Source organism: Ruminococcus bovis (assembly GCF_005601135.1).
Lineage (GTDB): Bacteria > Bacillota > Clostridia > Oscillospirales > Acutalibacteraceae > Ruminococcoides > Ruminococcoides bovis.
Genome location: NZ_CP039381.1, coordinates 1497756 through 1555426, shown reverse-complemented (window position 1 = coordinate 1555426; position 57671 = coordinate 1497756). Strand labels below are relative to the sequence as shown.

General features: G+C 35.4%; 44 protein-coding genes, 1 pseudogene and 1 other annotated feature (1 of these 46 only partly in view). Of the genes and pseudogenes, 12 read left to right on the top strand and 33 right to left on the bottom strand.

The window, feature by feature from the left end:
- The 3 genes from E5Z56_RS07375 to E5Z56_RS07365 all read right to left on the bottom strand — a co-directional run.
- On the bottom strand, positions 1 to 793 hold the 5' portion of the coding sequence (locus E5Z56_RS07375; RefSeq protein ID WP_138157233.1) for an ACP S-malonyltransferase. It extends 110 nt beyond the left edge of the window; the window shows 793 of its 903 coding nt (coding positions 1–793); it begins with the start codon at positions 791 to 793; its stop codon lies beyond the left edge, outside the window.
- Complete coding sequence (gene fabK, locus E5Z56_RS07370) at positions 781 to 1731, bottom strand: enoyl-[acyl-carrier-protein] reductase FabK (protein WP_138157232.1); 951 nt, start codon at positions 1729 to 1731, stop codon at positions 781 to 783. The genes E5Z56_RS07375 and fabK overlap by 13 nt, the downstream gene beginning before the upstream one ends.
- Before the next feature lie 286 nt (positions 1732 to 2017).
- A complete protein-coding gene (locus E5Z56_RS07365) occupies positions 2018 to 2335 on the bottom strand; it encodes a hypothetical protein (protein WP_138157231.1) in 318 nt (105 codons plus the stop codon).
- A gap of 263 nt (positions 2336 to 2598) precedes the next feature.
- On the opposite strand from E5Z56_RS07365, the gene E5Z56_RS07360 reads away from it, so the two are divergent.
- From E5Z56_RS07360 to E5Z56_RS12320, 5 genes and pseudogenes are all read left to right on the top strand, one after another.
- Positions 2599 to 5013, top strand: coding sequence for a transglycosylase domain-containing protein (locus E5Z56_RS07360; protein WP_175405415.1), 2415 nt, complete (start codon positions 2599 to 2601; stop codon positions 5011 to 5013).
- A 45-nt stretch (positions 5014 to 5058) separates the two neighbouring features.
- A complete protein-coding gene (locus E5Z56_RS07355; RefSeq protein WP_138157229.1) occupies positions 5059 to 6276 on the top strand; it encodes a homoserine dehydrogenase in 1218 nt (405 codons plus the stop codon).
- A 65-nt stretch (positions 6277 to 6341) separates the two neighbouring features.
- Positions 6342 to 7547 carry an aspartate kinase gene (locus E5Z56_RS07350; protein ID WP_022504709.1) on the top strand — a complete coding sequence of 402 codons (1206 nt, stop codon included), beginning with the start codon at positions 6342 to 6344 and terminating at the stop codon, positions 7545 to 7547.
- 177 nt (positions 7548 to 7724) lie between these two features.
- On the top strand, positions 7725 to 8039 hold the full coding sequence (locus E5Z56_RS07345; protein WP_138157228.1) for a hypothetical protein: 315 nt from the start codon (positions 7725 to 7727) through the stop codon (positions 8037 to 8039).
- Positions 8040 to 8589: 550 nt separating this feature from the next.
- Positions 8590 to 9559, top strand: a pseudogene (locus E5Z56_RS12320) (IS30 family transposase).
- A gap of 712 nt (positions 9560 to 10271) precedes the next feature.
- On the opposite strand, the gene E5Z56_RS07330 reads toward E5Z56_RS12320, so the two are convergent.
- Complete coding sequence (locus E5Z56_RS07330) at positions 10272 to 11990, bottom strand: ammonium transporter (protein WP_138157227.1); 1719 nt, start codon at positions 11988 to 11990, stop codon at positions 10272 to 10274.
- A gap of 182 nt (positions 11991 to 12172) precedes the next feature.
- On the bottom strand, positions 12173 to 14260 hold the full coding sequence (locus E5Z56_RS07325) for a glutamine synthetase III family protein (protein WP_138157226.1): 2088 nt from the start codon (positions 14258 to 14260) through the stop codon (positions 12173 to 12175).
- Between the two features lie 597 nt (positions 14261 to 14857).
- On the opposite strand from E5Z56_RS07325, the gene E5Z56_RS07320 reads away from it, so the two are divergent.
- From E5Z56_RS07320 to E5Z56_RS07300, 5 genes are all read left to right on the top strand, one after another.
- Positions 14858 to 15424 carry an ANTAR domain-containing response regulator gene (locus E5Z56_RS07320; protein WP_175405414.1) on the top strand — a complete coding sequence of 189 codons (567 nt, stop codon included), beginning with the start codon at positions 14858 to 14860 and terminating at the stop codon, positions 15422 to 15424.
- Between the two features lie 24 nt (positions 15425 to 15448).
- Entirely contained in the window at positions 15449 to 16519 is a 1071-nt protein-coding gene (locus E5Z56_RS07315; RefSeq protein WP_138157224.1) for a carbamoyl phosphate synthase small subunit, read from the top strand.
- 41 nt (positions 16520 to 16560) lie between these two features.
- A complete protein-coding gene (gene carB / locus E5Z56_RS07310) occupies positions 16561 to 20616 on the top strand; it encodes a carbamoyl-phosphate synthase large subunit (protein ID WP_138157223.1) in 4056 nt (1351 codons plus the stop codon).
- A 150-nt stretch (positions 20617 to 20766) separates the two neighbouring features.
- Entirely contained in the window at positions 20767 to 22374 is a 1608-nt protein-coding gene (locus tag E5Z56_RS07305) for a CTP synthase (RefSeq protein WP_269801946.1), read from the top strand.
- 101 nt (positions 22375 to 22475) lie between these two features.
- Positions 22476 to 23657, top strand: a complete 1182-nt coding sequence (locus E5Z56_RS07300) for an LL-diaminopimelate aminotransferase (protein WP_138157222.1) — start codon at positions 22476 to 22478, stop codon at positions 23655 to 23657.
- Positions 23658 to 24662: 1005 nt separating this feature from the next.
- Here E5Z56_RS07300 and E5Z56_RS11695 read toward each other — a convergent pair.
- The 18 genes from E5Z56_RS11695 to gpr form a co-directional block, all read right to left on the bottom strand.
- Positions 24663 to 24806 (bottom strand): hypothetical protein, encoded by a 144-nt coding sequence (locus E5Z56_RS11695; RefSeq protein ID WP_175405413.1) that lies wholly within the window; start codon positions 24804 to 24806, stop codon positions 24663 to 24665.
- A 108-nt stretch (positions 24807 to 24914) separates the two neighbouring features.
- Entirely contained in the window at positions 24915 to 26204 is a 1290-nt protein-coding gene (locus tag E5Z56_RS07295) for a leucine-rich repeat protein (RefSeq protein WP_138157221.1), read from the bottom strand.
- Between the two features lie 230 nt (positions 26205 to 26434).
- Positions 26435 to 26947, bottom strand: coding sequence for a hypothetical protein (locus tag E5Z56_RS07290; protein ID WP_138157220.1), 513 nt, complete (start codon positions 26945 to 26947; stop codon positions 26435 to 26437).
- A gap of 15 nt (positions 26948 to 26962) precedes the next feature.
- Positions 26963 to 28375, bottom strand: a complete 1413-nt coding sequence (gatB, locus tag E5Z56_RS07285) for an Asp-tRNA(Asn)/Glu-tRNA(Gln) amidotransferase subunit GatB (protein ID WP_138157219.1) — start codon at positions 28373 to 28375, stop codon at positions 26963 to 26965.
- Complete coding sequence (gene gatA, locus E5Z56_RS07280) at positions 28372 to 29829, bottom strand: Asp-tRNA(Asn)/Glu-tRNA(Gln) amidotransferase subunit GatA (RefSeq protein ID WP_138157218.1); 1458 nt, start codon at positions 29827 to 29829, stop codon at positions 28372 to 28374. Before gatA ends, gatB begins: the two co-directional genes overlap by 4 nt.
- 15 nt (positions 29830 to 29844) lie before the next feature.
- The gene (gatC, locus tag E5Z56_RS07275; protein ID WP_022504784.1) at positions 29845 to 30123 is read right to left on the bottom strand and encodes an Asp-tRNA(Asn)/Glu-tRNA(Gln) amidotransferase subunit GatC; all 279 of its coding nucleotides are present in this window, start codon (positions 30121 to 30123) and stop codon (positions 29845 to 29847) included.
- A 16-nt stretch (positions 30124 to 30139) separates the two neighbouring features.
- Positions 30140 to 31885: an aspartate--tRNA ligase gene (gene aspS / locus E5Z56_RS07270; RefSeq protein ID WP_138157969.1), complete on the bottom strand. Its 1746-nt coding sequence runs from the start codon at positions 31883 to 31885 to the stop codon at positions 30140 to 30142.
- A 207-nt stretch (positions 31886 to 32092) separates the two neighbouring features.
- Positions 32093 to 32455: an integrase core domain-containing protein gene (locus tag E5Z56_RS07265; protein ID WP_232842498.1), complete on the bottom strand. Its 363-nt coding sequence runs from the start codon at positions 32453 to 32455 to the stop codon at positions 32093 to 32095.
- Between the two features lie 2 nt (positions 32456 to 32457).
- On the bottom strand, positions 32458 to 33030 hold the full coding sequence (locus E5Z56_RS07260) for a helix-turn-helix domain-containing protein (RefSeq protein ID WP_175405412.1): 573 nt from the start codon (positions 33028 to 33030) through the stop codon (positions 32458 to 32460).
- 1091 nt (positions 33031 to 34121) lie between these two features.
- On the bottom strand, positions 34122 to 34622 hold the full coding sequence (locus E5Z56_RS07255; RefSeq protein ID WP_138157216.1) for a hypothetical protein: 501 nt from the start codon (positions 34620 to 34622) through the stop codon (positions 34122 to 34124).
- A gap of 207 nt (positions 34623 to 34829) precedes the next feature.
- The gene (locus E5Z56_RS07250) at positions 34830 to 37217 is read right to left on the bottom strand and encodes an alpha-amylase family glycosyl hydrolase (protein WP_138157215.1); all 2388 of its coding nucleotides are present in this window, start codon (positions 37215 to 37217) and stop codon (positions 34830 to 34832) included.
- Between the two features lie 18 nt (positions 37218 to 37235).
- The gene (locus E5Z56_RS07245; protein WP_138157214.1) at positions 37236 to 38510 is read right to left on the bottom strand and encodes a starch-binding protein; all 1275 of its coding nucleotides are present in this window, start codon (positions 38508 to 38510) and stop codon (positions 37236 to 37238) included.
- A gap of 201 nt (positions 38511 to 38711) precedes the next feature.
- Positions 38712 to 39971, bottom strand: a complete 1260-nt coding sequence (locus tag E5Z56_RS07240; RefSeq protein WP_138157213.1) for a replication-associated recombination protein A — start codon at positions 39969 to 39971, stop codon at positions 38712 to 38714.
- A 112-nt stretch (positions 39972 to 40083) separates the two neighbouring features.
- The gene (locus tag E5Z56_RS07235) at positions 40084 to 41334 is read right to left on the bottom strand and encodes a serine hydroxymethyltransferase (protein ID WP_138157212.1); all 1251 of its coding nucleotides are present in this window, start codon (positions 41332 to 41334) and stop codon (positions 40084 to 40086) included.
- Positions 41335 to 41393: 59 nt separating this feature from the next.
- Entirely contained in the window at positions 41394 to 42365 is a 972-nt protein-coding gene (gene dusB, locus E5Z56_RS07230) for a tRNA dihydrouridine synthase DusB (protein WP_138157211.1), read from the bottom strand.
- 17 nt (positions 42366 to 42382) lie between these two features.
- Positions 42383 to 42928 (bottom strand): hypothetical protein, encoded by a 546-nt coding sequence (locus E5Z56_RS07225; protein ID WP_138157210.1) that lies wholly within the window; start codon positions 42926 to 42928, stop codon positions 42383 to 42385.
- 45 nt (positions 42929 to 42973) lie between these two features.
- Positions 42974 to 44002 (bottom strand): stage II sporulation protein P, encoded by a 1029-nt coding sequence (gene spoIIP, locus E5Z56_RS07220; protein ID WP_138157209.1) that lies wholly within the window; start codon positions 44000 to 44002, stop codon positions 42974 to 42976.
- 50 nt (positions 44003 to 44052) lie between these two features.
- Positions 44053 to 44940 (bottom strand): GPR endopeptidase, encoded by an 888-nt coding sequence (gene gpr / locus E5Z56_RS07215; protein WP_138157208.1) that lies wholly within the window; start codon positions 44938 to 44940, stop codon positions 44053 to 44055.
- A 119-nt stretch (positions 44941 to 45059) separates the two neighbouring features.
- On the opposite strand from gpr, the gene E5Z56_RS07210 reads away from it, so the two are divergent.
- On the top strand, positions 45060 to 46757 hold the full coding sequence (locus E5Z56_RS07210) for a lectin like domain-containing protein (protein ID WP_138157207.1): 1698 nt from the start codon (positions 45060 to 45062) through the stop codon (positions 46755 to 46757).
- A gap of 805 nt (positions 46758 to 47562) precedes the next feature.
- Here the strand turns inward: E5Z56_RS07210 and E5Z56_RS07205 are convergent.
- The 8 genes from E5Z56_RS07205 to E5Z56_RS07170 form a co-directional block, all read right to left on the bottom strand.
- Positions 47563 to 48294, bottom strand: coding sequence for an ABC transporter permease (locus tag E5Z56_RS07205; RefSeq protein WP_138157206.1), 732 nt, complete (start codon positions 48292 to 48294; stop codon positions 47563 to 47565).
- Positions 48291 to 49019, bottom strand: a complete 729-nt coding sequence (locus E5Z56_RS07200) for an ABC transporter ATP-binding protein (RefSeq protein WP_138157205.1) — start codon at positions 49017 to 49019, stop codon at positions 48291 to 48293. The genes E5Z56_RS07205 and E5Z56_RS07200 overlap by 4 nt, the downstream gene beginning before the upstream one ends.
- 65 nt (positions 49020 to 49084) lie before the next feature.
- Positions 49085 to 49270, bottom strand: a complete 186-nt coding sequence (locus tag E5Z56_RS07195) for a cysteine-rich KTR domain-containing protein (RefSeq protein ID WP_138157204.1) — start codon at positions 49268 to 49270, stop codon at positions 49085 to 49087.
- A 9-nt stretch (positions 49271 to 49279) separates the two neighbouring features.
- A complete protein-coding gene (locus tag E5Z56_RS07190) occupies positions 49280 to 49846 on the bottom strand; it encodes a TetR/AcrR family transcriptional regulator (protein ID WP_138157203.1) in 567 nt (188 codons plus the stop codon).
- An 811-nt stretch (positions 49847 to 50657) separates the two neighbouring features.
- Positions 50658 to 52394 (bottom strand): arginine--tRNA ligase, encoded by a 1737-nt coding sequence (gene argS / locus E5Z56_RS07185; protein ID WP_138157202.1) that lies wholly within the window; start codon positions 52392 to 52394, stop codon positions 50658 to 50660.
- Between the two features lies 1 nt (position 52395).
- Positions 52396 to 52827, bottom strand: coding sequence for a DUF1934 domain-containing protein (locus tag E5Z56_RS07180; RefSeq protein ID WP_022505346.1), 432 nt, complete (start codon positions 52825 to 52827; stop codon positions 52396 to 52398).
- Positions 52827 to 53639 (bottom strand): glutamate racemase, encoded by an 813-nt coding sequence (gene murI / locus E5Z56_RS07175; RefSeq protein WP_138157201.1) that lies wholly within the window; start codon positions 53637 to 53639, stop codon positions 52827 to 52829. Before murI ends, E5Z56_RS07180 begins: the two co-directional genes overlap by 1 nt.
- Before the next feature lie 328 nt (positions 53640 to 53967).
- Entirely contained in the window at positions 53968 to 54789 is an 822-nt protein-coding gene (locus E5Z56_RS07170) for a DDE-type integrase/transposase/recombinase (RefSeq protein WP_175405411.1), read from the bottom strand.
- Between the two features lie 188 nt (positions 54790 to 54977).
- Here E5Z56_RS07170 and E5Z56_RS07165 point away from each other — a divergent pair, with 188 nt between their 5' ends.
- Complete coding sequence (locus E5Z56_RS07165; protein WP_138157199.1) at positions 54978 to 55784, top strand: DUF7674 family protein; 807 nt, start codon at positions 54978 to 54980, stop codon at positions 55782 to 55784.
- A gap of 721 nt (positions 55785 to 56505) precedes the next feature.
- Here E5Z56_RS07165 and rplL read toward each other — a convergent pair.
- Positions 56506 to 56880, bottom strand: a complete 375-nt coding sequence (gene rplL, locus E5Z56_RS07160) for a 50S ribosomal protein L7/L12 (RefSeq protein ID WP_138157198.1) — start codon at positions 56878 to 56880, stop codon at positions 56506 to 56508.
- A gap of 60 nt (positions 56881 to 56940) precedes the next feature.
- A complete protein-coding gene (gene rplJ, locus E5Z56_RS07155) occupies positions 56941 to 57513 on the bottom strand; it encodes a 50S ribosomal protein L10 (RefSeq protein WP_232842414.1) in 573 nt (190 codons plus the stop codon).
- Positions 57514 to 57534: 21 nt separating this feature from the next.
- Positions 57535 to 57665, bottom strand: a sequence feature (ribosomal protein L10 leader region).
- Positions 57666 to 57671 lie beyond the last annotated feature (6 nt).

Here is a 57671-nt window from a genome sequence, read left to right as displayed (position 1 = left end):
TAAATGTGTCAACACCATTTGCAATTAAATTCTCTACTGTTTTCTGCCACTTTACAGGGTTTTTACACTGATTAGTAATAAGTGACTTATAGTCCCCACTATATTCTTCTGCTGTATAGTTTGCATAAAGTGGAATAGTTGGTTCATTTAGTGTCATATCTGCTAAATATTCACCAAGACCAACAGCTGCCTTAGCCATATAAGGTGAGTGGAATGCACCACTTACTGCTAGAGGTACTGCTCTACCTTTTTCACTTTTGATTTTTTCACAAAAAGCATCAAGGTTATCTTTATTCATAGCAACAACTGTCTGTGCCGGTGAGTTGTAGTTAACAGGCCAACACTCATCAAATTCAGAAGCAATTTCTTCAATTCTTTCAGGTGTTAGCTTCATAACTGCTACCATAGCACCTGGAGTTTCATTTGCTGCTTTATCCATTAATGCTGCTCTCTTACAAACAAGTTTGAAAGCATCTTCATAACTCATAATTCCACTAAAGCCAAGTGCTGCAATTTCACCTAGTGAGAAACCGGCAACATAATCAATCTTAATGCCTTTTTCCTTAACTGCCTCAGCAGCAGCAAGGTCAGCAGTAAAAACTGTAGGCTGAGTGTTTACTGTAACAGAAAGTTCTTCCTTTGTACCGTTAAAGCACTGATTACTTGTACCCTCTCTGATAGAGTCAGCCATATCATAAACTGCCTTAGCAGCAGGAGAACAATCGTATAATTCTTTGCCCATACCCGGGTACTGTGCACCCTGACCTGAGAATACTAATGCTATTTTACCCATTGTGTAGCTCCCTTTAGTGTTTCCTCAGCTTGAGCAAACATTTCTTCAATAATTTCCTTAGCAGGTTGTTCTTTCTTAACCATAGCAGCAACCTGACCGGCTAGTACAGTACCGTTCTTTACATCACCTTCACGAGCTGCAAGTCTTAGCTTACCTGTACCCATACTTTCAAGCTTTTCATCATCACAGTTTGTACGGTCATATTCACAAGCCTGATATTCCTTAGTAAAGCTATTTCTGATTGAACGAACAGGATGACCTAGACGCTTACCTGTAACAACAGTATCAATATCCTTAGCCTTTAGGACCTTTTCTTTATATTCATGAGCGATAGTACATTCATCACATACTAAGAATCTTGTACCAACCTGTACACCCTTAGCACCTAACATAAATGCAGCAGCAATCTGTCTGCCGTCAGCAATACCACCGGCTGCAATAACAGGAATATTAACTGCATCTACAACCTGAGGTACAAGAGCCATTGTAGTTAAGTCACCAACATGACCACCACTTTCGCCACCTTCGGCAATAACTGCAAAAGCACCACGCTTTTCAACCATTCTTGCAAGTGCAACAGAAGCTACTACAGGAATAACCTTAATACCTGCTTCAGTCCACATTGGCATATATTTTGTAGGAGTACCTGCACCTGTTGTAACAACCTTTACTCCTTCTTCAACAACAACCTTTGCTACTTCGTCAACGAATGGTGACATCATCATAATGTTTACACCGAAAGGTTTGTCAGTCATTTCTTTACATTTCTTAATTTCTGCACGAAGTTGTTCTCCGTTAGAATTCATAGCAGCGATAATACCAAGGCCACCGGCATTAGATACACCGGAAGCTAAAGAAGCATCAGCAACCCAAGCCATACCGCCTTGAAAAATAGGGTATTGAATACCTAATTCTTTATTAATAACAGTATCAATCATTATGTACCTCCAATTTACGCAACCTAGAAAATAGGTAGTTTTAGTAGATAAACCTTTTTGCAAAATTGCAAAAGGGCACAATTCTCCAATCTTTGTTATTGTACTATAAAAAAGCCTTATTGTCAATGAAATGCACCCTTGTTTTCCCTCTTATAGTTCATAATTAAAAGGTTTTTATAACTTAAAATTTTGTGTATTATTAATCATAATTATATATTTTTGTCTATTAATTAACCGTTCTTGCATATACTTTATTTTAAAAAACTGTTTTCACACTAAACTAAAGCTAACTGCAAAAATCTTCCAAACATTTTCTCAGAGAAGTATCTCCCTTAACCTCTATTCCCTCTTTCAATTTATCTTGGTCATCATAAGGTAATGAACTAACAAGAGTATCGGTTTTTATCATCGGAGATTTTTCATTTTTCTTAAAAACAGAAACATAACCTTTGTAATTTTTCACATAATAAATTTCTGATGCAGTAGCCTTTTGCTGACTTAAAGTTTGGGTTAGTTCATCCTCCTTAAGTTCAAAATTTGCTGACACAAAAACCGATGCAAAGAGAATACATCCGGTTAGGATAATAGCTACATATTCCTTCATATGTTCAACTTCCTTTCACATAATTAGAAAAATATTCCTTCAAGGAATTATTTTTTCATAAAAATATACGAATATTCATATATTAAAAGATTTTTTTTGCACATATAAAGAAAAAGTAAAAAATAGGTTTATTTTTGTATGATAATATGGTACAATGTTATCTGTTATGTTTTACATATATATTGAAAAATTATAATGTAGATAAAGTACATAATAAAATTACAAATAAAACAGAATATTGCCTTAAAAAGGAGGTGGTCGGTTTGAGAGAAACTGATATCAGTAAGATGAGTACTAAGAAACCTTCTGGTAGAAGTGAAATCGAACACGACAAAAAAGGAACTAGTAAAGTAGTATTTTCAGGTATTGGAAAAGCTATATTCACCATTTTTATGGTTTTCGTATGTGCTATGGTTGCTGTAGGTATCAGCCTAGGGGTATATATCTTTGGCATTGCTTCTGAACCAACAGGCATCGACCTTGTTGCTGCAAGTCTAAACCTAACCAGCCACATTTATGTACAAAACGATGATGGTGAGTTTAAGGAATATCAATCCATTTACGATACAGAAAACAGAGTATGGGTTGACTTTAAGGACATTCCTCAGCATATGAAAGATGCTATGGTTGCTATTGAGGACAAGCGTTTCTATGATCACCATGGTGTTGACTGGCAGAGAACTGCCGGTGCTATGCTTTCCCTATCTTCCGGTTCAAGTAGCTATGGTGGTTCAACAATCACTCAGCAGTTAATCAAGAACCTTACTGATGACAATCAGGTTTCACTAAATCGTAAGATTAGAGAAATCTTCAGAGCTTTGAATGTTGAAAAGGAATACACTAAGGACCAGATTCTTGAGGCCTACCTAAATGTTGTAAACTTCGGTAACAACTGTCAAGGCGTTCAGGCTGCATCTCAGCTTTATTTTGGTCAAGATATTCAGAAGTGTTCTATTGCTCAGTGTGCTGCTATTGCTGGTATCACACAGAACCCTAGCCAATGGAATCCACTTATCTACCCTGAAAACAACAAGAAGCGTAGAGAAATTGTTATCAAGGAAATGTACAACCAAGGTAAGATAACAAAAAAAGAATATGAAGACGCAATGAAAGAATCCAAGAATATGAAGTTCGTCGGATATAACCAGAAGAAAGAAAAAGAAGAAATCTATGTTCAGAACTGGTATATTGAAGAACTTATGAATGACCTTAAGAAGGATTTAGCAAAGCAGAATGATATTTCTGAAGATGCTGCACAGAGAATGATCTCAACACAAGGTCTAAAGATTTATTGTGCTATGGATACTAAGATGCAGAACTACATCGAAAAGGTTGGTAGAAGTGTTAACACAGAAAATGATGTTACAGGACTACAGACTGCTATGACTCTTATGGAATATGACGGTAGAGTTGTTGCTACTACCGGTTCTTCCCTAAAGAAAACAAGTAACAATCTTTTTGACAGAGCTACATCTGCTGCACTACAGCCCGGTTCTTCTATTAAGCCGGTAGTTGTTTATCCTTATGCTATTGAACACAATGTTCTAACTTATGGTTCACTGGTAGAAGATGAACCACTTGATGACTATAAGGTTGGTACAGACGGATATGCCGAGGCTGGTCCTACAAACTGGTATAACGGTTACAAAGGTACAATGTCACTTCCGGATGCTATCGAAATTTCTTCAAACGCAACAGCTGCTCAGGTTATGGACAAAATCACACCGGCTGCTGCATATAAGCAAGTTACTCAGCTAATGGGCTTTACTCACCTTGATGAACAAGACGGTAAAGAAGTTGGTGCATTGTCTATCGGTGGTATGACAGGTGGTGTTACTGCCAGAGAAATGGCAGCTGCCTATCAGTACCTTGGCAATGGTGGTCAGTATTACGAACCATACACTTATTACTATGTAACTGATAATGACGGCAAGATTGTTATTGACAAAAGAGACCAAATGCCAAAACAAGCATACTCTGATGAAACTGCTGCCATTATGAACAGAGAACTTCACTTTAATGTTACTACTTCCCACAACACTCAAGCATATAACGCCAGAATTGACGGTTGGGATATTATCGGTAAAACAGGTACAACTAATGACGATAAGGATAGTTGGTTCTGTGGTTGTTCTCCATATGCAACACTTGCAGTATGGACAGGTTTTGATACACCGGCAACTAACCCGGATACATCTATTGCAGCAAAGAACTTCCAGACAGTTATGTCAAAGTATCTAAAGGGTAAGAAGAAAAAGTCTTACAACTTCCCTGCTGATATGGAAGAAATTTCTTATTGTGTAGATTCCGGTCTGTTAGCTTCATCATATTGTTCAAACACAAGAACAGGTTATTACTTTAAGGATAAGAAACCTGACTATTGTTACGGTGACCACAGTGGTACAGTTTACTACAACAATGATGACACTTATAGCAATGATAGTTACAACAACAATAACTACACTGACTATAACAACTACACAACAGCTTATAGCGATAATAACGATTATAATAATTATGACGCAACAACTCAGGGTGCAACCGAAAGCGGTGGAGAAAATGAACCTGCTTCACAAGAAAATCAACAAACTCAAGCACCTGCAACCCAAGCTCCTGACACAAAGCCTGCCGAGAATAACAACAATGAACCGGTAGCAACTACAGGAGCTGCAAACTAACTAAGATTTTACAAAACAAGATAAATATACAAGAGAGGTACAGATATGATTTCAGTAGCAATTATGGGTCACGGTACAGTTGGCTCAGGTGTAGCAGAAATTCTGACAACACACAAACAGAAACTTTTCAAAGCAGTTGGCGAGGAACTTTATGTTAAGCATATTCTTGACTTAAGAGAATTTCCTGACAGCCCACTGGCAGACAGATTTACAAAGAACTTTGAGGACATTGTAAATGACATTGAAGTAAGAGTTGTTGTTGAAGTTATGGGTGGTACAAACCCTGCATATGACTTTGTTAAGAGATGCTTACAGGCAGGTAAAAGCGTTGTAACATCTAACAAAGAACTTGTTGCTAAGCATGGAGCAGAACTTCTTGCAGTAGCAAAAGAAAACAATGCTAACTTCTTATTTGAAGCATCAGTTGGTGGTGGTATTCCAATTATCAGACCACTTTCACAGTGCTTAGTAGCAAATGAAGTTGACGAAATTGCCGGTATTTTAAACGGTACAACAAACTTCATCTTCGGTAAGATGATTAACGATAATATGGATTTCTCAGATGCTCTTAAGTTAGCTCAAGACTTAGGTTATGCCGAAAGAAATCCTGAAGCTGATATTGAAGGTCATGATGCTTGTAGAAAGATTTGTATTCTTGCTTCTCTTGCATTTGGTAAACACATTTATCCTGACAATGTTTACACAAAGGGTATTTCAGAAATCACACTTGATGATGTTAAATATGCCGACAGCCTAAACTATGTTATCAAATTAATCGGTGATGTTAAGAAAACAGAAGATGGCAAACTAGACATTCTGGTTGCTCCAATGCTACTTTCAAAGGATTGTATCCTATCAGACATTAACGATGTATTTAACGGTATCTTAGTTAAGGGTGACTGTACAGGTGATGTAATGTTCTACGGTAAGGGTGCCGGTAAGTTACCTACTGCATCAGCAGTTGTAGCCGATGTTGTTGACTGTGCAAAGCACTTAAAGGCTAGAAAGAGAATTTTCTGGACAGATAGTGACGGAAGCCAAGTTGCTTCATATAAAGATAGTAAGACAGCAATGTACATAAGAGTTGCCGGTAAGGGTGAAATGGCACAGAGCCTATTCCCTGATTCAGAAATTATGAAGGCTGATGGCAACACAGTTCTTATGACACAGGAATATAAGTTTGGTGAAATCGAAGAAAAGATTGCTAAACTTAATGAAAATGGTGAAAAGGTTCTTTCTGCTATTAGAATTGGCAACCTATAATTAATTAGTTTATCATTTTAAATCTATATAAAAATTCACTTAGGTGGAAAATAAGGAGATAGGAAATGGCACTTATAGTACAAAAGTTCGGTGGCTCATCAGTAGCCGATGCCGAAAGAGTGTTTAATGTTGCAAAGATTGTAACAGACACTTACAAAAAGGGTAATGACGTTGTAGTTGTAGTATCTGCTCAAGGTGATACAACAGATGACCTCATTGCAAAGCAAATGGAAATCAACCCAGAGGCTAACAAGAGAGAAAGAGATATGCTACTTGCTTCAGGTGAGCAGATTTCAATTTCACTACTTGCTATGGCTTGTGAAAAGCTTGGTGTACCGGCAATTTCACTACTAGGCTGGCAGGCAGGTTTCCAGACAACATCAGCTCACACATCAGCTAGAATTAAAAATGTTGATGGTCAGAGAATTCGTCAGGAACTTGACCAACACAAGGTTGTTGTTGTTGCAGGTTTCCAGGGCATTAACCGTCACGAAGACCTAACAACTCTAGGTAGAGGTGGTAGTGACACATCTGCAGTTGCTATTGCAGCTTCTCTACACGCTGACCTATGTCAGATTTTCACAGATGTTGAAGGTGTATTCACAGCTGACCCTAGAAAAGTTAAAAACGCAATTAAGCTAAAGGAAATTTCTTATGACGAAATGCTAGAACTTGCAACTCTTGGTGCACAGGTTCTAAACAACCGTTCTGTAGAAATGGCTAAAAAATATGGAATTGAACTTGAAGTACTTTCAAGTCTTACTAATAAACCAGGTACAATAGTAAAGGAGAAACCAAAGATGGAAAAAATGATTATTTCAGGTGTTGCTAAGGACTGCGACATTGCAAGAATTTCAATAAAGGGTATTCCAAACGAACCGGGCTTTGCTTTCAAAGTATTCTCAAAGCTTTCAGCAAAAGATATTAATGTTGACATTATTCTTCAGTCTGTTGGTACTGAAGGCACAAAGGATATTGCATTTACTGTTGCTGCTGATAAGGGTCAAGAAGCTGTTGACACTCTAAACGACAACAAAGATGCTCTAGGCTTCGAAGAAGTAACACTTGACAAGGATGTTGCTAAGATTTCTATTGTTGGTGCAGGTATGGAAAGCCATGCCGGTGTTGCTACAAAGATGTTTGAAGCACTTTACAACAACAATGTTAATATTCAGATGATTGCTACTTCTGAAATTAAAACATCTGTTCTTATTGCTAAGAAAGATGCTGACAGAGCTGTTTCTGCAATTCACGATAAGTTCTTTGACTAATATTTATTAGTATTAACTTACATTTTGATTATCTAGGGGCGAACTTAGTTCGTCCCTTTTTTATATATAAACCTCTCCCTAAAACTTTATTTATATTAGAAAGCAATTGCTCTATATTTATTGACACTTACCACTAATAATGTTAAACTATATTTATAAACCTTTTTGGAGGACATTATGAAAGACGAAAAAGAAACACTTATACTAAATAAATATCATACATATGATGCTCTTATTGTTGTTGGTACTGCACTTGTAATACTGGGATTAATTGTTTTTGCAACAGTATTTACCGGTGTAGGTTCACTAGGCAGAGCATCTGTTATTATTGGCATTTTACTATTTTTAGTTGGTGGCATTATGGTTGGCAACGGTAGAGTTATTAAGAAAAATGCACTTGGTGAAGTTGACGACTTCTACTGTGATTACACAAAAAAGAAAAAGCCTACAGAAGAAACTGCCGATACTTCAACAGATGATTCTATAGACTAAAATATTTTTCATTTAATAGGCTTAATTTTCAATTAATAGGCTTAATTTTCAATTAATAGACTTGTATTTTTAAATTACATATTCTATACTCATTAGCTAACTGATTCTAAATCAGTTAGCTTTTTTATTTATCAATTTTGATTGTGGGTTAGTGAATTAATAGAAATACATTTTATAAACTATAGCTTTCCAATTTTGTCTGTGGGTTAAGATTGATTAGATAAATTAGGGTTTGTGGGGTTGTTTATGTAGTGTAGGTTAATTAAATAGTAGCCGATTAATTCATCTAATTTATAGTTTTTCCCTCCTTCAGTCGATTTATAAAAGGTAAATTGCCGTACCGTCAATTTACAATCGACAGCTTCCTCGTCTGAGGAAGCCAAACATAATATGTACAAATTTGTATATTTGTACATAATTAAAGAAATTGTACAGACTTTGTAGCCTCGGTAGATTATAATAACAAGTGCAACACTAAAAAAATAGACAATATGAAAACCAACGTGTAAAATGTAGTTGCAACACCAAACATAATACGGAGGTAATCATATTGTCATATACACATCTTACACTAATTGAAAGAGAATGTCTACAAGAATTTTACGAAAAAGGATATAGCATAAGAAAAATTGCAAAATACTTGAACGAAGTCCTTCTACAATCAGCAGAGAATTAAAACGGAATTTTAGTAAAAAACGCAAACACTATCATTCTTGGGGCGCACATGTAAAATATTTAGTAAGAAGAAAGGATTGTCATAGAAAAATAATTTACTCATATACACAGATATATATAATTATGTATTTGATAAATTACATTCCTTTTGGTCACCGAAATAATAGCCGATAAATGGAATTTAAATCATAATATAAAGATTTCTTTTCTTCTATTTATCGTGCAATTCGTTCCAAATTATTCCCGGTATTTCACCTGCATCACATCTTAGAAGAAGAGGAAAACCTTACAGAACTGAGCGTAAGACCTACACTAAACATTCTGAAAAATCAATTCATAATCGTGATTCTGTAATTGATGAGAGAGGAAGATTTGGTGATTATGAGGGAGATACAATTTACGGTTCAGTTGGAAAAGGCTATCTTGTTACTGCTATTGATAGAAAATCAAGATTTCTTGTAGCTGCTACCTGTAAAGATAAATCTATTTCATCAATTAATTCAGCTTTTAGAGAAGCTTTTGAAAAAGCTTCTTTAAAAATCAAGCCACTTACATTAACTTTAGATAATGGTTCTGAATTTAACGGATATGCTGATATTGAAAAAGATTTAGATTTAGAAATATATTTTGCAGATGTTCATGCTCCTTGGCAACGAGGTTCAAATGAAAATATCAATGGACTATTAAGATTTTTCTTTCCAAGAGGTACTGATTTCAGAAAAGTCACAAGAGCACAACTTGATGCAGTCCTTGATAAAATCAATAATAGACCTAGAAAATGTTTAGACCTTCTTTCACCTATTGACTATTTTAATCAAAGTGTTGCACTTGGTTTGACAATCTAAGGTGTCTTTGCGTACACAAAGACGGAAGGAGTGGTTGGAATTGTAAATTCATTTACAATTCCATATTATCTGAAACTTTCCTTTATCTCTAACTATAAAATATAATAAATATTATGAGTTACACTGTAGGGGCGAACACCGTTCGCCCGTAAAAAAGTGTGATACCTATGGGATTTTTGCCCTATTTACAGACTATAAATTTATAATATCTACATAGGGCATAATACCTTTATTTAGAATAGTTTGTAACGGGACATCAATTAAGTGAACATCAAAGAAAACGAGCCATAGGCGAAGTTTGATTTGCTAATGTGAACTTATGCAAAAGTTTTTTGTAAAAAAACTTTTGTTGAAAGACCCTACACCTGTTAGCCACACTTTAACGATAGTATAAGGTATGATATTTTTGTAAATTTTTCTTTATATTAAATAAAAAATAAACTTTTCTTTAACCACAATAAAAGCTAAAAAACAAATTTACCTTAACTCACAGACAAAATTGAAAACCCAAATTTATTGAAGTGATTTATTTTAACCCACAATCAAAATTAAAAAATTAATTTGTAACACTAACTTATACCAACCCACAAACAAAATTAAAAAGACAAAAGAGAAAAGCAGATGTCATATGACACCTGCTTTCCTAAAAAGGATAGGTATAAAACTAAGTATAAGTTCTTCAGGAAGGAACTATACTAGTAAGCTAAATTAATTAGTCATTAAGGGCATCGTAACCGGTTTCACCTGTACGAACTCTCATAACATCTTCAACATCAGATACAAAGATCTTACCACTACCTCTATGTTCAGTACCGATAGCTTTCTGAGCTGCTGCAACTACAAGACCTGGGTCAACAGTTGAAACAACAATATCTACCTTTACCTTTGGATATAGGTTCATAGATGTTGGAACACCCTTATATCTACCTAGGTGACCTTTTTCAACACCACAACCCATAACCTGTGTAACTGTCATACCGGTTACACCGATAGCGTTCATTGTATCTCTTAAAGCACCAAACTTGTCTTCAGGACAGATAACTGAAACCTGAGTATATTTGCCTGTAGCCTTTGTACCTAGTGTTAGGTCAACAGGCTTAACACCCTTAAGGTCAACTTCTTCTGCAACTTCACCGTTGTAAGCAGGTGTTGTTGACATAAAGTCTGCATATGCTGATGATAGACCATGTTCAGCAACATCCATACCGATGATTTCATCTTCAGCAGAAACTCTTAGACCGATTGTATGTTTAATAATCTGGAATACGATTGTCATTGCTACTACAACATAAGCAACGATAGCACAAATACCTAAAGCCTGGATACCTAGTAGCTTAAAGCCACCACCATAGAATAGACCGGCTAAAGCAGAACCATCTACGAAAGCACCTTCACCCTTACCTGTTGCAAATAGACCAACTGCAAGAGTACCCCAAATACCGTTTGCCATATGAACACCAACAGCACCTACAGGGTCATCAATGTGTAACTTCTTATCAAGTAGTTCAACAACTACATCTACTAAGATACCGGCAACAATACCGATGATAAATGCACCAAGAGCATCAACAGATGCACAAGGAGCTGTGATAGCTACCAGACCTGCTAGGGATGCGTTTAGACACATACCAACATCAGGCTTACCGTCTTTAATCCAAGTAAAGATCATACAAGAAACTGTAGCAGCACCTGTAGCAACAGTTGTTGTTAGGAATACAGAACCTAAGCTTTCGATTGTAGTACAAGCAGCACCGTTAAAGCCGTACCAACCGAACCAAAGAATGAATACACCAAGTGCACCAAGTGTTAGTGAGTGACCTGGGATAGCGTTTGACTTAATCTTACCACTCTTTGTCTTGCTATATTTACCGATACGAGGACCAACTAAGATAGCACCGATAAGAGCAGTAGTACCACCAACTGTATGAATAACAGCAGAACCGGCAAAGTCAACAAACTGTAACTGATTTAGCCAACCGGCTGAGTTCCAAACCCAACCTGCTTCAATAGGATAAACAACAGCACTAATAACTGCTGAGTAAATACAATAAGCACTAAACTTTGTTCTTTCTGCCATTGAACCTGAAACGATTGTAGCAGCAGTAGCACAGAATACTAACTGGAATACAAAGCTTGAATAATCAAAACCACTGTAATTAGTGAAAATTCCTAAGTTAGGAGCACCAATTACACCTGCAATGTAGTCTTCAGACATCATAAGACCGAAGCCTAAGAACATAAATACAACAGAACCGATACAGAAGTCCATAAGGTTCTTCATAATGATATTACCGGCACTTTTTGCTCTGGTAAAACCAGTCTCAACCATTGCGAAGCCGGCTTGCATAAAGAATACAAGTGCAGCACCAATCAAAAACCAAATACCAAAAGAGGTACTTGTCACCATGTCTAATACAGAATTTGCATCCATATCTCCTTCATCTCCTCAAGTAAAAATGTTAAATGTTAAAAAAGAATAGATATAAAAAAGTATGCTCCCTGCTCCTGACACAAGGAGCATACTGTTTTTGAAGATTAAAGGTTAATATTTAATTTTAAATAAAAATCTTTAAATGTTAAATTGAATGTTAATAAATGTTATATATTGTGTTATCAAACACCAAATAGAAGTTCATCATATGTTGGATATGGCCAGTAGTCAGATGATGTAATTGTTTCCATTTCATCACTAACTGCTCTTAGTTCATTCATTGCTGCAAATACAACATCATGATAGTAGTTAGCCTTTTCCTGAGCATCTTCAATGTCGTTACCCTTAACCACATCTTCTGATAGAGTATCAATCTTTTCTACGAATGATACTAGGTCATTAGATAGAGTAGTTACTAGGTCTTCTTCAACAGAAGTAGGAATTGCATCTGATAGAGCCTTCTTAGCAAGAGCTGTATCTGTTAGTTCCTTAACATAAGATGATACTGCAGGTAGAATATCCTGTTTTGCCATTTCTAGCATTGTTAATGCTTCAATGTTAATTGTCTTTGCATATTCTTCAAGAGTGATTACCTTTCTAGCCTTGATTTCAACTTCATCATGAACATTGTTCTTAACGAATAGGTCAATGTTCTTCTGATCATCAAAGTGAGCAAGAGCTTCAGGTAGTGAACGGTAGTTTGGTAGGCCTCTCTTTTCAGCTTCAACAGGCCATTCATCAGAATAACCGTCACCATTAAAGATAATTCTCTGATGTTCTGTAAATGTCTTTTTGATAAGTTCTTTAATAGCCTTATCCTTGTTATCAGCCTTTTCGATTTCGTCACAGAACTGATTTAGTTCTTCAGCCATAATTGTATTAATCATAATGTTTGGACAAGCAATGTTAACAGCTGAACCTAACATTCTAAATTCAAAACGGTTACCTGTAAATGCGAAAGGTGATGTTCTGTTTCTATCTGTTGTATCCTTCTTAAATTCAGGAAGAACATCAACACCAAGGTGCATTGGAACTTTACCAGGAGTTGCATAATCCTTGTCTTCAACGATAGACTTAACAACTGCTTCAAGTTCGTCACCTAGGAACATTGAAACGATAGCAGGAGGAGCTTCGTTAGCACCTAGTCTGTGGTCATTACCGGCAGAAGCAACTGAAATTCTTAGAAGGTCTGCATATTCGTCAACACCCTTCATAATAGCTGCTAGAATAAATAGGAACTGTGTATTGTTAATTGGGTTCTTACCAGGGCTAATTAGGTTTTCACCTTCATTTGTACACATTGACCAGTTGTTGTGCTTACCTGAACCGTTAACACCTGCAAATGGCTTTTCGTGAAGTAAGCAAACCATACCATGCTTTTCAGCAGTTTTCTTAAGTGTTTCCATTACTAACTGGTTGTGGTCAGTAGCAATATTTGTTGTACCAAAGATTGGAGCAACTTCGTGCTGAGCAGGAGCAACTTCGTTATGTCTTGTCTTTGATGTAATACCAAGTTTCCAAAGTTCAACATCAAGGTCTGCCATAAAGTCCTTAACTCTAGTCTTTAAAGCACCAAAGTAGTGGTCGTCAAGTTCCTGACCCTTTGGAGCAGCTGCACCAAATAGTGTTCTACCTGTAAAGATAAGGTCTTTTCTCTGGTCAAAGTATTCTTTATCAACTAGGAAGTATTCCTGTTCAGGACCAACTGTTGATGTAACCTTCTTAACATCTTTACCGAATAACTTTAGTGTTCTGCAAGCTGCATTTGAAAGAACTTCCATTGAACGAAGTAGTGGAGTTTTCTTATCAAGTGCTTCACCTGTGTAAGAACAGAAAGCAGTAGGAATATATAATGTAGTATCTCTGATAAATGCTGGTGAAGTAGGGTCCCATGCTGTGTAACCTCTTGCTTCAAAAGTAGCTCTGATACCACCACTTGGGAATGAAGAAGCATCAGGTTCGCCTTTTACTAATTCCTTACCACCAAATTCCATAATAGCTGTACCGTCACCTGCAGGATCAATAAAGCTATCATGCTTTTCTGCTGTAACACCTGTCATTGGCTGGAACCAGTGAGTGTAGTGAGTACAACCTTTTTCAACTGCCCAATCCTTCATTGCATTAGCAACAACATTGGCAACTGAAATATCAAGTGGTTCACCAAGATCAATTGTCTTCTTTAAAGCTTTGTATGTAGCCTTTGGAAGTCTTTCTTTCATTGTAGCATCATTAAATACCATACTACCGAAAATTTCTGGAACATTTACCATTGTGAGTAATCTCCTATCCTAATATAAATTTTTACTAAAAACAAAAATGGCGCAGCAGATAAAGAGTTTACTTAATCTGCAGCGCCTTTGCTGTTTCGTTGTTCACATTATAGCCCTATACACAGACATTGTCAATAGAATTTTGAGAATTTATTTTAATTTATAAGAATTTGCAAGATTTTTATATTTTCTTGCAAAATACTTGTACAAAACGTAAAAAGATATATAAAAACACACTTAAAAGACGGATAATAAGAGAAAAGTTGCAATTTTACCTTGACGAATATAGAAAATTCACTATATAATAATAGCAGTAAATTATTGCGTAGATTTTTCTGTAAACAAAGATATTTTTATAGAAAAACGGTGTGAAGCTGACTTTACATACCTTTCATATGATTTTTTCGGATAATTTTAGGCAATTAAAATCACAAAAAACAACCTATTCTCCCTATACATTATATATAGGCGAAAAAAATGTTGATTTTTTTAGAAAATTTTCGTTTTTTGTCTTTCTTTAGAAGAAAAAATTTGTTATAATTCTTATATGCAATATCTTTACTAAGAATATAGTATAGAATATAGTGAGTGATTTATGTGAAAAAGGCAATAGTAGTGTCCAAACTAAACAACACCCAAGCTTTGACAGCTCTATTAAAGGAAGAAGGCTTTGGCTCTGTAGTAAGTGCTGAATCTTCCGAAATTGCAAAAGACTTTATCGAAAATGATGATTTTGACCTAATCCTTATTAACACTCCTTTGGAGAATGAAACAGGACTGGAATTTGCAATTAGTTGTAGCAAAACCACAATAGCAAGTATTCTTGTTATTGTACCTTCAAAAAGCTCAAATGATGTTGCTCAGATGATGACATCAAAGGGTATTATGGTAATATCCAAACCTATTAGCAAACATCTTTTTCACCATTATCTGTTATTCTCTGAATGTTTTAAGGAGAGAATGAACAGAGTAGTCAAAGAAAATACAAAGTTAAAGACACAGGTTGAAACCATGAAACTTGTGAATCGTGCAAAAATTCTTCTTATGCAAAACTTGCGTATGACAGAAAGTCAGGCACACCATTATCTTGAGAAACAAGCAATGAACTTGCGTAAAAGTAAGTATGATGTTGCTCTTAGAGTTCTAAAGACATATGAAAACTAACTTTATGAAAGGAATGTAATTTTAATGGAGTCAAAGGCATATCTAATCCTTGAAAACGGAAAAGTTTTTGAAGGTAAATCCTTTGGAGCAAAAAAGGAAACTACAGGGGAACTTGTTTTTACAACAGCTATGACAGGTTATCTTGAAACACTCACCGACCCTAGTTATTTTGGTCAGGTGGTTATTCAGACATTCCCTCTTATTGGTAACTATGGGGTTATTCCTTCCGATTTTGAAAGTAAAAAACCGGCCTTAAAGGCTTATATTGTTAGAAACTGGTGTCAGGAACCTTCCAATTTTCGTTGCGAGGGCGTACTTGACACCTTTTTAAAAGACTCAGATGTTCCGGGTCTTTACGATATAGACACAAGATGCCTAACACGAATTGTTCGTGAATACGGTGTTATGAACTGCAAATTAACTTATAGCCTTGATAACCTAGACAAGGATATTGAAGAACTAAAGTCTTATAAAGTTACTGATGCAGTTAAGAGTGTTACAACTGACAAAGAAGAACTTTTTGAAAGTGAAACACACAAGAAGAATGTTGTTCTTATGGACTTTGGTGCAAAGGATAACATCAGAAGAGAATTAGTAAAGCGTGGTTGTGATGTTACAGTTGTTCCTGCAAGTACAACTTGTGAACAGATTGTTGCTATGAATCCTGACGGTATTATGCTAAGTAACGGTCCAGGAGACCCAACAGAAAATACTGAAATCATTGCTGAACTAAAGAAATTATGTGAACACAAGATTCCTACATTCGGTATCTGTCTTGGTCATCAGCTACTTGCACTTTCTCAGGGTGCAACAACAGAAAAGCTACACTATGGTCACAGAGGTGCTAACCAACCTGCTAAAGATACTGAAACCGGTAGAATTTATATCACCAGCCAGAACCATGGTTATGCAGTAGTTAACGATAGCATTCCTGAAAATGCAAAGGTTAGCTTTGTAAACGGTAATGATGGTACTTGTGAAGGTATCACTTATAATGATATGCCGGTATTTACTGTTCAGTTCCACCCAGAAGCTTGTGGTGGTCCACAGGATACAGCATTTCTATTTGATAAGTTTGTTAGTATGATGGATTAAGTTTATTTTTCCCTTTAATATATATGAAAGGATGCATATAAATGCCTATTAAACCAAATTTAAAGAGAGTTATGGTAATTGGTTCAGGTCCTATCGTTATTGGTCAGGCTGCTGAATTCGACTATGCCGGTACTCAGGCTTGTCGTGCTTTGAAAGAAGAAGGTCTTGAGGTTATTCTTGTAAACTCAAACCCTGCTACTATTATGACTGACAACGCTATGGCAGATAAGGTTTATATTGAACCACTTACTCTTCCGGTTGTTAAGAGAATTATTGAAAAAGAAAAGCCGGACGGCCTTATCTCCACTCTAGGTGGTCAGACAGGTCTTACACTTTCTATGCAACTTGCAAAGGAAGGTTTCCTAGAAAAGAACGGTGTTCAGCTACTTGGTGCTAACCCTGAAACTATTGATAAGGCTGAAGACAGACAGATGTTTAAGGATACAATGGAGGCTATCGGCCAACCGGTTATCCCTTCCCTTGTTGTTAATGATGTTGAGTCAGCAGTTGATTTCGCCAACGAAATCGGCTACCCTGTAATTATCCGTCCTGCATTTACTCTTGGTGGTACCGGTGGTGGTATCGTTGATAATGAAGAAGAACTAAGAGAAATCACTTCAAACGGTCTAGAGCTTTCCCCTATTACACAGGTTCTTGTTGAAAAGTGTATTGCCGGTTGGAAAGAAATCGAATTTGAAGTTATCCGTGACTCAGACGGTAATGTAATTACAGTTTGTTCAATGGAAAACTTTGATCCTGTTGGTGTACATACAGGTGACTCTATTGTTATTGCTCCTGCAGTAACACTTGCAGATAAAGAATATCAGATGCTTCGTTCAGCATCTCTAAATATTATTCAGGCTCTTGGTGTTGAGGGTGGTTGTAACTGTCAGTTTGCTCTAAACCCTGAAAGTTTTGAATATGCTGTTATCGAAGTAAACCCTAGAGTTTCTCGTTCATCAGCACTAGCTTCTAAGGCTACAGGTTATCCTATTGCCAAGGTTGCTGCTAAAATTGCTATTGGTTACACACTTGGTGAAATCAAGAATGCAGTTACAGGTTCTACATATGCTTGTTTTGAACCTGCACTTGACTATGTAGTTGTTAAGTTCCCTAAGTGGCCATTTGATAAGTTTGTTTATGCTAAGAGAACTCTTGGTACACAGATGAAGGCTACCGGTGAAGTTATGGCTATTGCACCAACATTTGAACATGCTATTATGAAGGCAGTTCGTGGTGCTGAAATTTCTCACGATACACTTGACGATAAGAAGTTTGCTAAGATGAGTGATGAAAATGTTGTTGACAGACTTTCAGTTTGTGATGACCAGAGAATTTTCTGTGTATTTGAAGCACTTAAGAGAGGTGTTTCTGTTGACAAGATTCACGAAATCACTTTAATTGACGAATGGTTCTTAAACAAGCTACTTATCCTTGTTGATATGGAAAAAACTCTTAAAGAAGGCAACCTTGATGAGGCTACTTACTTTAAGGCTAAGAAACTTGGTTTCCTAGATAGAACTATCGAAGCATTTACAGGTGAAGAATGTAAGTATTCTGCTACACCTGTTTACAAAATGGTTGATACTTGTGCTGCTGAATTTGATGCTGAAACACCTTACTTCTACAGTACATTTGATGAAGAAAATGAAGCTGAAGAATTTATTAAAGAAAAAGGTTCTGACAAAGAAACTGTTATGGTATTCGGTTCAGGTCCTATCAGAATCGGTCAAGGTATCGAATTTGACTATTCTTCAGTTCACTGCGTATGGTCACTAAAGAAAGCCGGTTATGATGTTGTTATTGTTAACAACAACCCTGAAACAGTTTCTACTGACTTTGATACTGCTGACAGACTTTACTTTGAACCACTTACAAATGAAGATGTAATGGGTATCATTAAAACAGAAAAGCCTATTGGTGCAGTTGTTGCCTTTGGTGGTCAAACAGCTATTAAACTTACAAAATATCTTTCTGACCATGGAATTAGAATTCTTGGTACATCAGCTGATGCTATTGATATGGCTGAAGACAGAGAAAGATTTGATGAATTACTTGAAGAACACCACATTAGCCGTCCAAAGGGCTTTACAGTTATGAACTGTGAAGAAGCACTTGAAACTGCTGAAAAGATTGGCTATCCTGTTCTTCTTCGTCCATCTTATGTTTTAGGTGGTCAAAATATGATTATTGCCTTTAATGAGGCAGATGTTAAGGAATATATGGCTATCATCCTTGCACAAAATATAGAGAACCCTGTGCTTATTGATAAGTATATGATGGGTACAGAACTTGAAGTAGATGCAATCTGTGATGGTGATGACATTCTTATTCCCGGTATTATGGAACATGTTGAAAGAGCCGGTGTTCACTCAGGTGACTCAATTGCTGTTTATCCTGCATGGAACATTTCTGATGAAATGACAGAAACAATTGTTAATGCATCTAGAAACCTAGCACTTTCACTACAGACTAAGGGTCTTGTAAATATTCAGTACCTAATTTATAAGGGCGAACTAAATGTTATTGAAGTTAACCCTCGTTCATCAAGAACAATTCCTTACATCAGTAAGGTTACCGGTGTTCCAATGGTTGACCTTGCTACAAGAGCTATGTTTGGCGAAAAGCTAAAGGATATGGGTTACGGTACAGGTCTATACAAGAAGAGTCCTTATGTTGCAGTTAAAGTTCCTGTATTCTCATTTGAAAAACTAATTAATGTTGATAACCACCTTGGTCCTGAAATGAAGTCAACCGGTGAAGTTCTTGGTATTGCAAGTACACTTGAAGAAGCTCTATACAAGGGTCTTATCGGTGCAGGTTACAAGATGAAGCGTGGTGGTGGTGTATTTATCACCGTTAGAAATAGCGATAAGTGTGAAATCGGTGATGTTGCTAAGAAGTATGCAGACCTAGGCTTTAAAATTTATGCTACAGAAGGTACTGCTAACTATCTTCACGAATACGGTGTTAACGCAATTACAGTTAAGAAGATTCACGAAGATAAGAGAGACAACACACTAACACTTATTGAAAGTGGCAAGATTCAGTATGTAATTTCAACATCAGCTAAGGGCAGACAGCCTGAAAGAGATTCTGTTAAAATCAGAAGAAAAACTGTTGAAAGAAACATTCCTTGCCTAACATCCATCGATACTGCTAATGCACTTGCAGATTGCCTAAAGAGTAAGTACAGCCAGATAAGCACAGAATTGGTTGACATTAACGATATGAGGGATGAAAAGATGAAATTAAACTTCACTAAGATGCATGGTACAGGTAATGACTACATTTACTTTAGTACATTTGACCAGAGAATTGACAATCCTGAAGCTCTATCAGTAAGACTTTCTGACAGACACTTTGGTATTGGTGGTGACGGTATTATCCTAGTTTGTCCTAGTGACAAAGCCGATGCTAAAATGAGAATTTTCAACCTTGACGGTTCAGAGGGTAAAATGTGTGGTAACGGTATCCGTTGTGTTGGTAAGTTCCTATATGACCATGGTATGGTTGATATTAAGAAGAAAGATAAGCTAGACATTGAAACTCTTTCAGGTATTAAGCACCTAAAGGCTTATACACTTGATGGCGAAGTTAAGTCACTAAGAGTTGATATGGGTAAAGCTATCCTTGACCCTAAGGAAATCCCGGCAAAAATGGATAAGGATAAAATTGTTAACGAACCATATACTATTGATGGCGAGGAATACAACATTACTTGTGTATCAATGGGTAACCCTCACTGTGTAGTATTTATTAAGGGTGACATTGATAACCTTGAACTGGATGAAATCGGTCCTAAGTTTGAAAATGATAAGCTCTTCCCTGAAAGAGTAAATACAGAATTTGTAAAAGTTCTTGATGACCATACAATCAAAATGAGAGTTTGGGAAAGAGGTTCAGGTGAAACTTGGGCTTGTGGTACAGGTGCTTGTGCTGCTGCAGTTGCAGCTTGTGAAAACGGCTTCTGTAACAAGGGTGACGACATTACTGTTAAACTAAAAGGTGGCGACCTTGTAATTAACTATACTGATGAAACAGTATATATGACAGGTGAAGCTGAAAGGGTATTTGAAGGTACTGTTGAAGTCTAATTAAAATTTAAGAAAATAGTCATTGTCGGTATTTTACCGGCAATGGCATTTTCGTTTTTTTACAGAAATTTATTTTTTGACTAATTTTAAAAAACTATTACATAAAAAATGAAAATTCCCAATTAATAAGGATTATTCAGGAGGAAAAAAATGAGCAAGATGCCAACAAAGTATATATTTGTTACTGGTGGTGTTGTATCAGGTTTAGGTAAGGGTATTACAGCAGCGTCACTGGGTCGTCTGTTAAAATCAAGAGGTCTTAAGGTTGCAGCACAAAAGCTTGACCCATACATTAATGTTGATCCGGGTACAATGAGTCCATATCAGCATGGTGAAGTTTATGTTACAGAAGATGGTGCAGAAACTGACCTAGACCTTGGTCACTACGAAAGATTTATTGATGAAAACCTTAACAAGTTTTCTAACCTTACAACAGGTAAGGTATATTCAAATGTTCTTGAAAAAGAAAGAAGAGGCGACTACCTAGGCGAAACAGTACAGGTTATCCCTCACATTACAAACGAAATTAAGCACTTTATTTATCAGGTTGGTAAGAATACTGATGCTGATGTTGTTATCACTGAAATCGGTGGTACAGTTGGTGATATTGAATCTCAGCCATTCCTAGAAGCTATTCGTCAGGTTAGCCTTGAAGTTGGCAGAGAAAACAGTATCTTCATTCATGTTTGTCTTGTACCTTACATTGCAGGTAGTGAAGAACACAAGAGTAAGCCAACTCAGCACTCTGTTAAGGAACTAAGAGCATTAGGTATTAACCCTGATATTATTGTTCTAAGATGTGACAAACCTCTAGAACAGTCAATCTTCAAGAAGATTGCTATGTTCTGTAATGTTCAGCCTGATTGCGTTATTGAAAATATCACAATCCCTGTTCTATACAAAGCTCCACTAATGCTAGAAAAAGCTAACTTCTGTGATGTTGTTTGTAGAGAACTTAATATTAAGGCTGAAAAAGGCGATATGAAAGAATGGCACGATATGCTTGAACGCATTGATGCCAGAGAAAAGACAGTTAAAATTGCACTATGTGGTAAGTATGTTCAGCTACATGACGCTTATCTATCAGTAGCAGAAGCACTTCGTCATGCCGGTTATGAAAACAAGGCTTTTGTAGAAATCAAGTGGGTTGATACAGAACTTATTACAGAATACACAGTAAATGACCTACTAGGTGATGTTGACGGTATCCTAGTACCGGGTGGCTTTGGTCAGCGTGGTGTTGAAGGTAAGATTAAAGCAGCAGAATATGCTCGTAAGAACAACATTCCTTACCTTGGTATCTGCCTAGGTATGCAAGTTGCAGTTATGGAATTTGCAAGAAATGTACTTGGCTTTGAAGATGCAAACTCAGGTGAATTTGCTCCTGAAAGCAAACACAAGGTTATTGACATTATGGAAGAACAGATGGGTGTTGTTACTAAGGGTGGTACAATGCGTCTTGGTGCTTATCCTTGTAAGGTTAAGCCAGGTTCAATGCTTGACAAGTGTTACGGTAAGCCTGAAGTTGCTGAAAGACATCGTCATCGTTATGAATTCAACAATGAATTTAGAGATGCATTTGAAAAGGCCGGTATGGTTATCTCAGGTACATCCCCTAACGGACTACTTGTAGAAGCTGTAGAAATCCCAGCTAACAAGTTCTTTGTTGCAGTTCAGTATCATCCTGAATTTAAGTCAAGACCAACTAATGCTCACCCTGTATTTAGAGAATTTATCAAGGCTTCTCTTGGTGAATAATTAACTTGACAAATTATATATAAATGATAAAATAAGTGTAGTTAGTATATGCTAACTACACTTAAACATAGAAATGAATTTTAATCAAGGAGCAGAAGAAAATGAAGGTAAATAGAAATTTTGACAATCTAGTTCCTAACTATCTTTTTGCTGAAATTGCAAAGAGAGTTAATGAATATTGTAGTGCTAACCCTGACAAAAAGGTTATTAAGCTAGGTATCGGTGATGTTACACTACCACTACCTAAGATTGCAGTTGAAGCACTTAAGAAAGGTGCTGACGACCTAGGCAACAAGGAAACTTTCAAGGGTTATCCTGACTATGAAGGTTATGAATTTGTAAGAAAAGCTGTTTCTGACTACTACAACACATTTGGTGTAAAGGTTGACCCATCAGAAATTCTTATTACAGATGGTGCAAAGTCTGACTCAGGTAACATTGGTGATATTTTCGATAAGGACAATACAGTTCTTGTAACAGATCCTGTATACCCTGTATATGTTGACAGTAACATTATGGCCGGTAGAAAAATTATCTATGCTGATTCTAACGAATCTAATGGTTTCTGTGCTATGCCTAACGAAGATGTAAAGGCTGACATTATCTACCTTTGCTCTCCTAACAACCCAACAGGTTCAGCTTACTCATATGACCAGCTAAAGACTTGGGTTGACTATGCTAACAAGAATGATGCAATTATTATCTTTGATGCAGCATATGAAGCATTTATCACAGATGACTCTCCAAGAAGTATCTTTGCAGTTGAAGGTGCAAGAACTTGTGCTATTGAACTTTGCTCACTATCAAAGACTGCCGGTTTCACAGGTACTCGTTGTGGTTACACAATCATTCCTAAGGAACTTGAAAGAGATGGCAAGAACATTTACAAGCTATGGTACAGAAGAGAAGCTACTAAGTTTAATGGTGTTTCATGGCCTGTACAGTGTGCAGCTGCTGCAGTTCTTTCTGAAGAAGGTCAGAAAGAATTTAAGGAAAACATTAGCTACTATCAGGAAAATGCAAAGATTATCGCTTCAGCAATGGACGAACTAGGCATTTACTACACAGGTGGTAAAAACTCACCTTACATTTGGCTAAAATGTCCTAACGGTATGGGTAGCTGGGAATTCTTTGATTACCTACTTGAAAATGCTAATGTTGTTGGTACACCTGGTGAAGGCTTTGGTAAGAACGGTGAAGGTTACTTCCGTCTAACTTCATTTGGTGATAGAGAAAACACTATCGAAGCAGTTAGAAGAATTAAGGAACTACTATCTAAGTAATTTTATTTTTCCTACTTATGATGTGATTTTTGAAGTAAAAACATAGCAAGAATAAATATATTTGTTCTTTACAATTATATATCTGAATTTTTACAACAGTTTTTTAATGATTTAAGCCACCCATTATGGGTGGCTTTTCTTGTTCTCTTCCCTATTTATTTGTTTTGTGACTAATTATTTATCTGTTCTAATCCATACTTTAGTACTACAAATTTTGGATTTTTAATTTTGATTGTGGGTTAAAATAAATCACTTCAACAAATTTGGTTTTTTCAATTTTGTCTGTGGGTAAAGGTTAATTTAATAAACTTATCTTTTCAATTTTGATTGTGGGTTAAGATAAATCAGTAGTATAAATTTGGGTTTGTGGGGATAATTAAATATGAAAAGTGTAAACTATGTGGTTGCACAATTCATAATACAACATTATTTTGTAGCATAAACTGTACCATATTTTATATCATATTTTGGCTTACAGTCGTAGGGGCGAACACTGTTCGCCCGTTTAATAGTAAAATGTTTTATGTAACTTAGTCCTATGTAGAAACTAAAAATTATCACTTGCTACATAGGGCAATATGCCAATAAAGAGGCTGATTTGCTCGGTCCAACAGTGTTGGACCCTACACCTGTGAGTCAAAGTTTAATATGATTTTATGTGCATATTCTCACTATAAATTTTTCTTTATACCCAATTAAATTTAAAACAAATTTACCTTTACCCACATTCCAAACTAAAAAGACAAACCCTAATTTGTTAAAGTATTTTCAACTTAGCACAATCAAAATTAAAAACTCTAATTGCAACACAACTACTCCAACATACATCAAAAAAGGCAAGGACAGACCTTGCCTTTTATAATTTTTAATAGATAATAATGATGACTGTAGTTAAAATATTACTAACAATATTTAATTAAAGCATAGCCTACTATATCTAATTAAAATATTACCTATATTAAATCTAAATCATCACTTAATAAATTTAAATTACAATTTTCTTCATTAATTATTAGAATGAGATTTTGACTGTTTTCTACTATCAATTTCTTCTTGAACTTTTTTAAATTCTTCATCTAATGCATCGTATTCTTTCTTTACTTCTTCATCATTCAACTGTTCATTTAAAAAATCATCGAATTTTGTCATAGCAATCTCCTTTATAAATGTTGTATATAAACTGCAACCACCTAAAAATAGGTGGTTGCCTCTCCTCTATTTAGTTATAACATAAATAATTTTAATTTACAAGTGGATTTATTTTACTACAACTTTACACTTTGTATAGACCTTGCTATTACTCTTTGCACTAACTGTAACATAGCAAGTACCTTTTTTCTTTCCGATTACCTTTCCCTTACTATTAACTGTAGCAATCTTTAAATTAGAAGTTTTGTACTTTACGCTCTTACTAACTTTGCCATTTCTATAGTAAACATAACCCTTAAGCTGAACAGTTTTGCCTTTCTTAACTGTAAGTGACTTAGAATTTAATACTACTGCTGATTTTGCACTGTTATAAGCTACTGTAGCCTTTAATAAGTTAATTTCAGTAGATTTATCTATCTTAGCCCATTGCTTCTTAGAACCATCATAAAAGACAACTCTCAGCTTGTTACACTTATAGAATGACTCAGATGAAACAACAGTAACACTTTTTGGAATTACAATAGTTTCAAGGTTCGTACAATAAGCAAAATTGTTTTGTTCAATCCACTTTATTGACTTTGACAATGTAACTGACTTTAGATTTTTACAATACATAAATGATGCAACATCCATCCTATTTACTGTTGATGGAATTATAAATCTTGTATTCTTTTTACCGGGAGCATATTGAATAAGGTACTTCTTACCGGCTTTATATAGCACATCATTAACAGAAACAAAGTACTTGTTATTCTTGTCAACAGTAATCTTAGTTAAGTTAGGACAACTAAAAGCACCATCACCGATTCTGTAAACTTGCTTAGGAATATAGAAGCTCTTTAAGCTTGAGCAACCAAAGAATACATTACTGTCAATATTCATTTTTACATTGCTATTAGGAATTGTAACTTTAGAAAGTATTTTACAATTCATAAAAGCAAAACTTTGAATAGATGTTAAATTCTTTGGTAATGAAATGTTAGTTAGCTTTCTGCAATTTGCAAATGAAAGGAAACCTACTGATGATACACTACCGGCTATTTTCACAGTAGCTAAGTTTGTACAGTTCATAAAAGCAAGGTTGCCTATATTCTTCACACCATTTTCTACTACAACAGTCTTGATTTTAGTTACATAATTCTTCCATGGTGTATTAGGTGTAACCTTAAAAACATCATCATAATCATCATAACCATCAGGGTCATCAACATCGTAACTATAATCAGCCATTTTACCATTGCCTGATATTGTCAGTGTACCATTCTTATCATTAAATGACCACTTACAATTTAGTGAATTACCTGATTTTTCATTGGTTGTATCTGCCGATACTGTAGCAACATAAAATGCACTAACCATCATCAATACTGATAAAATAATACTTATCATTTTTTTCATAAGTCATCTTCCTTTCTTATTTATATTTTTAGGGTATTCTATTTGCAACACTACAAAACGGTAGTAGTATTTCCTTTCCATCATCCTTTCTTTTTTATTAAACACCCATTATGCTCTTCTATATATAACACTTTTTAAGTATTAAAAAGGTTACACAATTTCCAAAAATTATTAAAAATATTATAAGTAAAGGAAAAAGCCTTCCTAAATAGGAAGGCTTAAACTTAAAATCAATATTTAGTTGCGTTAATAATTTGGCTTGTAACATTTTGGTCAGTATCTGCAATTGTAAGTAAAGTATTATCCACTTGTTCTACAACTGCTGAATTCTGCCACAATTTATCGTAGTTACTACCTTTTTCTTCGTCAAACTTTGAGTAGTTCATTGAACGGGCATCTTCAATAACCTTTTTGGCATTTTTATCAGTATCAAAAACATAATAAATAGCAACATCGCTATTGTTTACATTTACCTTTACTGCTGACTTTAAGCCATCATAAGGGAAGATTTTCAGCTTATTCTCATCAGTCACAATTTCCATCTTAAAATTAAGAGAAGAAACATTTTCAAGTGCTGACTTAAACTCATCAGCTGACAAAGATTTTTTGCTAGGCAATGTTGTTGTAGTTACAATCTTACTACTGTTATTACTGCCGGAACTTGTACTGTCCTTGCTGTCACAACCACAAAATACAACTACTACACATAGTACCAAAGCAAAAAGTGACAATATTTTTTTCATTAATATCACCTAGAATCAGCTAATCATTGACTTGATCTTTTCAAGAACATCCTGAGCATTTGCTTTGCCCTTACTGTTCTTCATTACATAACCCATACAAGCCATAATTGCCTTTTCTTTACCCTGTTTATACTGTTCAACAGCCTTAGGATTTGCCTCAATAGCCTGACGACAAAGGTCATCAACAAAGCTATCGTCAAGACCTGCCATATCTTCTTCACTGATATATTCAGTACAAGGCTTACCACTTTCAAGCATCTTATCCAGTGTTGACTTAGCAAGGTTGTTCTGTACCTTACCACCCTCAATTAACTTACATAGTTCGTTAAGTTGTTCAGGTGTAGTCTTAACATCAAATGCTTCTTTGTCCTCTTCTGTCTGTAGAATACGGAACATCTGACCGATAATAAAGTTACTTGCAGTCTTTGGCTTTTTAAGGTCAGTAATAGCTTTGTCAAAATATTCAGAAATATTTCTATATTTAGTTAGAAGTTGAGCATCCTTTTCAGGAACACCATATTCACTCACATATCTCTTGTACTTTTCTGTTGGTAATTCAGGAAGTGTACTCTTGATTTCTTCAACTTCTTCATCTGTAACACAGATTGTAACAAGGTCAGGATCTCTAAAGTAACGGTAGTCATGAGCATCTTCCTTACTTCTCATAGAAGATGTTGTGTTAGTAGCATCATCATATCTTAATGTTTCCTGTACTACCTTACCACCGTTTTCAATTAGGTCAACTTGTCTTTCATATTCATACTCCATAGCTTTCATAATGTTGCTGATAGAGTTCATATTCTTGATTTCTGTACGAGTACCCAGCTTTTCGCTACCCTCAGGTCTAACAGAAATGTTAACATCACAACGCATTGAACCTTCCTGCATACGACAGTCAGAAATGCCAATGTAACGCATAACCTGCTGTAGCTTTTCTACATATTCTCTTGCTTCATCAATATAACGAATGTCCGGTTCAGAAACAATTTCGATTAGTGGAACGCCACCACGGTTATAGTCAACATATGTGTCACCATGGCTATGGATAAGTTTACCGGCATCTTCTTCAATATGAATGTGATGAAGTCTGATTTTCTTACCACTTGAAAGTTCAACATAACCACCAATAGTTAGTGGAGCATATAGCTGACTAATCTGATATGCTTTTGAAAGGTCAGGATAGCAATAATTCTTTCTATCCATTTTTGAAATGTTAGCAATCTTACCATGTGTAGCAAGACCAGCCTTGATACCATATTCAACAACCTTTTTGTTTAGCTTAGGAAGTGTACCCGGAAGTCCAATACAAACAGGACAACAATGGCTATTAGGAGCACCACCAAAAGCAGTTGAACAAGAACAGAAAATCTTAGTATCTGTTGCAAGTTCAATGTGGGTTTCAAAACCTGCTACTAATTCATATTTCATAGCTTAACACCCCACTTTGTATCTTTAAAGTTTTCAGGACAAGCCTGTTCATATTTATATGCAACATTAAGGATTTTGCCTTCCTTAAATTTGTCGCCGATAATCTGCATACCGATTGGCATACCGTTTTTGTTGAAACCACAAGGAACAGAAACTGATGGCAGACCTGCAATATTGATAGGTACTGTACAAATATCTGTTAGGTATGTTTCAACAGGATCAGAAGTAGCCTCTCCTGACTTAAATGCAGTCATAGGAACTGTTGGTGCAAGAATAACATCAACATTCTTAAATGCATCATCAAAAGCCTTAATGATAGTACCTCTTAGGTTCTGAGCTTTCTTGTAATAAGCATCATAATAACCGGCAGAAAGTACATAAGTACCAAGCAGAATTCTTCTCTTAACTTCTTCACCAAAACCTTCACTTCTGGTTTTGCAAATCATATCATGGATGCCTTCATAATGTTCTGTCTTGTAGCCATAACGGATACCATCATATCTGCCTAAGTTTGAAGATGCTTCAGCACAAGCCAGAATATAATAAACAGGAAGTGCAAACTTTAGTGCAGGTAAATCAAAGTAAACAATTTCTGCACCCATTTCTTCATACTTCCTAGCAGCCTCTAGCACAGCTTCTTTAACATCTTCACGAACACCCTCTAGGTATTCTCTGGCAATACCAATCTTCATACCCTTAATATCATTGTTAAGAGTATCATAAGTTGGTTCACCTTGTCTGCCTTCACAAGTAGAGTCGTTCTCATCATATTCAGAAATAACATCATAAACAAGAGATGCATCTTCTACTGTTTTTGTGATAGGTCCAATCTGGTCAAGGCTACTTGCATAAGCAACAAGACCATATCTTGAAACTGCACCATATGTTGGCTTTAGACCAACAATACCACAGAATGATGCAGGCTGACGAATACTACCACCTGTATCTGAACCTAAACCAAAGACAGCAATATCACCACCAACTGCTGATGCAACACCACCTGATGAACCACCGGCTACATGGTCGGTATTAAATGGGTTTGTTGCACCACCAAAGCAAGAAGTTTCGCAAGAAGAACCCATAGCAAATTCATCCATATTTGTTTTACCAAGTAGGATTGCATTGTTCTTCTTTAGGATTGCCCAAACTTTTGCATCATAAATTGGCTTATAGCCTTTTAAAATCTTACTGCAACAAGTTGTTTCGATACCATTTGTAGAAATGTTATCCTTTAGTGTCATTGGGACACCCTCAAGAGGAAGTAGCTTTTCACCTCTCTTGATTTTTTCATCAACTTGTTTTGCTTGTTCAAGGGCAACTTCCGGTGTAACTGTAACATAAGCGTTAAGTTCACCGTTAGCCTCCTCAATAGCTTTTAAATACTTTTCTGTAAGTTCAACACAGCTAATCTCTCCGTTTTGGAGCATAGACTGTATCTTTTCAATATATCCCATATTTTCCTCCAAAACTTAAGCGTGATTTCTTACAAGGAAGTGGTCTTCCCCTTGTTCAGGAGCATTCTTTAGAATTTCCTCTGTTGGCAAAGATGGCTTTACCACATCTTCACGAAAAACATTGGAAAGGTTATTAATATTGTCAAACTCTACACCCTCAGTATCAGCATTGTTGATTGTATCTGCAAAAGAAACAATCTCTTGCATTGACTCTGTAAGGCTGTCCATTTCTTCCTCAGGAACAAATAGCTTTGAAAGTAGAGCAATGTTTTCTACATCTTCTCTGGTAATCATCTTGTCACCCTCTAATTTATCTTAACTTAATATGAACTTCTCTTAACTGTTGTTCAGTAACTTCACCCGGACTACCAAGTAGTAAGTCCTGAGCATTACTATTCATAGGGAATGCAATAACTTCACGGATATTTTCTTCCTCTGTAAGTAGCATAATCATTCTGTCAACACCCGGTGCCATACCCGCATGTGGTGGAGCACCGTACTGGAATGCATTGTATAGTGAGCTGAACTTTGACTTTAGATCATCTTCGCTGTAACCTGCCATATCAAATGCCTTAACCATAATATCTAGGTCATGGTTACGAACTGCACCGGAAGAAAGTTCAACACCGTTACAAACAATATCATACTGATATGCAAGAATTTCTGTTGGGTCTTGATTCTGTAGTGCATCCATACCACCCTGTGGCATTGAGAATGGGTTATGAGTAAATGCTAGGTGACCGTTTTCGTCATATTCAAACATTGGGAAGTCAACAATAAAGCACATTTCAAACTTACTCTTGTCGATTAAGTCCAGTCTGTTTGCAACTTCTGTACGAATCTGACCTGCAAGAACAGGAGCTTGATCAGGAGTATCGGCAATAAAGTAAATAACATCTCCTGCTTTACTACCGTTTCTCTTAATTAGTTCTTCTCTGTCACCGGGCTTTAGGAACTTATCAATAGGACCGTCAAATGTTAAATCATCATTAACCTTTACATAGCCCAGACCCTTCATACCGATTGAAAGAGCAAATTCTTCCATTCTCTTGAACCACTTTTTGCTCTGCTTTGCACAGTCAGGAACATTGATAGAACGAACTGTCTTTTTACGGAATGGAGCAAAATCAGTTTCTTCAAACATATCAGAAATTTCTACAATAAGTAGTGGGTTTCTTAGGTCAGGCTTATCTGAACCATATTTTAGCATTGATTCCTTATATGGAATTCTCTTAAATGGTGGTTTGCTAACTTCCTTATCGCTGAACTTCTTAAATGTATCATAAAGAACTTCTTCAGCAACTGCAAAAACATCTTCCTGAGTAGCAAAAGCCATTTCAAAGTCTAGCTGATAGAATTCACCCGGAGAACGGTCTGCTCTTGCATCTTCATCTCTAAAGCAAGGTGCAATCTGGAAGTATTTATCAAAACCTGAAACCATTAGTAACTGCTTAAAAATCTGTGGAGCTTGAGGTAGAGCATAGAACTTACCCTTGTGCTTTCTTGATGGGATTAGGTAGTCTCTTGCACCTTCCGGTGAAGATGTTGAAAGGATTGGAGTTTGCATTTCCAAAAATCCCATATCATTCATTTTACTTCTTAGGTAGCTGATAATCTGACTTCTTAGTACAATGTTGTTATGAACCTTAGGGTTTCTAAGGTCTAGGAATCTGTACTTTAGTCTTACATCTTCAGAAGTATTTGTTGAAGTCATAACTTCAAAAGGTAGGTTATTCTTACACTTACCAAGAACCTTAATGTCCTCTGTGTGTACTTCAACATAACCTGTTGCAATCTTCTTATTGATTGTGTCTTCATCTCTCTTAACTACTTTACCTGAAAGAGTAACAGTACATTCTCTGTTAATATCTTTTAGGATTTCGTCATTGTGAACAACAACCTGAAGAACACCGTAGTGATCACGAATATCAAGGAACATAACACCACCGTGGTCACGGATATTTTCTACCCAACCTGCTACACGGACAGTATCTCCTATATTACTTTCTCTTAATTCGCCACAAGTAACTGTGCGATAAATATTTTCTCTAACCATTTCTACTTTCCTTTCCAGAAATGTTTTGGGCATACTATGACCCATAATGAAATATTATAACATAGACAACAGTATCTTTCAATATTAAATAGAATATTTTTACTATTTCGTTTCTGTGTTGTAAATAGATATGACCCATTTTAGGGTAAAAATAAAATACGATTTAATATTTCGCTTGTTTTACTGACTTTTGATTATGAATATTAATTAATGAATGGATTTCAATTCTAACTTTTCACTCAATAACTGCATTGGACTCTTGTAATCAAGTGTTCTCATTGTTTTGTTATTACTCCATTCCAAATGTCCTTTTAATTTTGTGTTTAATTCTTCAATATTTCTGAATGTTTCCCATTCATAGAAATATCTTTGGTCGTTTCTATGACTTCTTTCTACCTTTCCGTTGTGCCAAGGTGTTCGTGGTGGTATTAATTTATGATTTATACCTAGTTTGTTTAATTCTATTTCAAAAGGACTTTTCACTTCACTGCTCTGATATTTATATGTGAACTCTCTTCCGTTATCTGTTTGAATAGTCTGTATTTTAAACGGAAATTCTTTCAATAACATTTTCAAAAATTTGGTTGAGTTTTCCGTGTATGTTCTTCAAACCCATATACAAATCTCATCCTTGTACATTCATCTATTGCAGTCCATTGATAAAAATGCTTTCCGTCCCTTAAAGCCTTACCTCTTAAGCAATTATATGGCACTTCTTTTACATCTATCTGCACCTTTTCTCCAGGTATTAACAGTTCCGGATATCTTCTATGCTTACGGCTCTTTTTCTTGGTCTTTTTATATTTTACTAAGCCCATTCTTTTAGCTGCATATATCATTCCTGAGTAGCTTCTTGTATATCCTTTTCTCTTTAAATCACTGTATACTCCATCCCATCCATATCTTTCATAGCACTTTTTGAAAGAATTTCTAATTTGTCTTTCTTCTCTTTTTGTGTGCCTGTTAGGATGACTATGTGGTCTGTGTGATTTAGGCAATAGCGATTGCCAGGTACCGTCATATTGGTTACACCATCTCTTTACGCTTGAAAGACTTACACCGTACACTCTACTTGCTTTGCTTTTTCCTTTTCTTAGTGCGTATTTTACTATGGCTTGCTTTTTCTTTGCTTCTTGTGTTATCATATTCATGAGGAGTACTTCTTTCTTAGGTTAATGTTTTTTTAGCGATTCCATTATACCATATTTTGAAGTTACTCCTCTTTTTTATTGGGTCATATCATTTTAGCACATACAAAATAGAATATTTTTACTATTTCGTTTACGTTATTTTACAAACTCATTATAACATATAAAAAGGCTTATATACAGAGGTTTTTTCGATAATTACTAATCTTTTTTAATATTTATGTTATGATAATCCATAGTATTAAATAATCAATATTAGTTATTAAATAAATATTCATACTATAAGATTTGCAATTATTTTGTACTTATTTTTATTTGATAAATTAGAATTTTTCAATTCTTATTGTGGGTTAAGGTTAGTTTCATAAATTAGGGTTTGTCTTTTTAATTTTGATTGTGGATAAAGGTGAATTTGTTATAAATTTAGTTTAGTATAAAGAAAAATTTGCAAAATTATCATACCTTATACCATTGTTAAAGTGTGACTAACAGGTGTAGGGGACATCATTGATGTCCCGTTACAAACTAGCCTTTATATAGGTACTTTGCCCTATATGGTAAGTTATAATTTTTAGTTTCTACATAGGACTAAGTTACATAAAACATTTTACTATTAAACGGGCGAACAATGTTCGCCCCTACCGTGTAACTCATAATATTTATTATATTTTATAGTTAAAGATAAAGGAAAGTTTCAGATAATATGGAATTGTAAATGAATTTACAATTCCAACCACTCCTTCCGTCTTTGCATACGCAAAGCCACCTCCCTCAGCGAGGGAGGCAACAAGGTCTGTATAATTTCTTCTTTGTGTACAAACTTACAAATTTGTACATATTGTGTTTGGCTTCCTCAGACGAGGAAGCTGTCATTCGTGAATTGCAGAGCAATTCACTTTTTAAAGAATGACTGAAGGAGGGAAAAAGCTATTAATTAGATTAATTAATCGGTTACTATCTAATTAACCCACACTACATAAACATCCCCACAAACCCAAATTTATACTACTGATTCATCTTAACTCATAAACAAAATGAAAATATAAAAAGGTGTTTCAACAAAAGATTGAAACACCAATAAAAATAAATTATTTATTTTTTATAGCATTAAGTAGTTTGATAATTTCAGCGAAGCCAAGCATAAGCATACCACTAAGGAAACTAGATCCCCAACAAATTGATGCAACACCAATTGAAAATTTATATCCGATTTCTTCACCTAAGAAAAGACCCACAAAGAAACCTGCAATAAAAATAATTACTGCAATTACTGTGAATACAGTTGCAATAGAGTTACTGCCTGACTTTGTGCCGTTATTTTCATCTTGGTTAATAGCAATGTTGCTATACTTCAAAATCTCAGCATATTCCTCATCAGTAACGGAAATAGGAATTTTTCTAAAATATTTACCTTGATGAGTTACTTGATCATATTCATATTCCGGATATTTTTCGCTCCAAGCAGGATTTTCTGAATATTCTTTATCATAAAGTCCCAAGTCATTCAAAACTTTTGCTTTTTCCATATTCTTATTATATTCGGCTTGTATTTTCTGTTGATTAATAAATTCTTGTACCCTTTGATTCATTCTACTTATCCCCTAATTTACAATTATTTCTTTTCACTTTACAACTATTACTATATCATCATCAGACTATTTTGTCAATTTTTGCTTAACAAATCATAAAATACACTATATATACAACTGAGTAATTATTATAAATAGAAATTAAAATAAAAAAATCGAGGACATCTCAAAAAGAGATGCCCTCAAAAAGGAGTTGATTATTCTAAATTATTTTAGATATGTTAAACCTGTTTCGCCAATAGCTCCGTCAATACCTGTGAAGCCATTACCACAACATACATAAACTCTCATATTTGACTTACCAGGAGCTGAAACTGAAAGTGTACCGTTTGTAACAACCTTCTTGTCACCTGTAACTGCGTCAATATATGTACCGTTAGGAATGTTCTTGAATGTTGCACCACTTGAGATTGTAACTAGAGCAAGTGAATCTGTGTCATCGCTTGTGTATCTTCTGATATAAGCCATATCACCACTTACATAGTTGCTATCTACTGTGTACTGACCCTTCTGAAGAGCAGGAACAGCACGACGAATCTTGTTAAGCTTTGTGATATGCTTTGCTAGAGGATAGCTTAGAGATTCTGAAGCAGCACCTGTAGCTGTATAATCACCAAAGTCTGTTGTCTTAACATCACCTTCAACATGGTCACCGAAGTAAGCACGACCTGTGCCTTCAAGAGGAGTCTTGTTAGCACCACCGTCAATCATAATGCCCTTCTTAAATTCAATTTCTGAACCGTAGTAAATACAAGGAATACCACGGAATGTGAACATTAGGTCTAGGTTTTCTGCCCAAGTTGAAGTACCACCGTTAAATCTAACACTATCGTTAGGGCCTGGAGCGTAGTCATGTGAATCAACATAAACAACATTCCAAGTTGAGTCATTAAAGTACTTATCTTCCTGCTTAGCTAGGCCATAAGCATTGCCGGCAGTATTGAAGTTATAGTGCATTGTAAAGTCAATTGCATTCATACCTGAAGCCTTGCTTGTATCAGGTGTATGGTAGCTAATACCCTTTAGGAATGCATTGTCAGATGTTGGCTGAATTGATGTATCATCATATTCGTTATAGTGGTCAAATGTTAGGTTCATATTGTTGTTGATAGATTCAAGATCTGTGCCACTTGACCATTCCTTTGCCCACTTAGGATCAGATTCATCCCATGTGTAGAACATTGATGATTCCTGAGCATGGTCACGATACCAAATCTGACCGTAACGAGTACAGATTTCACCGAACATATAGAAGTTAGGGTTACCGTACTTAGCTGCATTAGCCATCATCTGCTTGTTATACATCATATTTAGAGTTAGTCTAGGAATATGTCTAACAGTATCAACACGGAACGCATCAACACCCATAGCCATATACTTACTATATGCCTGGTTAATATATTCAGCAACTGCTGGGTTTTCTGTATTTAGGTCAACACAGTCACCTGCAATCTGAGCATATTTACATGACCAGTCATCCCAGTTTAGATTTCTAAAGTAAGATGTGTGGTAGTAGTTGTTAGGGTTGTAAACTGAAGATTTTGATAACTTATCATCAGAGTAATCCTTTGTTGATGGGTGAACACCTGTAGAGTTACTTGACTGAATTGTGTTATTCTTCATTAAGTCAATTCTTGCTTCATGCTGTTTTGCAGGAGTTAAGTTCCAGTATTCTTCTGCTGTACTAACACCGGCCTGGTCTAGAAGCTTTTGTGTAGGAATCATAGAATCTTCAATGCTTGATAAATCCTTTGAAGTATCCTTATCGAATAGCTTACAAAGTGTACCTTCACCGAAGTTACCTGTATGCTGCCATACAACATCCTGTACAATCTTCATACCCTTTTTATGAGCTGCCTGAATTAGGTCCTCATATGTAAAGTCATCACTTTCATATCTTGAGTCAACCTTTGAGAAGTCCATAGCATGGTAGCCGTGGTAGTCATAACCTGAGCCGTTTTCAACAACAGGAGTAATCCAAATTGCTGAGAAACCAAGTGCCTTAATGTAGTCTAGCTTTTCAGCAAGACCCTTAAAGTCACCTCTCCATGCAGGGTCAGAGTCAGGGTTGTTGTAAACATTATCATCCCAACAGTGAACATCGTTAGACTTATCACCGTTGTAGAATCTTGTTGTAACTACAAAGTAAATTGATTCTTCACGGAAATCAACAGATGATGCAGGGTCAAACTCATCTGGGTTTGAGCTCCACCAAATGTTGTTATAGAACCACCATTCACCTGTCTTACGAGTAAGCTCCTTTGAAAGTTGCTTACCGTCTTTGTCTGTGAACATTAGGTTAATCTTTGTAACATCTTTAAATGTTGTTGTGTACCAGTTATCCTTGTCAGCAGTCATCTGTTCACCTGGATAATCTGTCTTAATATTATTTGGAAGTGAATTCCAATAATATACATATGGAGTTACGCCTTCGCTCTTATAGTGTACTGTAATTCCAGTTTCTGTAGTTTCGCCGGCAGCAGTTTTCTTAGTGCTTGTATCCTTAGCAGATACACCAACTGTGCCTACAACCATAATAGATGCTGAAACTGCAATGACCATCAAGAGTGCAATGATTTTTTTAATTTTGGTCATAATCTACTATACCTCTTTTTAATTTGCTTTAGCAAGGAATTTTTGGATAGCTACAGCATCCTTAACATTCATTTTACCATCTTTGTTAAAGTCAGAAACTGATTCATCATATGAATCAATAACGAAGCCTGTGTGCTTCTTCTGGATTAGAGCAGAGTCTCTGATATTTAGAACACCATCACCATTAACATCGCCAAGAATCTTGCTTGGATCCGGAGTTGATGGTTCAGTAGCAGTAGTTGGAGTTGTTACTGTTGGATCTGTCTTAGATGGAGTTGTTACAGATGGAGAAGTTGGCTGAGTATCTTCTGTTGGATCTGTTGGATTCTGAGTTGATTCAAACTTTAACTGCTGAGTGATTGTCTGGTTATCACTACCCTGAACAGATACATCAACTGTATAAGTACCAGTCTTAGTTGCTGTAAATGAATAATTCTTGTTTAGTGTGTAATAAGCTGTGTTAACCTGTTCACCTGTAGGATCTTTAACTACATATTTGTAGAAAAGAAGCTTTGTGCCTGTGTTACCACCGGCTGCATTTACAGAAAGGTTAGTAGCTGTACCTGTCTTAATCTGCTTACCTGTAAGAGGGTTAGAAGATAGGAATACAGGCTTTTGTTCCTGAGAAGGGTCTTTGATTGAGAAAGACATTTCTCTAAAGTTCTGGTTACCTGCGTTATCCTTAACATCAACTCTAATTGTGTAGTCACCTGAAGAAGCAGGATTCCATACACAAGAATTGTTAGAAGAATAAGAACTGATAACCTGACCGTTTACTGAGTACTGATACTGTACACCTGTAGTGTCGCTCTTTGTAACAGTTGTTAGTGTAATAGCACTACCAATGTAAGCAGGTGACTTAGTGTCGGATTCAAAAGATGTAATTCTTAGTGGGCTTGTATCATATACTTCCCAAGAACCGTCTTTGTAAATCATACTGTTACCAGGGTAAACAATATTACCTGTCTGTGAGCTACCGTTATTGAAGATGATGTGGTCGTATTCGCCCTTAATGTCATAAGACCATACACCGTCACCTTCATCTGTCATAGCTTCACCGGGCCAAGTTTTATTGCTTGAATTGCCCTTACTTTCATTCCACATGTAAGCGTTAACCTTTGACCAGTTAGCAGTGTTTTGGAAATACACTGTGTCGCCACTTGCAGAGGTTGCCCCTGATTTTTCTGTGTCAGTATTAGCAGCAAATACAGAATAACTGCCAACACCTACAGCACTTAAAAGCATAAGTACTGCTAGGAAAACACCAAAGGACTTTTTACATAATGTTTTCATTGTTTTGCCTCCTAAAAGTAAATATAAATTCTTACGGTTAAATTATATCAAAAATGTGCAAGGTTTTTTATTCTTTAAAAGAATAAACAAATTTAATTATATACAATCTTTTATACAATAACTTGTTTATATGTACCAAGTTATGAACTAAATATTAATAGCCCTTTAAATACATGTAACAGTATTTTATGAAATTATGAACTAGGGTTTTATTTTATCCCAATAAGCCTTAAAGGCTTGTTCGTTTTTATTGTCACCATATGTATAATATTGCCTATTTTTTAGAATATCAGGTAAATACTGCTGTACAACATAATGATGGTCATAATCATGAGGATAAAGGTAATGTTGTCCTTTGTTTTGATTATCTTCACCGTCATAGTGGGTGTTTTGTAGTTGTCTTGGAATACTGCCAACATTACCGGCTTTTATATCAGCCATAGCTTTGTCTATTGCCATTTCTCCGGAATTTGATTTTGGAGCATTACATACCATAATAACTGCATCAGCTAAAGGGATTCTGGCCTCAGGCAATCCTACCGACATTGCAATATCAACACAACACTTTACTATAGGTATAAGGTTAGGATAAGCAAGTCCCACATCTTCACAAGCACATACCATTAGTCTTCTACAAGCAGAAATCAAGTCACCTGCAATAAGAAGTCTTGCAAGATAATGCAAAGCTGCATTTGCGTCACTGCCACGCATACTCTTTTGATAAGCTGACAAAATGTCATAATGCTCATCACCTTCCCTATCGTACCTCATAGCACTTCTTTGGGTTAAATCTTTTGCAGTTTCTTCTGTAATAGTTTTCACACCATCAACAGTATCTGTTGCTAGGAAAGAAAGTTCTGCACTATTCATAGCCTTTCTTACATCTCCACCACAAGCAACAGAAATTGTCTTAACTGTTTTATCGTCAATTTCAACAGAAATACCGTTTTCATCTGCTAAAATAGAAAATGCTCTTCTAACTGCTTTTTCTACTTCTTCATATGGAACAGGTTTAAACTCAAAAACAGTACTACGACTTAAAATTGCATTGTATACATAGAAATAGGGATTTTCTGTTGTAGATGCAATTAAAGTGATTTTGCCGTTTTCAATGTATTCAAGTAATGTTTGTTGTTGTTTCTTATTAAAATACTGAATTTCATCAAGGTATAGCAACACACCGTTTAGTCCGGCAAAACCATCAAGTTCCTTAAAAATATCTTTCAAGTCAGAAGTTGATGCAGTTGTACCGTTTAACTTTTTGAAAGTCATATTGGTTTTCTTTGCAATATATGTTGCAAGGGTAGTTTTGCCAACTCCTGATGGTCCGTAAAAAATCAGGTTAGGAATTTTGTTGCTTTCAATAATTTTACGCAAAGGCTTTCCCTCACCTAAAATATGTTTTTGACCTACAATATCATCAAGGGTTGCCGGTCTAAGTCTGTCTGCTAAAGGTTGCATAATTTCCTCCTTTCATTTTTAATACAATAAACCATTATTAACTAAAATAATAGGGTGTCACAAAGACACCCTATTAATATTTTGTAATATTTATTTTGTTAAATACTCCAAATTAGTCTTCGTATAGAGGATACTTCTTGCAGATTTCTTCAACACCTGCTCTAACCTTATCCTTGTTACCTTCATAGTCATTAAGTACTAGTGTAATATATTCAGCAATCTTGTCACAATCTTCTTCCTTTAGTCCACGAGTTGTAACTGCTGCTGTACCGATACGAACACCACTTGTAACAAATGGGCTTAGTGGTTCATTTGGAATAGTATTCTTGTTAACTGTAATATAGCAGTCGTCAAGTCTTGCTTCAAGTTCCTTACCTGTAACACCTGTATCTCTTAAATCCATAAGTAGAACATGGTTGTCTGTACCACCTGAAACCAGCTTACAGCCTCTCTTAACAAGACCATCGGCAAGAGCCTTACAGTTCTTAACAATCTGCTTACCGTATTCCTTAAATTCAGGCTTTAGAGCTTCACCAAGACAAACTGCCTTTGCAGCAATAATGTGCATTAGTGGACCACCCTGAGTACCTGGGAAGATAGCCTTATCAATAGCCTTAGCATACTGTTCCTTACAAAGAATCATACCACCTCTAGGTCCACGAAGTGTCTTATGAGTTGTTGTTGTAACAAAGTCACAATATGGTACTGGGTTTGGATGAACACCTGCTGCTACAAGACCTGCAATGTGAGCCATATCAACCATTAGCAAAGCACCAACTTCATCAGCAATTTCTCTGAACTTTGCAAAGTCAATGATTCTTGGGTAAGCTGATGCACCGGCAACAATCATCTTTGGCTTACATTCTTTAGCAATTTCAAGAACCTTATCATAGTCAATACGGTGAGTTTCACTATCAACACCATAAGGTACAAAGTTAAAGTACTTACCACTCATATTTACAGGTGAACCGTGAGTTAGGTGACCACCTTCGTTAAGGTTCATACCCATAACTGTATCGCCCGGTGTTAGCATTGCAAAATAAACTGCCATATTAGCCTGAGCACCTGAGTGAGGCTGAACATTAGCATGTTCTGCACCAAATAGTTCACAAGCTCTCTTTCTGGCAATTTCTTCAACCTTATCTACTGCAAAGCAACCACCATAGTAACGCTTACCCGGATAACCTTCAGCATACTTATTAGTTAGTAAGCTACCCATAGCAGCCATAACTGCAGGTGAAACAATGTTTTCTGATGCAATAAGTTCAAGGTTTCTCTTCTGACGAGCCTGTTCTTCAGCCATTGCTGAACCAACTTCAGGGTCGTACATATTTACAAAATCAATAGAATTTACTTTTTCCATTTTAATTATCTCCCATTTCTTTTATTTACTATCCATTATATAGGAAAATTCCTTATATTTCAACTATTAATGTGCATATCCAAAACTTTTTGCACCAAAGCATACAATTCTTCAAGTGACGAAGTATGACCGGCTTCATTTCTTAGGGATGCTGCACCTCTAAAACCTTTTAGATACCACACAATATGTTTTCTGCTTTGACGAATACCAAGGTACTCACCTTTTAGTTCACACATTCTCTCAATCTGCTTAACCATTACAGAAAGTTTTTCTTCCGGTGTTGGCTTAGGTGGAATTGTTCCTGTCTTTAGATACTGATTAATTTCATCAAATAACCAAGGATTACCCAAAGCACCTCTGCCAACCATAATCATATCACAACCGGTATGCTCATAAAGTTTCTTAGCCTTTTCGGCAGAATTAACATCGCCGTTGCCTATTACGGGAATTGTTAGGTGGCTTTTCACTTCCTTAATAATATCCCAATCAACAGGTGGCTTGTAGTACTGTTGTCTTGTCCTACCATGTAAAGCTACTGCCGAAGCACCGTTTTCTTCCACAATAGTTGCAACTTCAAGACAATTTATCGAGTCATCATCCCAACCTTTTCTCATCTTTACAGTTACGGGAATATCAACTGCCGACACAACTTCCTTAACGATTTCACCACAAAGCTTAGGTGTTTTCATAAGGGATGCACCTGCACCGTTACCACTTATCTTTGGAGCAGGACAACCCATATTTATATCAATAAAGTCCGGTTTAAACTGCATTGCAAATACTGCAGCATCAGCCATAGTCTTTGGTTCATTACCGAAGATTTGAATACCGGATGGTCTTTCTTTATCGGTTAGTTCCATTAGTTCGGCAGACTTCTTACTATTATAATGTATTCCCTTTGAGCTTACCATTTCTGTTACAGTATAAGCAGCACCGTAGGAAGCACAAAGTTCTCTAAATGCACAATCTGCCACCCCTGCCATTGGGGCAAGAGCAGCAGAATTTTTTATTTCAATATTTCCGATTTTCATATTATATCCTTACTTAATTATTGGTATCTCTTGAATTTGCCCATATTTTTGCCTTTTACCTTAGTAGAAAGTAAAAATGCAATAATTACACAAGCAGAAATAATAACTGCAATCCAACAAACTACACCACCAACAAAGCTAACACCACCATCTTCATCAGCACCAATAGCAGTAGGTAATTCTTCTGCTACCTGAGTCGAGTCAACCAGTGTTGGTAATTTATTTACATCATAAGTCGGTTCAGTATAGTTTTCTGTTACAGGTTCGGTTTCAGGCTCAGTTTCCGGTTCTGTAGCAGGTTCGGTTTCAGGCTCTGTTTCAGGTTCAGTATATACAGGTTCTGTCACAGGCTCAGTTACCGGCTCTTGAGTTACCGGTTCAGTTACAGGTTCTTGAGTTACAGGCTCTGTTACCGGTTCTTGTGTCACAGGTTCTGTAGCTACAGGCTCTGTTACCGGTTCGGTTACAACATCTTCAGCAAAAGCAGTTGTAAATGACATTACACAGAACAAAGTTGCAATAGCCAGAACAATTGAAAATTTCTTTATATTAATTAATTTCATTATTATTACCTTCAATAATCATTGATAAGGTAATTATATCACATTTCAATTATTTTGCAATACTTTTGCCAGAGCCTTTCCCACCATCTTTCCGGAACGCTTTACTTCATCAATAGTATTTACATCTGTACCAAATTCAATTAGCAATGAACCGTTGCACACATTTAGGTTATAAGTGTATTCTCCAAAGTTAAGTGGTCTGGTTAATCCGGGATACATTGTTTCTGCAGTCTGTTGAAGTTTTATGGCAAAGTCAAGGTTATCTCTCCAAAATGGAAAGTCACCTCCACCCTCATACTGATAACCTGTCATAATCATAATTTGGGAGGCTTTCTTCCCTTTATATTTAAAAGTAGGTTTAACTTTACCGGACTCACCACCCTCACCAATAGCATCTCTATGTATATCAAGTACAACCTTAATACCCTTATACTTTTCCATATACTTTTGAATTGTTTGATAACTTCTATCATACCCACCGTTGTATGATGGATAGTCATGCTTTGTTTTGTCATGGATAACACCGATACCGGCCTTTTTCAGTTGTTTTTCTATTTCGTCACCTACTGCTGTAACATTTTCTTTATTATTAGTTGTTCTTGGATAATAGTCACTTGGATAATAATCGGTATCACTTTTTAGATAACTTTCACAAGTATGAGTATGGAAAATCAATACTTGAACTTGGTGGTTCTTTTCTATTTTAAACGGCAAACCTCTCTTTAATTCTGTGGCAATATCAAGGGAATAGTCAGTATAATTTTTTACACAAAAATTATCATATGTAATACCATCCTCACCAAACTGTTTTTCTATAACAGGATAATTTTTTCCTGATGAGGTGGTAGGGACAGTTTCTTTAGTTGTTTTATTCACCTTTGTTTTTGTAGTAGGTACAGTAGCTGAAACAGTAGTAGGTGTTGTTGTGGGAACTTCATCAACCTTCTTAACCACTTCAACCGAATTTTCCTTAGGTGTTACATAGCCACCTACCCTATTACATAGTGAATACATACCTGCAACAATAGCAACAAAAGCAAAAAGCAAACTTAACTTTCTTATATTTCTGCCCATAAAACCACCTCTTTAATATTCTCTTTAATACTATGATGGGTTTGTACATTTTAGTACATTAGGCTCATAAGGTCGCTTAAATTTAAATCAGAATGAAGTGCATAATTAATAGCAAGTGCAATCAGTTCAGAGGCTCTGTTTATCAGCAAATCTATTTCTTTAGGTGTAACTACCATTTGTCTGCCGTTGGGATTTACCATACTTTTTAATTGTTCCGAAAATCTTACATCTTCCGTATCAAACAAATCAAGTGCTAAGGTTGATGCATCAACTACCGTTGGCACACCTATACCTATAACCGGAATACCTAAAGTTTCTTGTGATAATTTTGTTCTGTTGTTGCCAACACCTGCACCGGGAGAAATTCCCGTATCACTAATTTGAATTGTACAGCCAAGTCTTGAAAGTCGTCTTGAAGCTAAAGCATCAATAGCAATAAGTGCATTTGGCTTTATCTTCTTAATTAGGCTATACAGATACTCACCTGTTTCAATACCTGTTTTTCCTGTTACACCGGTAGCAACTACTGCAACCGGTCTAAGTTTATCAAGACCTGTTGCCTTTGCAACTTCGCCTTTTATATGTCTGGTAGCTATAATCTTTGATGCTGATTTTGGGCCTAGTGCATCAGGAGTTATTTCTGTATTTCCTAAACCTGCAATCATTACCAGACCATTTACAGGTATAAGGTGCTTTATCTCCTGTGCAATAACTTCTAACTTTTCATCAGGTGTTTTGTAATTATCGGAAAGTGGTGGCATTTCTAAAGTTACATAAGTTCCTTTTTCTTTACCTAGTTTTGCACTTGCCTTATCACTTGTTATTTTTAGTCTGGAAACTTTAATATCTTCCTTTTCACTTTCTTCAAATTTCACACCTTTAATATCTTCACCAAAAAGTTCTCTTGCTTCTAAAGCAAGGTCTGTTCTTCGTTCCATAATATCCCCCCACATTCTGTAAATATCTTTTCCGAAAGTTAACAATTATATTCTTTACAGTACAAAAAGTATTTGATATAATGTGATTAAATACAAATATTATCGAAAGGACAGGTAAAATGAATAAATTTGCAAAAATTGTTTCTATTGCAAGTGCAATGTTAATTGTGTCTACTACCGGACTTAGTGTTAGTGCTGCAAAGGTTGACACAATAGAAAGTAAAAATTCAAGTGAAATTGCAATACCTTTTACAGGTGAAGGAACTACACTTGATGTTGATGAAACTTTACCTTCATCATATAGTTCAAAAGACTTAAATCTTGTAACACCAATCAGACAACAAGGCAATGCTCAAATCTGTTGGGCTTATGGTGGATTAAGTAGCCTTGAAACATTACTTATTAAAGATGGTGTAATAGATAATTCTTCTAACTCTTGGTACTCTGCTGCTCATGTTGATGCTTGGGGTACTCCAAGAAAAGACGGTACAGGTTGGCAGAGAGAATACTACAAAGGTGGTGGTTTCCCATACATTACAATGGGCTACCTAAGTAGCTGGAGTGGTGGTGTTTCTGAAAATGAATTTCCATACACAAGCCCACTAAGTCTTTTTGATATTAACAAAAAGTACAATATTAATGATGTTGTAACAGGCATTATGTATCTTGATTCTGAAGATAAAGACACTATCAAGAAGTCTATAAAAGATTACGGTGCAGTTACTACTCACTACAATGAATATTCAAAATTCTCTGCTGATGACACCCATTCATATTGTCCTGCTGAATCAAACTATATTTCAGGTCATTGCGTAAGTGTAGTAGGTTGGGATGATAACATCAGCAAAGAAAGTTTCACAGTAAATATTGACGGTAAAACATACACACCTAAGAAAGACGGTGCATGGTTATGCAGAAACAGTTGGGGTGACTACAACGACTTTGACGGTTACTTCTGGATTTCTTATGAAGACTATTACATATTCTCTGATGTATTTGGTCCATCATATGCTTTTACTGACTATATGAAAAACAATGTATCAAATACAATTCATCAGGTAGAAACATTTGGTGCTACTTATGAATTTGATTATCTTGATGAAGCATCAAAAGATACAACATACATTAATGTTCTAAATATTGATAACACAAATGAATATTTAAACAAAGTTATGTTTGAGTCAACAAGTGTTGGTGCTAACTACACACTATATTACATTCCTGTTGACAATGAAGGCACACCAAGTAGTGACAAGACAACTTGGAAAACACTTAAAACAGGTAAAGTACCATATAGTGGTTACTACACAGCTGATGTTGACCCTCTATATGTTAGCAAAGGCAAAATCGGTATTGGTGTTGAAATTGATACAACCGATACAAAAGCTATAAACGGTATCGGTGTTTCAGAATGGCTTGAAAATAAAGATGAAAGAATCTTTAATACTGAAGCTAAAAGAGGTCAAAGCTACATTTATACTGACAAAAATATCTTTCCTAACATTCCTAGTCTAAGCAAAAGCAAAGTAAATGATGTTATGGATTTTTACGAAGATGTTAATGATGACACAGAAGGTGGTAACTTTGTAATTAAGGGTATCACTTATAAAAGAGGAACACTTGCAGGGGATGCTAACCTAGATGGTGTAGTTAATATTGACGATGCAGTTTGTATTCAGAAAAGCACAATTCATAGCTACACACTTTCCAGTGAAGGTCAGATAAATGCTGACATTAATCAAGATGGTGTTGTAAATGTTAAAGATGTAACAGAAATTCAAAGATTACTTGCAAAAGTAACCGGCGATAATCAGTAATTTTTAATTTTCATTTTTAATTTTCATTTTTAATTTTCATTTTTAATTTTTATATTTTATCTAAAGCATAATTTAAGCCTCCATTTCGGAGGCTTATTTTATGTTGGTTAAGTGTAACCTTAATTTTCATCTTTAAACTTTATTTGTAGAATAATAAGAATATACTTTACAAATTAGGGTTTGTGGGGATGATTAAATATGAAAAGTGTAAACTATGTCCTTGTATAAAATGTAAATTTTGTGGTTGCACAATTCATATTACAACGATATTTCGGAGCATAAACAGTACCGATTTTTATATCATATTATGGCTCACAGTCGTAGGGGCGAACATTGTTCGCCCGTTTAATAGTAAAATGTTTTATGTAACTTCGTCCTATGTAGAAACTAAAAATTATAACTTACCATATAGGGCAAAGTACCTATATAAAGGCTAGTTTGTAACGGGACATCAATGATGTCCCCTACACCTGTTAGCCATACTTTTGTGATAATATAAGGTATGATAATTTTGCAAATTTTTCTTTATACTCAACTAAATTTATAACAAATTCACCTTTATCCACAATCAAGATTAAAAAGTCAAACCCAAATTTTCCTTAGGTATCTATCCATATAGATACAAACTTAAAATGTAATCTATCAACATAAAACAAAAGCCACAAGGATTCTTGTGGCTTTCGTTTTTGGAAGTTTTGGTTTATGTAAAATTTTACTTATTATTAATTTTCAATATTTCTAATTATTGCATTACCTTTTATACTTTATTTGTATTATAAAACCTATTATAACGCTTATTTTTCATTTACTGTTTTTTCATTTGTCTTAGGAATAATAGGATTGAAATAACTATTGATGCAACGGTATAAAGGGCAATCCACAAAATATCTGTTGAAACATCAGAACAATTGCCGTTAAGAATTGCTTTCTCAAGGTTAACCATATGTACGAAAGGTAGAGCATTTGCAATCTTCTCAAAAGCACCACCAACAGTACTAATATCAAACCAAATACCTGCAAACCAACCTGTTAAGTTAGTGATTAATGCACCACAGATACCACCCACTTGCTTTACATTAAAAATGCTACCACATAAAAGACCTAGACAAATAAAGAATAGTGAAATTGGGATAATAGCAAGTAAAGCATACAGAATGGTAACTGTTATTTTTAGTCCTAAAATTACGGCTACAATATAGCACACAATACTTTGAGCAATTGCAATAGGAAGTATAGGCAAAATGTAGCCAAATATAAAGTCCATTGCAGTAAGTGGAGTTGTGTATAGTCTTTGCAGTAATGCACTTTCTCTGTCTTTAGCAACAAGTGTTGCAGAGAATAGAGTCATAAAGGACAAACCAAAAACAGTTATACCCGGAGTTAGCTTATCCAGTTCAAACATTTTTACCGGAATATTAGCTTGAATAGCTGATAGTAAAAGTAGAAGTGCTACCGGAAAACCAAGACCAAATGCTAAGTTAAGTGGGTCACGCAAAATTTCTTTTGCAGTTCTATTAGAAAAAGTCAACATTCTCATTTTGATACCCCCTTAACAATTTGAATAAATGCATCCTCGAATTTATCTTCATTAGTTTGTTTCTTTAGTTCATCAACTGTGCCAAGTGCAAGTAACTTGCCACCTTTCATAACTGCAATATGGTCAGAAAGAGCCTCAGCCTCTTCCATATAGTGAGTAGTTAGGATAATTGTAATTTTTCCCTTTAACTGACGAATATTGTCCCATAGTTCACTTCTTGCAATAACATCAAGTCCAAGTGTGGGTTCATCAAGGAAAAGAATTTTAGGTTCGCTGATAAGTGCCATTGCAATGCTTAATCTTCTTTGCCAACCACCTGAAAGTTTACCTGCTTTCTTGTTTAAAATACTGTTTAAATCAAACTGCTCAGCAAGTTCATTTACCTTTGCAACTTTCTTTTCTTTAGAAAAATTATGTACACCACACATTAATTCTAAGTTTTCTTTAACTGTTAAGTTAGGTGCAACTGCAGTTTCTTGTGGTGACACACCAATAATATTCTTTACCTTCTTAGGTGCAGTAACAATACTTTCACCACCAAGAAAAGCATCCCCTGAATTAGGCTTTGTTAGGCAAGAAAGCATTTTGATTGTTGTTGTTTTACCTGCACCGTTTACACCTAGTAAAGAAAAAAGCTCTCCCTCTTTTACAGTTAAATTCAAATGGTCAACTGCCACAAGGTCTTTGTACTTTTTTGTTAAATTGTCAATTTTAATTGCGTCCATTGTTCTCTCCTTAAAATATAAAAAACCGACAAACTATAAATATAAAATCAAATATATTTATTAGTTCATCGGCTCTGCGTCTTAGCGTCTGGCTCTTTGATGACATTAAGTTTTAAATTTTCAATGCTAACCAAAGTTTCATTTTTACATTTTGGACAGTAAAGAGGAAAATTCTTTATAACTGTATCTTCCCTTACCTTTTCCCTAGTTTTGTTATTACAAATTGGGCAATATACCCACTGCACTTTCATACCATCACCTTAGTTTTCCTTATCCTTTGTAAACTGATGTTTCAGTCCTAAATACATATCACTTATTAGGTCACTAATATAATCAAGTTCAAAGTCACAATATGATGTTGCCATCATTGTTGCAATACCATGAACATATATCCACATTTCAAGGTGAAATTTATATGCCTGTTCTTCTGTTAATCCTATAGCATTTTGCAGAATTTTTACTACTGCCTCAGTTTCTGCTGTATCATTCTTTTCTTCATTAGTACGGTCACGCATAAATACAAGTTTAAAAAGTTCTTTTTCTTCTTTAGCAAAACGAATATAACCCATACCACTTGCCTTATATGGTGGGTACTTACCACTTGTCATTTCTTCTTGCAAATACTTGTAATAAAGATTTGCAGCACTTAGTATAACCTCTGTCTGTACTTCTTCCATATTTTTAAAAAGTCCAAAAATAGGCTTAACAGAACAACCAAGTTCATTGGCTAATGCCCTTGCAGTAAGTCCTTGTATTCCATTTTTCCTTGTTACATCCAGAGCAGAAGAAATAATCTCTTCCCTAGTAAACTTGAATTTTGGTGGCATTATATTTCTCCTTTTAGGTAACACTTGTTGCGTAACCTATGTTTCTTATTATACACACATAATATATTTTGTCAATTCCTTTTATAAATTTTATTTATTCAATTTTTTATGTGGGTAAAGGTAATCTAGTTCTGCAAATTAGGGTTTGTCTTTTTAATTTTGATTGTGAGTTAAGGTGAATTTGTTTTAAATTTAGTTGAGTATAAAGGAAAATTTGCAAAATTATCATACCTTATATTATCACAAAAGTATGGCTAACAGGTGGTCTTTCAACAAAAGTTTTTTTACAAAAAACTTTTGCATAAGTTCACATTAGCAAATCAAACTTCGCCTATGGCTCGTTTTCTTTGATGTTCACTTAATTGATGTCCCGTTACAAACTAGCCTTTATATAGGTACTTTGCCCTATATGGTAAGTTATAATTTTTAGTTTCTACATAGGACTAAGTTACATAAAACATTTTACTATTAAACGGGCGAACAATGTTCGCCCCTACGACTGTGAGCCAAAATATGATATAAAATATGGTACAGTTTATGCTACAAAATAATGTTGTATTATGAATTGTGCAACCACATAGTTTACAGTTTATACAAGGACATAGTTTACACTTTTCATATTTAATCATCCCCACAAACCCAATTTTGTTATAGTGATTTATGATTACTTATATTTTTGGTTATACAAAAGGCAAAAGCAGACCCATTATTGAGTCTGCCTTATTATAGGTAATATAATTTTTTAAAATTAAAAATTTCTAAATTTTAATATCCTTAAGATAACAACTTAACAAATTTAAGTCAATCAAAATTACATTGAATCAGGACAAGAGATGTTGAACATTGTTAGGACATTCTTAATAACTGTCTTAACTGCAACACAAAGAGCAAGTCTTGCCTGAGTTAGCTTTTCGTCATCACCCTTAACTCTACAAGCATTGTAGAACTTATGGAACAATGTTGCAAGAGTTGTAACATAACGAGTAATCTTTGTTGGGTCATAGTCCTTAGCAGCAGAGATAATCTCATCTTCAAATGATGCTAGGTGACTGATAATATCAATTTCTTCAGGAGCAGTTAGCACATCAAGGTCACTTTCTGAACAATCCTTTGGTGTGATACCATCCTTTTCAAGAGCCTTTAGAATTGAGCAAATTCTGGCATGAGCATACTGAACATAATAAACAGGGTTTTGGTTATCTTCTTTAACTGCAAGGTCAAGGTCAAAGTCCATCTGACTGTTAGCTTCTCTTGTGTTAAATAAAAATCTTGCTGAGTCAACAGGTACTTCTTCAAGCAGGTCGGCAAGTTGGATAGCCTTACCTGTTCTCTTACTCATCTTTACAAGTTCACCGTTACGAACCAGCTTAACAAGTTGCATTAGAAGAACATTTAGCTTGTCACCATCATAACCGATAGCATCCATAGCACCCTTCATTCTCATAACATGACCATGGTGGTCAGCACCCCATACATCAATAAGTGTTGTGAATCCTCTGTCAAACTTATTCTTGTGATAAGCAATATCGGCAGTAAAGTATGTTGGATTACCGTTTTGACGAATTAGAACATCATCCTTTAGTTCCAACTTATCAATATAGTCCTGCTTTTTACCTTCTGCAAGAAGTTTCTTTGTAACAACTTCTTTGTTCTTGTACCAAACAGCACCTTCTTTTTCGTATGTTAAACCTTTCTTTGTAAGAATGTCAACAACTTCTTTAACTGCACCACTATTGTGAAGTTCACTTTCAAAGAACCACTTATCATAAGTGATTTTGTACTTTGCCATATCACTTTGCATTTTCTTAATATTTCTTGGTAGTGCAAAGTCAACAAGTGCTTTCTTTCTCTCTTCTGATGAAACATTTAGTAGCTTGTCACCGTTTTCATCATTGTATAGATTAGCAAGGTCTGTAATATCTCCACCTTGATAACCGTCTTCCGGAAATGGTACTGTTTCATCATAAATCTGTAAATATCTTGCTTCCAAAGAACAAGCAAACTTTTCAATCTGATTACCGGCATCATTTACATAGAATTCTCTCCACACATTGTAACCGGCTTTATCAAGAACAGATGCTAGGCAGTCACCTAAAGCACCACCTCTTGCATTACCCATATGCATAGGACCTGTAGGGTTAGCAGAAACAAATTCTACCATTACCTTTTCACCTTGACCGTAATTACTCTGACCAAAGTTTTCTTTTTCTTCTTCAACTTCCTTTAGCACCTTACTGTAGTAGCTTTGTGATAGGAAGAAGTTAATGAAACCCGGACCTGCAGTTTCAAACTTAGTAAATAGAGTATCCTCTAAATCAATATTTTCTGTAATAGCTTGAGCAATTTTGAATGGTGGCATTCTAAAAGTTTTTGCTGAAACTAATGCACAGTTTGTTGCTAAGTCACCGTTAGACTTATCGGCAGGTTTTTCAATAATAAATTCCGGAATATCACCCTCAGGTAATGTACCGTTCTGTATAGCTTTATTAATAGCAGATGTAATAACATCTTTCATTTGTTGTTTTGCAAGTGTAGCAGTTTTTGACATATCAATTTTCCTTTACTGTAAGAATAAAACGGTTGTAGCTGACAGTTTCACCATTTAAGTCAAGGCTATAAGCAACATCAAGCTTACCACCGTTATCTGTTAAATTATTGTGTAGCTTTGTACATAAGACACTAAACATTAAGTCACCCATTTTTGTTCTGTAATGGCAATTATGTACCTTGTCTTTTTCTAAGAAAAGTCTTGTTGTGTGGTCACCTTCTCTAAGAATAGAGAGTTTACTGTCATTTACAATTTTAATGGTGTTTAGCGAATAGTCACCTTCAAGCTGACTATCTTCAGAATACTCTTTATATTTTACAATTCTTATGCCATTTTCCTCATAGTATTCACCCGGTGCAGTAAAAGTCATTTCGTCCTTTTCTTGCAGGTTACTTTGAGAAGCATAGAATGTTATCAAATACTTTTTACTCATTAATATTCCTCTATATTTATCTGTTTTACATAGTGGTCAATATTTTGTCCTAAGAAAATTTCAGCAACCTTTTCAAAGTTATCAGGAGTGTCGCTAACATAAAATTCATTTTTGCCTACTTGGTCATCCGGTGCAAGTAAGTTTTCTCTCTTAAGAACTTTCTTTGCATAATAAGCAGTTTCCATACCACTATCTATTAGTGAAACACTATCCCCCATAACTTCGGCAATAACATCACGCAAAATTGGGTAATGAGTACAACCTAGGATTAACGTATCAACATTGTTTTCTTTTAATGATGCAAGGTATCTTTCTACTGTAAGGTGTACAATAGGATCATTTTTATCAATGAAACCATTTTCAACAAGTGGAACAAATAGAGGACAGTCCTGTTCAAAAACCTTGATTTCCGGATCTTCCTCAGTCAGTCTTTTTTTGTAGCTATGGCTACCGATTGTGGCACTTGTACCGATAACACCAACTCTTTTATTTTTAGTTGTGCGTACAGCAGTATATACAGTAGGGTTTACAACACCGGTATATGGGTAACCCTGAGCTCTCAACAAGTCACCGGCTACTGAAGAAACTGTACCACAAGCAGCAATAACCATTTTTACATTGTGTTGTAATAAAAAGTTTGCATCTTGTAAAGCATATTTTTTTATAGTGTCATTACTTCTTGAACCATATGGAACTCTACCTGTATCGCCAAAATAAACAATATTCTCATTTGGCAAAACCTTTATTAACTGCTTAACGGCAGTCAGTCCACCTAGTCCGGAATCAAATACACCAATAGCTCTTTTATCCATTGTAATCTCCTATCAGACTAAAATTCTATAATTTTGTCTTATATATAACATACATATTCATTTTATCATAGAAAGAAGTAACTTTCAAGGGTAAGTCAAGGGAAAAACCTTTGACAATCTGTGTTGTAAATAGATATGACCCATTTTAGGGTAAAAATAAAATACGATTTAATATTTCGCTTGTTTTACTGAATTTTGATTATGAATATTAATTAATGAATGGATTTCAATTCTAACTTTTCACTCAATAACTGCATTGGACTCTTATAATCAAGTGTTCTCATTGTTTTGTTATTACTCCATTCCAAATGTCCTTTTAATTTTGTGTTTAATTCTTCAATATTTCTGAATGTTTCCCAATCATAGAAATATTTTGGTCGTTTCTATGACTTCTTTCTACCTTTCCGTTGTGCCAAGGTGTTCGTGGTGGTATTAATTTATGATTTATACCTAGTTTGTTTAATTCTATTTCAAAAGGACTTTTCACTTCACTGCTCTGATATTTATATGTGAATTCTCTTCCGTTATCTGTTTGAATAGTCTGTATTTTAAACGGAAATTCTTTCAATAACATTTTCAAGAATTTGGTTGAGTTTTCAGGTGTGTGTTCTTCAAACCCATATACAAATCTCATCCTTGTACATTCATCTATTGCAGTCCATTGATAAAAATGCTTTCCGTCCCTTAAAGCCTTACCTCTTAAGCAATTATATGGCACTTCTTTTACATCTATCTGCACCTTTTCTCCAGGTATTAACAGTTCCGGATATCTTCTATGCTTACGGCTCTTTTTCTTTGTCTTTTTATATTTTACTAAGCCCATTCTTTTAGCTGCATATATCATTCCTGAGTAGCTTCTTGTATATCCTTTTCTCTTTAAATCACTGTATACTCCATCCCATCCATATCTTTCATAGCACTTTTTGAAAGAATTTCTAATTTGTCTTTCTTCTCTTTTTGTGTGCCTGTTAGGATGACTATGTGGTCTGTGTGATTTAGGCAATAGCGATTGCCAGGTACCGTCATATTGTTTACACCATCTCTTTACGCTTGAAAGACTTACACCGTACATTCTACTTGCTTTGCTTTTTCCTTTTTTTAGTGCGTATTTTACTATGGCTTGCTTTTTCTTTGCTTCTTGTGTTATCATATTCATGAGGAATACTTCTTTCTTAGGTTAATGTTTTTTTAGCGATTCCATTATACCATATTTTGAAGTTACTCCTCTTTTTTATTGGGTCATATCATTTTAACACATACAAAGTCAAGGGAAAAACCTTTGACAAATTCTTATATTCAAGGTATAATTGAAAGACAAGATTGAAAGGATGAATTACCTTGGCAGATAATATTTTAAACAAAGCATTTAGTGCTATTACAGATAAAGTAGAAAAGGCATTGTCACAACAAGGCTTTACACAACAGAATGTAGCCTCTGATGACGGTGAAAAGGTTGCTATGTTTACAAATGGCAGTCTTATTTATTCAGTTATTTATACAGAGAAGGACAACCACCTTGTACTTCGTTCTTGTGGTATGACAGATGAAGGTCCTGATAATGACTGGAAGAATATGGCTACATGGCTATTTGACCCTGAAAGTGACACAATGTCAGATGCTGAGTCTATCGGTAAAGACTTTGCAGAAATGCTTGGTGACAAAACTCAACTAAAGAAAGTACAACAAGCTAAGAAAAAAAAGAAGAAAAACAAAGATGAAGGTAGTGCTGACCCTGAATTCCTAGCAAAGAGATTTGTAACATTCTTCCCTGAGCTAAAGGATGAAATTAAGGAAGAAGCTGACAACTACTACCCATTTAGAGGTGTTACTTTTACTAAGGAACACATTGTTCCAAGAGTAAAGGAATATATGAAAAACCCTAGTAAGAAGCAAGTTGAAAAGTTAGCTCAGCTACTTAACCGTCAGTACAACAACGGTGATGCCGATACTCGTTCAATCGTTAATATTGTTATTATTAACTCACTAACTGATGAACAGTATGACAAACTTTACGAACACTTTGATGAGGATATGCAGAAGTATTCTAAGGGTGGCAGAAAGTATATTGGCAAAACTGTTAAACCTGAAAAGGTTAAGAAGAAGAAAACTTCTCGTTTTGCAGAGACACTACAAAATCAGCAATAATCAGTAATATTTGATAACAATATTTTTTCATATCAATAACTCCAAAAAACCTATCACAAATTTTGTGATAGGTTTTTTATTCCTTATGTAAGTATAATTTTTTATAGAGTTACAAATTACTTTTTATTTTTGATTGTAATTATAGATAAGTTTGTAAATTAGGGTTTGTGGGGATGTTGTAAATTATAAAATATGTAAACTATGTGGTTGTACAATTTATATTATAACGATATTTTGTAACATAAACAGTATCAATTTTTATATCATATTATGGCTCACAGTCGTAGGGGCGAACACTGTTCGCCCGTTAAAAAGTGTGATGTATATGGGATTTTTGTCCTGTTTGCAGACTATAAATTTATAATATCTACATAGGACATAATACCTTTATTTAGGATAGTTTGTAACGGTCCAACACTGTTGGACCCTACATCTGTAAGCCAAACTATTATTATAGTAATAGGTATGATATTTTTACAAATTTTCCTTTATATTAAAAAATATACTTTTCTCTATCCACAATAAAGATTAAAAAACAAATTAACCTTAACCCACAATCAAAATTAAAAAGACAAACCTTAATTTATCCAACCAACCTTGAGGCAAAATAAGAATTGAAAAAACCTAATATGCAGAACAGAAAACTACTAACTGAAAAAATAAATACAAAAGCAAAAAAGGGACTCATATGAGTCCCTTAAAAATGCAAGTTAAGACTAAATTACTTTAGTTCTACTTCTGCGCCAGCTTCTTCTAGCTTTGTCTTCATAGCTTCAGCATCGTCCTTAGAAACAGCTTCCTTAACTGTCTTAGGTGCGCCATCAACAACAGCCTTAGCTTCCTTTAGGCCTAGACCTGTGATTTCACGAACAGCCTTGATAACGTTGATCTTGCTTGAACCAGCAGACTTAAGAACAACATCAAATTCTGTCTTTTCTTCAGCAGCAGCTTCGCCAGCACCAGGAGCAGCAACTGCAACAGCAGCAGCAGCTGATACACCAAATTCATCTTCTACAGCGTGAACTAGATCAGATAGTTCAAGAACTGTAAGAGTCTTTAATTCTTCAATAATAGCAGTAATCTTTTCACTAGCCATTTTAATATACCTCCGAAATTTTAAGTTATAGTTATAATTTAAGTTAATTTTGCAGATAAATTATTCTGCAGCTTCTTCTGCTGGAGCTTCTTCAGCATCAGCATTTTCTTTGTCAGCAAGGCAAGCTTCAACGCCACCCTTGTCAACGATAGCCTGGACACCTCTTGCGAATGATGCAATAGGAGCCTGGAATGCACCAAGAACATTTGCAAGTAGAACTTCTCTTGTAGGTAGTTTTGCTAGGGCATTAATCTTGTCCATATCAATAACTTCACCATCAAGGAAACCACTCTTAATTGCAAAAGTATCAATATCCTTAGCATACTTGCTAAGAACTCTTGCAGCACCAGTGTAATCTGTTTCACTTGTAGCAATAGCTGTTGTACCTTCTAGTACATCTTCTAGACCGGCTAGACCAGCTTCTTCACAAGCTCTACCTAGCATTGTATTCTTAACAACTGTGTACTTAACATCACATTCACGAAGTTCTTTTCTAAGAGCTGTATCATCAGCAACGCTGATACCTTCGTAGTTAACAACAATACCAGAAACAGAAGCTTTTAGTCTTTCAGCAAGTTCAGCTACTAAAGCTTTCTTAGCTTCTAAAACCTTTTCACTTGGCAATTCTGTCACCTCCGTATGAATTTTTATACGCAGTTCAAAAGAAAACCTCTCCCAGTTTCCGAGGAGAGGCATAAATTACATAGTAATAATTCTCTTCCTCGGTAGGCGATAAACTTACGCATTTCTGCACCTACTGTCTTTAGAACAGCGAAATATATATATTAACT

Coding starts and splice junctions, on each gene's coding strand:
- fabK (WP_138157232.1), bottom strand. CDS start 1,731: ATGATTGATACTGTTATTAATAAAGAATTAGGTATTCAATACCCTATT.
- E5Z56_RS07365 (WP_138157231.1), bottom strand. CDS start 2,335: ATGAAGGAATATGTAGCTATTATCCTAACCGGATGTATTCTCTTTGCA.
- E5Z56_RS07355 (WP_138157229.1), top strand. CDS start 5,059: ATGATTTCAGTAGCAATTATGGGTCACGGTACAGTTGGCTCAGGTGTA.
- E5Z56_RS07350 (WP_022504709.1), top strand. CDS start 6,342: ATGGCACTTATAGTACAAAAGTTCGGTGGCTCATCAGTAGCCGATGCC.
- E5Z56_RS07345 (WP_138157228.1), top strand. CDS start 7,725: ATGAAAGACGAAAAAGAAACACTTATACTAAATAAATATCATACATAT.
- E5Z56_RS07330 (WP_138157227.1), bottom strand. CDS start 11,990: ATGGATGCAAATTCTGTATTAGACATGGTGACAAGTACCTCTTTTGGT.
- E5Z56_RS07325 (WP_138157226.1), bottom strand. CDS start 14,260: ATGGTAAATGTTCCAGAAATTTTCGGTAGTATGGTATTTAATGATGCT.
- E5Z56_RS07315 (WP_138157224.1), top strand. CDS start 15,449: ATGGAGTCAAAGGCATATCTAATCCTTGAAAACGGAAAAGTTTTTGAA.
- carB (WP_138157223.1), top strand. CDS start 16,561: ATGCCTATTAAACCAAATTTAAAGAGAGTTATGGTAATTGGTTCAGGT.
- E5Z56_RS07305 (WP_269801946.1), top strand. CDS start 20,767: ATGAGCAAGATGCCAACAAAGTATATATTTGTTACTGGTGGTGTTGTA.
- E5Z56_RS07300 (WP_138157222.1), top strand. CDS start 22,476: ATGAAGGTAAATAGAAATTTTGACAATCTAGTTCCTAACTATCTTTTT.
- E5Z56_RS11695 (WP_175405413.1), bottom strand. CDS start 24,806: ATGACAAAATTCGATGATTTTTTAAATGAACAGTTGAATGATGAAGAA.
- E5Z56_RS07295 (WP_138157221.1), bottom strand. CDS start 26,204: ATGAAAAAAATGATAAGTATTATTTTATCAGTATTGATGATGGTTAGT.
- E5Z56_RS07290 (WP_138157220.1), bottom strand. CDS start 26,947: ATGAAAAAAATATTGTCACTTTTTGCTTTGGTACTATGTGTAGTAGTT.
- gatB (WP_138157219.1), bottom strand. CDS start 28,375: ATGAAATATGAATTAGTAGCAGGTTTTGAAACCCACATTGAACTTGCA.
- gatA (WP_138157218.1), bottom strand. CDS start 29,829: ATGGGATATATTGAAAAGATACAGTCTATGCTCCAAAACGGAGAGATT.
- gatC (WP_022504784.1), bottom strand. CDS start 30,123: ATGATTACCAGAGAAGATGTAGAAAACATTGCTCTACTTTCAAAGCTA.
- aspS (WP_138157969.1), bottom strand. CDS start 31,885: ATGGTTAGAGAAAATATTTATCGCACAGTTACTTGTGGCGAATTAAGA.
- E5Z56_RS07265 (WP_232842498.1), bottom strand. CDS start 32,455: ATGTTATTGAAAGAATTTCCGTTTAAAATACAGACTATTCAAACAGAT.
- E5Z56_RS07260 (WP_175405412.1), bottom strand. CDS start 33,030: ATGATAACACAAGAAGCAAAGAAAAAGCAAGCCATAGTAAAATACGCA.
- E5Z56_RS07255 (WP_138157216.1), bottom strand. CDS start 34,622: ATGAATCAAAGGGTACAAGAATTTATTAATCAACAGAAAATACAAGCC.
- E5Z56_RS07250 (WP_138157215.1), bottom strand. CDS start 37,217: ATGACCAAAATTAAAAAAATCATTGCACTCTTGATGGTCATTGCAGTT.
- E5Z56_RS07245 (WP_138157214.1), bottom strand. CDS start 38,510: ATGAAAACATTATGTAAAAAGTCCTTTGGTGTTTTCCTAGCAGTACTT.
- E5Z56_RS07240 (WP_138157213.1), bottom strand. CDS start 39,971: ATGCAACCTTTAGCAGACAGACTTAGACCGGCAACCCTTGATGATATT.
- E5Z56_RS07235 (WP_138157212.1), bottom strand. CDS start 41,334: ATGGAAAAAGTAAATTCTATTGATTTTGTAAATATGTACGACCCTGAA.
- dusB (WP_138157211.1), bottom strand. CDS start 42,365: ATGAAAATCGGAAATATTGAAATAAAAAATTCTGCTGCTCTTGCCCCA.
- E5Z56_RS07225 (WP_138157210.1), bottom strand. CDS start 42,928: ATGAAATTAATTAATATAAAGAAATTTTCAATTGTTCTGGCTATTGCA.
- spoIIP (WP_138157209.1), bottom strand. CDS start 44,002: ATGGGCAGAAATATAAGAAAGTTAAGTTTGCTTTTTGCTTTTGTTGCT.
- gpr (WP_138157208.1), bottom strand. CDS start 44,940: ATGGAACGAAGAACAGACCTTGCTTTAGAAGCAAGAGAACTTTTTGGT.
- E5Z56_RS07210 (WP_138157207.1), top strand. CDS start 45,060: ATGAATAAATTTGCAAAAATTGTTTCTATTGCAAGTGCAATGTTAATT.
- E5Z56_RS07205 (WP_138157206.1), bottom strand. CDS start 48,294: ATGAGAATGTTGACTTTTTCTAATAGAACTGCAAAAGAAATTTTGCGT.
- E5Z56_RS07200 (WP_138157205.1), bottom strand. CDS start 49,019: ATGGACGCAATTAAAATTGACAATTTAACAAAAAAGTACAAAGACCTT.
- E5Z56_RS07195 (WP_138157204.1), bottom strand. CDS start 49,270: ATGAAAGTGCAGTGGGTATATTGCCCAATTTGTAATAACAAAACTAGG.
- E5Z56_RS07190 (WP_138157203.1), bottom strand. CDS start 49,846: ATGCCACCAAAATTCAAGTTTACTAGGGAAGAGATTATTTCTTCTGCT.
- argS (WP_138157202.1), bottom strand. CDS start 52,394: ATGTCAAAAACTGCTACACTTGCAAAACAACAAATGAAAGATGTTATT.
- E5Z56_RS07180 (WP_022505346.1), bottom strand. CDS start 52,827: ATGAGTAAAAAGTATTTGATAACATTCTATGCTTCTCAAAGTAACCTG.
- murI (WP_138157201.1), bottom strand. CDS start 53,639: ATGGATAAAAGAGCTATTGGTGTATTTGATTCCGGACTAGGTGGACTG.
- E5Z56_RS07170 (WP_175405411.1), bottom strand. CDS start 54,789: ATGATAACACAAGAAGCAAAGAAAAAGCAAGCCATAGTAAAATACGCA.
- rplL (WP_138157198.1), bottom strand. CDS start 56,880: ATGGCTAGTGAAAAGATTACTGCTATTATTGAAGAATTAAAGACTCTT.